47 protein-coding genes, 2 tRNA genes and 3 pseudogenes (1 of these 52 only partly in view) are annotated in these 56,357 nt (G+C 69.8%); 32 read left to right on the forward strand and 20 right to left on the reverse strand.

Going from position 1 to position 56,357, the window contains the following annotated elements; genetic code table 11:
* Nucleotides 1-159: 159 nt before the first annotated feature.
* The 4 genes from malQ to alc all read left to right on the forward strand — a co-directional run bounded on the left by malQ (nt 160) and on the right by alc (nt 4,900).
* Nucleotides 160-2,316: a 4-alpha-glucanotransferase gene (gene malQ / locus ACIBB8_RS19595; protein WP_398953708.1), complete on the forward strand. Its 2,157-nt coding sequence runs from the start codon at nt 160-162 to the stop codon at nt 2,314-2,316.
* A 20-nt stretch (nt 2,317-2,336) separates the two neighbouring features.
* Nucleotides 2,337-2,567, forward strand: a complete 231-nt coding sequence (locus tag ACIBB8_RS19600) for a hypothetical protein (protein WP_366692272.1) — start codon at nt 2,337-2,339, stop codon at nt 2,565-2,567.
* A 201-nt stretch (nt 2,568-2,768) separates the two neighbouring features.
* Nucleotides 2,769-3,689: a LysR substrate-binding domain-containing protein gene (locus ACIBB8_RS19605; RefSeq protein ID WP_398953710.1), complete on the forward strand. Its 921-nt coding sequence runs from the start codon at nt 2,769-2,771 to the stop codon at nt 3,687-3,689.
* A gap of 65 nt (nt 3,690-3,754) precedes the next feature.
* Nucleotides 3,755-4,900 (forward strand): allantoicase, encoded by a 1,146-nt coding sequence (gene alc / locus ACIBB8_RS19610; protein ID WP_398953712.1) that lies wholly within the window; start codon nt 3,755-3,757, stop codon nt 4,898-4,900.
* 129 nt (nt 4,901-5,029) lie between these two features.
* On the opposite strand, the gene pepN (ACIBB8_RS19615) is transcribed toward alc, so the two are convergent.
* Complete coding sequence (pepN, locus tag ACIBB8_RS19615; protein ID WP_398953714.1) at nt 5,030-7,606, reverse strand: aminopeptidase N; 2,577 nt, start codon at nt 7,604-7,606, stop codon at nt 5,030-5,032.
* Between the two features lie 114 nt (nt 7,607-7,720).
* Between pepN (ACIBB8_RS19615) and ACIBB8_RS19620 the strand changes: the two genes are divergently transcribed.
* The gene (locus ACIBB8_RS19620) at nt 7,721-8,227 is read left to right on the forward strand and encodes a DUF1203 domain-containing protein (protein ID WP_398953716.1); all 507 of its coding nucleotides are present in this window, start codon (nt 7,721-7,723) and stop codon (nt 8,225-8,227) included.
* An 82-nt stretch (nt 8,228-8,309) separates the two neighbouring features.
* On the opposite strand, the gene ACIBB8_RS19625 is transcribed toward ACIBB8_RS19620, so the two are convergent.
* The 4 genes and pseudogenes from ACIBB8_RS19625 to pepN (ACIBB8_RS19640) form a co-directional block, all read right to left on the reverse strand.
* Nucleotides 8,310-9,338 (reverse strand): aspartate-semialdehyde dehydrogenase, encoded by a 1,029-nt coding sequence (locus tag ACIBB8_RS19625; protein ID WP_398953718.1) that lies wholly within the window; start codon nt 9,336-9,338, stop codon nt 8,310-8,312.
* Nucleotides 9,339-9,556: 218 nt separating this feature from the next.
* Nucleotides 9,557-12,853, reverse strand: a complete 3,297-nt coding sequence (locus tag ACIBB8_RS19630) for a S8 family serine peptidase (RefSeq protein WP_398953720.1) — start codon at nt 12,851-12,853, stop codon at nt 9,557-9,559.
* Between the two features lie 169 nt (nt 12,854-13,022).
* Nucleotides 13,023-14,061 (reverse strand): annotated as a pseudogene (locus tag ACIBB8_RS19635) (hypothetical protein).
* Nucleotides 14,062-14,222: 161 nt separating this feature from the next.
* The gene (pepN, locus tag ACIBB8_RS19640) at nt 14,223-16,844 is read right to left on the reverse strand and encodes an aminopeptidase N (RefSeq protein WP_398953722.1); all 2,622 of its coding nucleotides are present in this window, start codon (nt 16,842-16,844) and stop codon (nt 14,223-14,225) included.
* A gap of 131 nt (nt 16,845-16,975) precedes the next feature.
* Here pepN (ACIBB8_RS19640) and ACIBB8_RS19645 point away from each other — a divergent pair, with 131 nt between their 5' ends.
* A complete protein-coding gene (locus ACIBB8_RS19645; RefSeq protein ID WP_398953724.1) occupies nt 16,976-17,623 on the forward strand; it encodes a DsbA family protein in 648 nt (215 codons plus the stop codon).
* 50 nt (nt 17,624-17,673) lie between these two features.
* Here the strand turns inward: ACIBB8_RS19645 and ACIBB8_RS19650 are convergent, their stop codons facing one another.
* Nucleotides 17,674-18,207: a DUF4240 domain-containing protein gene (locus ACIBB8_RS19650; RefSeq protein ID WP_398953726.1), complete on the reverse strand. Its 534-nt coding sequence runs from the start codon at nt 18,205-18,207 to the stop codon at nt 17,674-17,676.
* 82 nt (nt 18,208-18,289) lie between these two features.
* Here ACIBB8_RS19650 and ACIBB8_RS19655 point away from each other — a divergent pair, with 82 nt between their 5' ends.
* Nucleotides 18,290-18,748 (forward strand): GNAT family N-acetyltransferase, encoded by a 459-nt coding sequence (locus ACIBB8_RS19655; RefSeq protein WP_398953728.1) that lies wholly within the window; start codon nt 18,290-18,292, stop codon nt 18,746-18,748.
* Here ACIBB8_RS19655 and ACIBB8_RS19660 read toward each other — a convergent pair.
* On the reverse strand, nt 18,735-19,943 hold the full coding sequence (locus tag ACIBB8_RS19660) for an MFS transporter (protein WP_398953731.1): 1,209 nt from the start codon (nt 19,941-19,943) through the stop codon (nt 18,735-18,737). The two genes, ACIBB8_RS19655 and ACIBB8_RS19660, sit on opposite strands and share 14 nt — an antisense overlap.
* Nucleotides 19,944-20,004: 61 nt before the next feature.
* On the opposite strand from ACIBB8_RS19660, the gene ACIBB8_RS19665 reads away from it, so the two are divergent.
* Complete coding sequence (locus tag ACIBB8_RS19665) at nt 20,005-21,021, forward strand: ArsR/SmtB family transcription factor (RefSeq protein WP_398953733.1); 1,017 nt, start codon at nt 20,005-20,007, stop codon at nt 21,019-21,021.
* Between the two features lie 72 nt (nt 21,022-21,093).
* Here the strand turns inward: ACIBB8_RS19665 and ACIBB8_RS19670 are convergent, their stop codons facing one another.
* Nucleotides 21,094-21,498 carry an ATP-binding protein gene (locus ACIBB8_RS19670; protein WP_398953735.1) on the reverse strand — a complete coding sequence of 135 codons (405 nt, stop codon included), beginning with the start codon at nt 21,496-21,498 and terminating at the stop codon, nt 21,094-21,096.
* Between the two features lie 234 nt (nt 21,499-21,732).
* Between ACIBB8_RS19670 and ACIBB8_RS19675 the strand changes: the two genes are divergently transcribed.
* Nucleotides 21,733-22,584: a helix-turn-helix domain-containing protein gene (locus ACIBB8_RS19675; protein WP_398953737.1), complete on the forward strand. Its 852-nt coding sequence runs from the start codon at nt 21,733-21,735 to the stop codon at nt 22,582-22,584.
* Nucleotides 22,584-22,790, forward strand: a complete 207-nt coding sequence (locus ACIBB8_RS19680; RefSeq protein WP_398953739.1) for a DUF397 domain-containing protein — start codon at nt 22,584-22,586, stop codon at nt 22,788-22,790. Before ACIBB8_RS19675 ends, ACIBB8_RS19680 begins: the two co-directional genes overlap by 1 nt.
* On the opposite strand, the gene ACIBB8_RS19685 is transcribed toward ACIBB8_RS19680, so the two are convergent.
* Both ACIBB8_RS19685 and ACIBB8_RS19690 read right to left on the reverse strand, forming a co-directional pair.
* Complete coding sequence (locus ACIBB8_RS19685) at nt 22,780-23,619, reverse strand: MOSC domain-containing protein (RefSeq protein ID WP_398953741.1); 840 nt, start codon at nt 23,617-23,619, stop codon at nt 22,780-22,782. The genes ACIBB8_RS19680 and ACIBB8_RS19685 overlap by 11 nt on opposite strands.
* Nucleotides 23,616-24,266, reverse strand: a complete 651-nt coding sequence (locus ACIBB8_RS19690; protein ID WP_398953743.1) for a CatB-related O-acetyltransferase — start codon at nt 24,264-24,266, stop codon at nt 23,616-23,618. Before ACIBB8_RS19690 ends, ACIBB8_RS19685 begins: the two co-directional genes overlap by 4 nt.
* On the opposite strand from ACIBB8_RS19690, the gene ACIBB8_RS19695 reads away from it, so the two are divergent.
* A complete protein-coding gene (locus tag ACIBB8_RS19695) occupies nt 24,265-24,456 on the forward strand; it encodes a hypothetical protein (RefSeq protein ID WP_398953745.1) in 192 nt (63 codons plus the stop codon). The two genes, ACIBB8_RS19690 and ACIBB8_RS19695, sit on opposite strands and share 2 nt — an antisense overlap.
* A gap of 59 nt (nt 24,457-24,515) precedes the next feature.
* Entirely contained in the window at nt 24,516-25,388 is an 873-nt protein-coding gene (locus ACIBB8_RS19700) for an alpha/beta fold hydrolase (protein ID WP_398953747.1), read from the forward strand.
* A gap of 120 nt (nt 25,389-25,508) precedes the next feature.
* On the opposite strand, the gene ACIBB8_RS19705 is transcribed toward ACIBB8_RS19700, so the two are convergent.
* A complete protein-coding gene (locus tag ACIBB8_RS19705) occupies nt 25,509-26,150 on the reverse strand; it encodes a superoxide dismutase (protein ID WP_398953749.1) in 642 nt (213 codons plus the stop codon).
* 89 nt (nt 26,151-26,239) lie between these two features.
* Here ACIBB8_RS19705 and ACIBB8_RS19710 point away from each other — a divergent pair, with 89 nt between their 5' ends.
* Nucleotides 26,240-26,410, forward strand: a complete 171-nt coding sequence (locus tag ACIBB8_RS19710; RefSeq protein ID WP_398953751.1) for a hypothetical protein — start codon at nt 26,240-26,242, stop codon at nt 26,408-26,410.
* Nucleotides 26,407-27,039 (forward strand): histidine phosphatase family protein, encoded by a 633-nt coding sequence (locus ACIBB8_RS19715; protein ID WP_398953753.1) that lies wholly within the window; start codon nt 26,407-26,409, stop codon nt 27,037-27,039. Before ACIBB8_RS19710 ends, ACIBB8_RS19715 begins: the two co-directional genes overlap by 4 nt.
* On the opposite strand, the gene ACIBB8_RS19720 is transcribed toward ACIBB8_RS19715, so the two are convergent.
* Both ACIBB8_RS19720 and ACIBB8_RS19725 read right to left on the reverse strand, forming a co-directional pair.
* Nucleotides 27,029-28,444 (reverse strand): amino acid permease, encoded by a 1,416-nt coding sequence (locus ACIBB8_RS19720; protein WP_398953755.1) that lies wholly within the window; start codon nt 28,442-28,444, stop codon nt 27,029-27,031. The genes ACIBB8_RS19715 and ACIBB8_RS19720 overlap by 11 nt on opposite strands.
* Before the next feature lie 148 nt (nt 28,445-28,592).
* Entirely contained in the window at nt 28,593-29,996 is a 1,404-nt protein-coding gene (locus ACIBB8_RS19725) for an amino acid permease (RefSeq protein ID WP_398953914.1), read from the reverse strand.
* Between the two features lie 295 nt (nt 29,997-30,291).
* Here ACIBB8_RS19725 and ACIBB8_RS19730 point away from each other — a divergent pair, with 295 nt between their 5' ends.
* Nucleotides 30,292-30,888: a biotin transporter BioY gene (locus ACIBB8_RS19730; protein WP_398953757.1), complete on the forward strand. Its 597-nt coding sequence runs from the start codon at nt 30,292-30,294 to the stop codon at nt 30,886-30,888.
* A 290-nt stretch (nt 30,889-31,178) separates the two neighbouring features.
* Here the strand turns inward: ACIBB8_RS19730 and ACIBB8_RS19735 are convergent.
* Nucleotides 31,179-31,466: pseudogene (locus ACIBB8_RS19735) on the reverse strand (FAD-binding protein); the annotation flags it as partial.
* Between the two features lie 61 nt (nt 31,467-31,527).
* Entirely contained in the window at nt 31,528-32,991 is a 1,464-nt protein-coding gene (locus ACIBB8_RS19740; RefSeq protein WP_398953759.1) for an amino acid permease, read from the reverse strand.
* Nucleotides 32,992-33,223: 232 nt separating this feature from the next.
* Between ACIBB8_RS19740 and ACIBB8_RS19745 the strand changes: the two genes are divergently transcribed.
* Both ACIBB8_RS19745 and ACIBB8_RS19750 read left to right on the forward strand, forming a co-directional pair.
* Nucleotides 33,224-33,712: a ribose-5-phosphate isomerase gene (locus ACIBB8_RS19745; RefSeq protein ID WP_366692298.1), complete on the forward strand. Its 489-nt coding sequence runs from the start codon at nt 33,224-33,226 to the stop codon at nt 33,710-33,712.
* A gap of 77 nt (nt 33,713-33,789) precedes the next feature.
* Nucleotides 33,790-34,599 (forward strand): Fpg/Nei family DNA glycosylase, encoded by an 810-nt coding sequence (locus tag ACIBB8_RS19750; protein ID WP_398953763.1) that lies wholly within the window; start codon nt 33,790-33,792, stop codon nt 34,597-34,599.
* Between the two features lie 152 nt (nt 34,600-34,751).
* Here ACIBB8_RS19750 and ACIBB8_RS19755 read toward each other — a convergent pair whose 3' ends face one another.
* Nucleotides 34,752-35,984 (reverse strand): GNAT family N-acetyltransferase, encoded by a 1,233-nt coding sequence (locus tag ACIBB8_RS19755; protein WP_398953765.1) that lies wholly within the window; start codon nt 35,982-35,984, stop codon nt 34,752-34,754.
* 105 nt (nt 35,985-36,089) lie between these two features.
* Between ACIBB8_RS19755 and ACIBB8_RS19760 the strand changes: the two genes are divergently transcribed.
* On the forward strand, nt 36,090-37,235 hold the full coding sequence (locus ACIBB8_RS19760) for a PP2C family protein-serine/threonine phosphatase (RefSeq protein ID WP_398953767.1): 1,146 nt from the start codon (nt 36,090-36,092) through the stop codon (nt 37,233-37,235).
* Here the strand turns inward: ACIBB8_RS19760 and ACIBB8_RS19765 are convergent.
* Nucleotides 37,192-37,665: pseudogene (locus ACIBB8_RS19765) on the reverse strand (hypothetical protein); the annotation flags it as partial. The gene ACIBB8_RS19760 and the pseudogene ACIBB8_RS19765 overlap by 44 nt on opposite strands.
* Nucleotides 37,666-37,773: 108 nt before the next feature.
* Here ACIBB8_RS19765 and ACIBB8_RS19770 point away from each other — a divergent pair.
* Genes ACIBB8_RS19770 through ACIBB8_RS19780 form a run of 3 tightly spaced genes read left to right on the forward strand, consistent with a single transcriptional unit; the run spans nt 37,774 to nt 41,609 of the window.
* The gene (locus tag ACIBB8_RS19770) at nt 37,774-38,610 is read left to right on the forward strand and encodes an ABC transporter ATP-binding protein (RefSeq protein ID WP_398953770.1); all 837 of its coding nucleotides are present in this window, start codon (nt 37,774-37,776) and stop codon (nt 38,608-38,610) included.
* On the forward strand, nt 38,610-41,093 hold the full coding sequence (locus ACIBB8_RS19775; RefSeq protein WP_398953773.1) for an FtsX-like permease family protein: 2,484 nt from the start codon (nt 38,610-38,612) through the stop codon (nt 41,091-41,093). Before ACIBB8_RS19770 ends, ACIBB8_RS19775 begins: the two co-directional genes overlap by 1 nt.
* A 9-nt stretch (nt 41,094-41,102) precedes the next feature.
* Nucleotides 41,103-41,609, forward strand: a complete 507-nt coding sequence (locus ACIBB8_RS19780; RefSeq protein WP_398953776.1) for an HD domain-containing protein — start codon at nt 41,103-41,105, stop codon at nt 41,607-41,609.
* 6 nt (nt 41,610-41,615) lie between these two features.
* On the opposite strand, the gene ACIBB8_RS19785 is transcribed toward ACIBB8_RS19780, so the two are convergent.
* Complete coding sequence (locus tag ACIBB8_RS19785; RefSeq protein WP_398953778.1) at nt 41,616-42,770, reverse strand: acyltransferase family protein; 1,155 nt, start codon at nt 42,768-42,770, stop codon at nt 41,616-41,618.
* A gap of 480 nt (nt 42,771-43,250) precedes the next feature.
* Between ACIBB8_RS19785 and ACIBB8_RS19790 the strand changes: the two genes are divergently transcribed.
* Entirely contained in the window at nt 43,251-43,445 is a 195-nt protein-coding gene (locus ACIBB8_RS19790; RefSeq protein WP_398953780.1) for a hypothetical protein, read from the forward strand.
* Between the two features lie 87 nt (nt 43,446-43,532).
* Here ACIBB8_RS19790 and ACIBB8_RS19795 read toward each other — a convergent pair.
* Nucleotides 43,533-43,606 (reverse strand) — tRNA-Gly (locus ACIBB8_RS19795).
* 165 nt (nt 43,607-43,771) lie between these two features.
* Between ACIBB8_RS19795 and ACIBB8_RS19800 the strand changes: the two genes are divergently transcribed.
* The 5 genes from ACIBB8_RS19800 (at nt 43,772) to clpX (ending at nt 48,497) form a co-directional block, all read left to right on the forward strand.
* Nucleotides 43,772-43,848, forward strand: a tRNA-Pro gene (locus tag ACIBB8_RS19800).
* Nucleotides 43,849-43,998: 150 nt separating this feature from the next.
* On the forward strand, nt 43,999-45,393 hold the full coding sequence (gene tig / locus ACIBB8_RS19805) for a trigger factor (RefSeq protein WP_366694943.1): 1,395 nt from the start codon (nt 43,999-44,001) through the stop codon (nt 45,391-45,393).
* A 298-nt stretch (nt 45,394-45,691) separates the two neighbouring features.
* On the forward strand, nt 45,692-46,297 hold the full coding sequence (locus ACIBB8_RS19810) for an ATP-dependent Clp protease proteolytic subunit (protein WP_398953916.1): 606 nt from the start codon (nt 45,692-45,694) through the stop codon (nt 46,295-46,297).
* 51 nt (nt 46,298-46,348) lie between these two features.
* A complete protein-coding gene (locus ACIBB8_RS19815) occupies nt 46,349-47,041 on the forward strand; it encodes an ATP-dependent Clp protease proteolytic subunit (RefSeq protein WP_358859026.1) in 693 nt (230 codons plus the stop codon).
* Nucleotides 47,042-47,198: 157 nt separating this feature from the next.
* On the forward strand, nt 47,199-48,497 hold the full coding sequence (gene clpX, locus ACIBB8_RS19820; protein WP_366694942.1) for an ATP-dependent Clp protease ATP-binding subunit ClpX: 1,299 nt from the start codon (nt 47,199-47,201) through the stop codon (nt 48,495-48,497).
* A gap of 68 nt (nt 48,498-48,565) precedes the next feature.
* Here clpX and ACIBB8_RS19825 read toward each other — a convergent pair whose 3' ends face one another.
* Nucleotides 48,566-49,591, reverse strand: coding sequence for a hypothetical protein (locus ACIBB8_RS19825; RefSeq protein WP_398953783.1), 1,026 nt, complete (start codon nt 49,589-49,591; stop codon nt 48,566-48,568).
* A 140-nt stretch (nt 49,592-49,731) separates the two neighbouring features.
* Here ACIBB8_RS19825 and ACIBB8_RS19830 point away from each other — a divergent pair, with 140 nt between their 5' ends.
* The 5 genes from ACIBB8_RS19830 to ACIBB8_RS19850 all read left to right on the forward strand — a co-directional run.
* Nucleotides 49,732-52,353 carry a valine--tRNA ligase gene (locus tag ACIBB8_RS19830; protein WP_398953785.1) on the forward strand — a complete coding sequence of 874 codons (2,622 nt, stop codon included), beginning with the start codon at nt 49,732-49,734 and terminating at the stop codon, nt 52,351-52,353.
* A gap of 302 nt (nt 52,354-52,655) precedes the next feature.
* A complete protein-coding gene (locus ACIBB8_RS19835; protein ID WP_398953787.1) occupies nt 52,656-54,179 on the forward strand; it encodes a bifunctional folylpolyglutamate synthase/dihydrofolate synthase in 1,524 nt (507 codons plus the stop codon).
* 4 nt (nt 54,180-54,183) lie between these two features.
* On the forward strand, nt 54,184-54,540 hold the full coding sequence (locus ACIBB8_RS19840) for a DUF4233 domain-containing protein (protein WP_398953788.1): 357 nt from the start codon (nt 54,184-54,186) through the stop codon (nt 54,538-54,540).
* Between the two features lie 290 nt (nt 54,541-54,830).
* Nucleotides 54,831-55,244, forward strand: a complete 414-nt coding sequence (gene ndk, locus ACIBB8_RS19845; protein WP_398953790.1) for a nucleoside-diphosphate kinase — start codon at nt 54,831-54,833, stop codon at nt 55,242-55,244.
* Nucleotides 55,245-55,534: 290 nt separating this feature from the next.
* Nucleotides 55,535-56,357: the 5' portion of a rod shape-determining protein gene (locus tag ACIBB8_RS19850; protein ID WP_266361529.1), read on the forward strand. Its footprint extends 197 nt past the window's final position; the window shows 823 of its 1,020 coding nt (coding positions 1-823); it begins with the start codon at nt 55,535-55,537; the stop codon falls past the right edge of the window.

Below are 56,357 nucleotides of genomic sequence, written 5' to 3' on the forward strand. Positions count from 1 at the left end.
ACCAGCGAGCCGACCGCCCCCGGCACCGCGGGGGGCACGGAGTCCCCAGGAGTCTGAATGGGCCTGTCCCGGCTCGCCGCACTGCACGGCGTCGCCCCACTGACCAGCGAGCCGACCGCCCCCGGCACCGCGGGGGGCACGGAGTCCCCAGGAGTCTGAATGGGCCTGTCCCGGCTCGCCGCACTGCACGGCGTCGCCACCTCCTACTCCCCGTCCGCGGATGTCACGGTGACCGTCCCCGACGACACGGTGATCACCGTGCTCGCCGCGCTGGGCGTGGACGCCGCCACACCCGAAGCGGTACGGGAATCACTCGCCGCCGCCGAGTCGGCGGCCGCCTCCCGGCTGCTCCCGCCGACGCTCGTGGTGTGGACCGGGGAGCCCCTGCCGCCCGCCCTGACCGCACTGAGCCCCGGCACCACACTGGACATCGAGCCCGAGGGAGCGGCCGGATCGCCCCGGCCGCCACGGATGAGGGTGCCGGGCGGACAGCGGGATCCGGCCGTTTCCGCGGTGAGCACGGCCACCCCCGCCTGGTGGGCCGAACCCCCGCTCGGCGTCCACCGGTTGACCGTGCGCACCCAGCACGGCCGGTCCGCCACCACCACTCTGATCGTCGCCCCCGCCCGGGTGCCCCAGCCGCCCCGGCGCACCCATGGCTTCCTCGTCCAGCTCTACTCCCTGCTCTCCGGGCGCTCCTGGGGCATGGGCGACCTCGGCGACCTCGCCGACCTCGCCGCCTGGTCGGGCCGGACCCTCGGCGCCGGGTTCGTCCAGGTCAATCCGTTGCACGCCGCTGTACCGGGCAGACCCACCGACCCGTCCCCGTACCGCCCCTCCTCGCGCCGCTTCCCCGACCCCGTCCATCTGCACATCGAGTCGATTCCGGAGTACGGGCACGTGCGGGACCGGGCCGCCCTCGACGACCTGCGGCACAGTGCCGAAGCCCTCAGCGAGGCGGTCCTGGACAAGGGCGCCCTGATCGACCGGGACGCCGTCTGGGAACTCAAGCGCCAGGCTCTCGAACTCGTGTCGGAGGTCCCGCTGACCCCCGGCCGCCGCGCCGCCTACTGCGACTTCCTCGCCGAGCAGGGGCAGGCCTTGGAGGACCACGCCCTGTGGTGCGCCCTCGCCGAGGTGCACGGCTCCGACTGGCACGCCTGGCCGCCCGGGCTGCGCGACCCGCGCTCCCCGCAGACCGCCCGCGCCCGCGGCGAACTCCTCGACCGGCTCGACTTCCACTGCCGGCTCGCCTGGCTGACCGACACGCAGCTCGGCGCCGCCCAGAGCGCTGCGCGGGACGCCGGGATGGCGGTCGGCATCGTCCACGACCTCGCCGTCGGCGTGCACCCCGGCGGCTCCGACGCCTGGGCGCAGCAGGACGCCTTCGCGCACGGCATGTCGGTCGGCGCACCCCCGGACGCGTTCAACGCCCGCGGCCAGGACTGGGGGCTGCCCCCGTGGCGCCCCGACGTCCTCGCCGCGTCCGGCTACGCCCCGTACCGCGGACTGCTCCGCGGTCTCCTCGCCCGCGCCGGCGCCCTGCGCATCGACCACGTCATGGGCCTCTTCCGGCTCTGGTGGGTTCCCGAGGGAAAGCCGCCGACCGAGGGCACATACGTCAGTCATGACGCCGAGGCGATGCTCGCCGTCCTCGCCCTGGAGGCGCACCTGGCCGGCGCGGTCGTCATAGGGGAGGATCTCGGCACGGTCGAACCCGGCGTACGCGAAGCACTCGCCCGGCGCGGAGTGCTCGGCACGTCCGTGCTCTGGTTCGAGCGCGACTGGGCGGGCACCGGCCGCCCGCTGCCCCCGCAGGACTGGCGCGAGGGATGCCTGGCCACCGCCACCACCCACGACCTGCCGTCCACCGCCGCCCGGCTGACCGGCGACCACGTGACGCTCCGCCACCGCCTCGGCCTGCTCACCCGCACCCTGGAGCAGGAACAGACGGAGGACGCCTCCGACACCGCCGAGTGGCTCGCCCTGCTTGCCCGGCTCGGACTGCTCCCGGAGGGTGAGGGCGACGAGGAGGGCGCGGTCCGGGCCGTCCACCGCTTCCTGCTGCGCACCCCCGCACGCATGGCCGGCATCTGGCTCCCGGACACGGTCGGCGACCGCCGCCCGCAGAACCTGCCGGGCACCTGGGACCAGTACCCCAACTGGCGGCTGCCCATCGCCGACGCGGAGGGTCACCCGGTCACCCTGGAGGAGCTCACCGCATCCCCTCGCCTGCACCGCCTGATGGAGGTCCTCGACTCCGAGAGCAGTCGTCCGCGTCCCCGTACGGCACCCCCGGGCGCGCGCGGCTCCTGAGCGTTCGCTACGTTTGTGCCGTGGACAAGAAGAACGCAATGCGCACCGGCGCCGTGGCGGCCGGTACGACGCTGATGATGCTGCTCATGTCGTCCCCCGCGCTTGCGCTGACGCGTGACGACGGTGACGACCCGGGCCCCGGCCTGAGCGCGATCGACACGATCGGCCTGTACGTCGTGGCCCCCATCGCTCTGTTCGTGATCATCACGGGCCTGGTCATGCTTCTGGACAAGTCCAAGAAGCAGGTCTGACCCCCCGGTTGCGCAGCGCCAGAACTGCGTAGCCCCACCAGTGCTGCCCCAGGGCGCCTCCACGTGCGTAAGACCGACCGGCACGGTCGGTCTAAGACACGTTGGGGCGCCCTGGTGTGCGTTCCGGCGGAGCACCCTTCCTCGTCATTGAGTTCTGCTGCACAAACGGGCCGGGTCCGCGGCGGCGGATAATGTGCGGACATGACCGAGTGGGACATCAAGAAGCTCCGGATTCTGCGCACGCTGAGCGAGCGCGGGACCGTTACGGCGACGGCCGAGGCGCTGCTGATGACCCCCTCCGCGGTGTCCCAGCAGCTCTCCAACCTGGCCAAGCAGCTGGGCGTGCCCCTGCTGGAAGCACAGGGCCGACGCGTCCGGCTCACCGATGCCGCACACCTCGTACTCCGCCACGCCGAAGCGGTCTTCGCCCAACTGGAACGCGCCGACGCCGAGTTGACCGGCTACCTGCGGGGCGAGGCGGGGGAGGTGCGGGTCGGCGCCTTCTCGACGGCAGTGCCCGCCCTCGTCGTACCGGCGGTCCGGCTCCTGCGCGCCGACGACCGGCCGGGACCGTCGGTGCGGGTACGGGAGGCGGAGGCCGCGGAGGCGTACGAACTCCTGTCGGCCGGCGAAGCCGACCTCGCGCTCTCCCTCGCCGCGCACGCACCGACCGCCCACGACCCTCGCTTCACTCTCCTTCCCCTGCTGACCGACCCGCTCGACGTCGCCCTCCCCGCCGGTCACCGGCTCGCGGACGCGCCAGGGCTCCGGCTGGCCGACCTCGCCGCCGAACCGTGGATCTTCGGCGGCTCGGGCCCCTGGTCGGAGATCACCACGGCCGCGTGCGAGGCAGCCGGGTTCGTGCCGGAGCAGGCGCACAGCGCCGCCGGGTGGACCGCGATCCTCGCCATGGTCGAGGCGGGCATGGGGGTCGCTCTGATCCCGCGGATGGCATCGGCGGAACGCCGCAAGGGTGTGGTGATGCGCGTTCTGGAGGAGGACCTGCCCAGGCGCCATGTGGTGGCGGCGGTGCGGCAGGGGGCGGAGGAGGGCCCGGCGGTGGCCCGGGTCCTGGCCGCACTCGAACAGGTCAGCGCGGCCCGCGCCAATACATTCAGCTGAGCTGAAGGAATTGTGCGAAAACTTTCGATGGACCTGATGGTTCATTCGGCGCGACAGTTACCCACATGACCTTTGACGCGAACGAGACCATTGCCTCGGACAACGACCCCCACGCCAACGACGCGGCCCCGTACGGCGGAGGCGACCCCTACGCCGACTACCGCACCGGCGACTTCCCCTTCACCGAACTGGTGGACCTCGCCGACCGCCGCCTCGGTGCGGGCGTGATCGCCGCGAACGACGAGTTCTTCGCCGAGCGCGAGAACCTGCTGATCCGCGAGCGCGCCGTGTTCGACCCCGAGCACTTCGGGCACAAGGGCAAGATCATGGACGGCTGGGAGACCCGCCGCCGCCGGGGCACCGACGCCGCACACCCGTTCCCGGCACCCGAGGACCACGACTGGGCCCTCGTCCGCCTCGGTGCCCCCGGCATCATCCGCGGCATCGTGGTCGACACCGCCCACTTCCGTGGCAACTACCCGCAGCGCGTCTCGATCCAGGCGACGTCGGTCGAGGGCGCACCCAGCCCCGCCGAACTCCTCGCCGACGACGTGAAATGGGAGGAGATCGTCCCGCCGACCCCCGTACGGGGCCACGCCGCCAACGGGTTCGAGATCACCGGCGGCCGCCGCTACACCCACATCCGCCTCTGCCAGCACCCCGACGGGGGCATAGCCCGCCTCCGCGTCCATGGCGAGGTCCTCCCCGACCCCACGTGGCTGGCGACCCTCGGCACGATCGACCTGATCGCGGTGGTCAACGGCGGCGCCTACGAGGACGCCTCGGACCGCTTCTACTCCTCACCGACCCAGATCATCCTGCCCGGCACTTCCCGCAAGATGGACGACGGCTGGGAGAACCGCCGCCGCCGCGTACGCGACACGAACGACTGGGTCCGCTTCCGCCTGGTCGCCCAGGGCGCGGTCCGCGCGGTCGAGATCGACACGGCCTGCCTCAAGGGCAACGCGGCCGGCTGGATCGCCCTCCAGGGCCGCAACGGCGAGACGGGTGAATGGTTCGACATCATCCCCCGCACCGAGCTCCAGCCCGACACTCTCCACCGCTTCCCCCTGCGCGCCCAGGCCGTGGTCACTCACGTCCGCCTCGACGCGTTCCCGGACGGCGGCGTGGCCCGCATGCGCCTGCACGGCACGCTCACGGAATCGGGAGCGGCCGAACTGGCCACCCGCTATGAGGAGTCGGGCGCGTAGCCCCACCCCCTACCGCTCCCGCCCGGCGACCGGCTGCGCAACACGCACGCCCCCCGGGGGACGCGAAAGAGGCACGCAAAGGGGGCGCTCCCCGAAGGAAGCGCCCCCACTGCTCAGCTGCTGCTACTGCTACGCGGTCGCCGCTGCCGCGTCCGCCGCCTGGGCCTTCAGCGCGCGCTCCACGCCTGCCCGCGACTCGGAGATCAGCCGGTGCAGTGCCGCGTTCGGCTCCGCCGAGTCCAGCCAGGCGTCCGTCGCTTCCAGGGTCTCCTGCGAGACCTGGAGGGACGGGTAGAGGCCGACGGCGATCTGCTGGGCCATCTCATAGCTGCGCGAGTCCCAGACGTTCTTCACTGCTGCGAAGAACTTCTCGGCGTACGGGGCCAGCAGCTCGCGCTGGTCGGTCTGGACGAAGCCGCCGATGACCGCCTCCTGGACGGCGTTCGGAAGCTTGTCCGACTCGACGACCGAGGCCCATGCCTCCGCCTTCGCCTCGGCCGTGGGGCGTGCCGCGCGGGCGGTCGCCGCGTGGCGTTCGCCGGCGGCCGTCTTGTCGCGCTCGTACTCGGCGGCGATCTCGTCCTCGTCCAGCAGGCCGACCGCGGCAAGTCGCTCGACGAACGCCCAGCGCAGCTCGGTGTCGACGACGAGGCCCTCGATCGTCTCCGTGCCGTTGAGCAGCGCCTGGAGCAGGTCGAGCTGCTGCGGGTTGCGGGCCGTTGCCGCGAGTGCGTGGGCCCAGGCGAGCTGGTGGTCGCTGCCGGGCTCCGCGGCGCGCAGGTGGGCGAGGGTCGCCTCGGTCCAGTGCGCCAGTGCCGCCTCGCGGGACTCCGGCGCCGCGTACAGGTCCAGGGCCAGCTTCACCTGACGGTGCAGCGACTGGACGACGCCGATGTCCGACTCCTTGCCGATGCCGGACAGGACGAGCGAAAGGTAGTCGCGCGTGGCCAGCTCTCCGTCACGGGTCATGTCCCAGGCGGAGGCCCAGCACAGGGCGCGCGGCAGCGACTCGGTGAAGTCGCCGAGGTGCTCGGTGACGACCCGCAGGGACTCCTCGTCGAGGCGGACCTTCGCGTACGACAGGTCGTCGTCGTTGAGGAGGATGACCGCCGGACGGGCGGTGTTCGCCGGGAACGGGACGGTGGTGCGCTCACCGTCGACGTCCAGCTCGATCCGGTTCGTACGGACCAGCTTGCCGGAGTCGTCGAGGTCGTAGCAGCCGATCGCGATCCGGTGCGGGCGCAGCGTCGACTCGCCCTTGGCGCCGGCGGGCAGCGCCGGGGCCTCCTGAAGGACGGTGAACGACGTGACATGACCGTTCCCGTCGGTGGTGACCTCCGGGCGCAGGATGTTGATGCCCGCCGTCTCCAGCCACGCCTTCGACCAGGTCTTCAGGTCGCGGCCGGAGGTCTTCTCCAGCGCGCCCAGCAGGTCGGACAGGCGGGTGTTGCCGAACGCGTGCGCCTTGAAGTACGCCTGGACGCCCTTGAAGAACTCGTCCATGCCGACGTACGCCACCAGCTGCTTCAGGACCGAGGCGCCCTTGGCGTACGTGATTCCGTCGAAGTTGACCAGCACGTCGTCCAGGTCACGGATGTCCGCCATGATCGGGTGCGTGGACGGCAGCTGGTCCTGGCGGTAGGCCCAGGTCTTCTCGCTGTTGGCGAACGTGGTCCAGGCGTTCGGCCACTTCGAGCCCTCCGCGTACGCCTGGCAGGCGACCGAGGTGTACGTGGCGAACGACTCGTTCAGCCACAGGTCGTTCCACCACTCCATGGTGACGAGGTCGCCGAACCACATGTGCGCCAGCTCGTGCAGGATGGTCTCCGCGCGCCGCTCGTACGCCGCGTCCGTCACCTTCGAGCGGAACACGTACTGGTCGCGGATGGTGACCGCGCCCGCGTTCTCCATCGCGCCCGCGTTGAACTCCGGGACGAACAGCTGGTCGTACTTGGCGAACGGGTAGTCGCAGTCGAACTTCTCCTGGAACCAGTCGAAGCCCTGCCGCGTGACGTCGAAGATCGCGTCCGCGTCGAGGAACTCGGCGAGCGAGGGACGGCAGTAGATGCCGAGCGGAACGGACTGACCGTCCTTCTCGTAGCTGCTGTGCACCGCGTGATACGGACCGACGATCAGGGCCGTGATGTACGTCGAGATGCGCGGCGTCGGCTCGAAGACCCAGACGTCGTCCTTGGGCTCCGGGGTGGCGGAGTTCGAGATGACCTTCCAGCCCGTCGGCGCCTTCACAGTGAACTGGAAGGTCGCCTTCAGGTCGGGCTGCTCGAAGCTCGCGAACACCCGGCGGGCGTCCGGCACCTCGAACTGCGTGTACAGGTACGCCTGCTGGTCGACCGGGTCGACGAAGCGGTGCAGGCCCTCGCCGGTGTTGGTGTACGCGCAGTCCGCGACGACCCGCAGCTCGTTGGCGCCCGCCTGCAGGTGCGGCAGTGCGATCCGCGAGTCGCGGAAGACGGCGGCCACGTCCAGGGCCTTGCCGTTCAGTTCGACCTCGTGCACGGCCGGGGCGACCAGGTCGATGAAGGTCTCCGCACCGGCTTCGGCGGAGTCGAAGCGCACGGTGGTGACGGACCGGTAGGTGCCGCCCTCCTGTGCGCCGGAGAGGTCGAGATCGATCTCGTACGCGTCCACGGTCAGCAGGCGCGCCCGCTCCTGTGCCTCTTCGCGGGTCAGATTCGTGCCAGGCACCCGGTCATCTCCTTGGTATGCGATGTTTCCCGGCCATCCTTCCACGCGGAACGCACGCAACGCTATGTCCGTTTTCCGCCGGACCCCGGCGGTGCCACGCGCGACGCTCGAACCATGACCGTTTACGAGGCACGTCCCATCGAACCTGCTGTCCTCAAAGAGCTCCGCGACACCGACGACGCGGGCCATCCCTGCGTCCCGTACATCGAGCGGGAAGGCGGCAGCCCGCTGCGTTGCTGTCTGCGGGGCGTCGAGCCGGGGGAGCGGATCGCCCTCGTCTCGTACGCGCCGCTGCGCCGCTGGGCGGCCGCGACCTGGGCCAGGCCCGGGGCGTACGACGAGCAGGGCCCCGTCTACATCCACGCCGAGGAGTGCGAGGGCCCAGCGGCGGACGGGGAGGGCTATCCGTTCGCCCGGGTCGGCGCGCTGCGCACGGTCCGCCGCTACGACGCGGAGGGCCACATCGTCGGCGGCCGTCTGCTGGAGATCCCCGCCGACCCGTCGCGCGGCTTCGACGAGGCGTTCGCGGAGGCGTTCGCCGACCCGGAGGTGGCGTTGGTGCACGTCAGGGCCGTCGAGTACGGCTGCTTCCAGTTCGAGGTCCGCAGGCCGCAGGGCTGACGGGGGAGGGAGAGAGGGACGGACAAAGGGATCGGCGGGCACCGTGCCGGGTGCCCGCCGATCCCTTTGTCCGTGCGACGCGTCAGCCGTTCAGCTCCGCCGCGACGAGCTCCGCGATCTGCACCGCGTTCAGCGCCGCGCCCTTGCGCAGGTTGTCACCGGAGACGAAGAGCGCCAGCCCGTTCTCCACGGTCTCGTCGACCCGGATACGGCCCACGTACGACACGTCCTGACCGGCCGCCTGGAGCGGGGTCGGGATCTCCGAGAGCTCGACGCCCTCGGCGTCCTTCAGCAGCTCGTAGGCGCGCTCGACGCCGATCGGGCGGGCGAAGCGGGCGTTGATCTGGAGGGAGTGGCCGGAGAAGACCGGGACCCGGACGCAGGTGCCGGACACCTTGAGCTCCGGGATCTCCAGGATCTTGCGGGACTCGTTGCGGAGCTTCTGCTCCTCGTCGGTCTCGAACGAGCCGTCGTCGACGATCGCGCCGGCCAGCGGCAGCACGTTGAAGGCGATGGGCCGCTTGTAGACGGCCGGCTCGGGGAACTCGACGGCGTCGCCGTCGTGGGTGAGCTTGTCGGCGTCGGCGATCACCTTGGACGCCTGCCCGTGCAGCTCGGCGACGCCGGCCAGACCGGAGCCGGAGACCGCCTGGTAGCTGGTGACGACCAGCGCGTCGAGGCCGGCCTCGACGTGCAGCGGGCGCAGCACGGGCATCGCGGCCATCGTGGTGCAGTTCGGGTTCGCGATGATGCCCTTGGGACGGTTCTTGATCGCGTGCGGGTTGACCTCGGAGACGACGAGCGGGACCTCGGGGTCCTTGCGCCATGCGGAGGAGTTGTCGATCACGACGGCGCCCTGGGAGGCGACCTTCTCGGCGAGCGCCTTGGAGGTCGCGCCACCGGCGGAGAACAGGACGATGTCCAGACCCGTGTAGTCCGCCGTCGAGGCGTCCTCGACCGTGATCTCCTGGCCTTCCCACTCGATCGTGGAACCTGCGGAGCGCGCGGAGGCGAAGAGCCGCAGCTCGTCGGTCGGGAACTTCCGCTCGGCCAGGATCCTGCGCATGACTGTGCCGACCTGACCGGTGGCGCCGACGATTCCGACCTTCACAGGGACTCCTTCAAACGTACGAACTGGCGCGGTTGCCGTTCCATGATGCGTGTGTCCACGGCTTCCTTGTCCAATCCATTGTCCGGCAGCCGGACAGCGGGCGCGGATCGAACGTTTCGCGGCGCCCCGGCGGCAGCGGGGGATCACGGCCGGGAACGGGAAAGGGCGGGCGCCCCTGCGGGCGCCCGCCCCCTCTCGGTATCACTGCACAGCAACCGCTACGGCGTGACCTTCTCGATCACGACGCTGCCGGTGCCCGCCGCGGTGCCGCGGCTGTTCACCAGCCGGACCTCGCCGAAGAACTGACGTCCCTCGGGAGCCGCACCGGCGACGACGACGTCGGCGCCGACCGTCGTCGAAGCGCCGTTGGCCAGGTTGACGGCCTTCGACTCGTCGACCTTGAGCGTGCCGAGCGACGGCGTGTAGTACACGTCGCGGTAGTTGTACGTGGTGGTCCCGGCCGGGACCGAGTAGCCGTCGACGCGAATCGTGTACGTACCCGCGGCGGGCTTCACCAGGCTGACCGCTTCCTCCGAGCCTGCGCTCGTGGAGGCGCCGACCTGGTTGCCGTCCTTGAGGACGTACAGGTCCAGGTCGGCGTTGGCGTCCGAGGTGCCGCCGATGGCGACGTCCAGCTTTTCGACGCCCTCACCGATGGTGACGGTGGTGATCTGCTGGTCCTTCGTCTTGATCGACGGGGTGGCGACCTTGGCCGAGCCCAGCGAGCCGCCCTTGAGCTTGCCCGCCAGGTCGCCCGCACCGTTGGTGGCGGTCCAGCTCACCGCGGTCGGCGTGCCGATCTTCGCCTCGGGCAGCGTCTGCACGGCCGGGTCGAAGGACGCGCCGAGCAGGGAGACATCGAGCTTGAACGGGTTGTCCAGCAGCGGCGACGTGCGCCGTGCCTCGACCTCGATCTCCCAGACACCGGCCTGCGGGTCGGCGTACGAGCGCACGTCGGGGCGGCAGGTGTTGGCCGGGTTTTCGTAGTTCGGGTAGCAGAACGGCGTTCCGCTGTTCTCCATCTGCACCCCGTACGGGTGGATGGAGATGAACCGCGTCTGGCTGCCCGAGCGCAGGGCGCTCATCGCGACCTCAAGGGTCTTGGCGCCGTCCGGCACGTTCACGAAGTACGACGTGGTGCCGTTGCGCTGCACCGAGCCGGATGCCGTGAACGCGTAACCCGGCTTCACCAGGTCGTTGGAGACGATGACCGTGGCGAGGATCTGCTGGTCCACACCGACGGTCTTCGCGTCATCGACCTGCAGGATCGCGCTGTGCACGCCCGCGCTGCCCGGCTTCGCCTGGACCTTGACGGTCACCGGCTTGCCCAGCGGCAGCGAGATGGCACTGCTGCCGGTGAGCGCGAAGGTGCCGTCGTTGTTCTTCCAGGACAGCTGGTGCGTGACGGCCTTGTCCGGGCCCGTGGTGCGGGTGACCGTGACGTCGTACGACTTCGTCTGGCCGGCCTTGAGGCCGCCCTCGCGGTCGTACAGGCCGGTACCGAAGCCCGGGGTCTCCAGCGCGAAGTCGATCGCCGTGTCGACCGGGGCCTTCACGGAGTACTCGTGCGCCGGGGCCCCCTGCTTCGCGATCAGCTTCCAGGCATCGACGATGTTGATCAGACCGGCACCCTGGGCGTGCGCGGGCACACCCTCGATGTGCGTGGCGCTGCTGGTCAGCGCGGTGCGCAGGTCGGCCGGCGGCAGCTCGATGTGCTGCTGCTTCGCGGCGGACAGCAGCAGCGCGGTCGCACCGGCGGCCTGCGGCGAGGCCATCGAGGTGCCCTGCAGCATGGAGTAACCGGCCGGCAGGTCGTAGCCCGCCTCCTTGACCGGGCCGCCGGGCAGCCACGTCTGAGTGCTGTTGATCGCGGCACCCGGGGCCGTCAGGGTCGGCGTGAAGCCGCCGTCCTCACGCGGACCGCGCGAGGAGAACGGCATCATGTCGTACTTCTTGGTGACGTTCGAGCCGTAGTTGGCGGCCCACGTCTCCTTGGAGACGGACGCACCGACGGAGATGACGTGATCGGCGAGGCCGGGGTCGCCGATGGTGTTGACACCCGGGCCGTTGTTCCCGGCCGAGATGACCAGTTGGACGCCGTACATGTCGATGAGCCGCTTGTAGAGCCTTGCGCGGGCGTTGTTGCCGTCGTTGAGCGCCGGCAGGCCACCGATCGACATGTTGACGACATCGACACCGCGGTTCACGACGAGGTCGGTCATGCCCTCCATGAGCGCGATGTTGGTGCAGCCGCCGGTCCAGGTGCAGGCGCGCGAGGAGACGATCTGCGCGCCGGGCGCGGCACCGTTCATCTTGCCGCCGAACAGCCCGTTGGCGGCGGTGATGCCGGCGACGTGGGTGCCGTGCTCGCTCTCGATGACACCGATGTTGACGTAGTCGGCCTTGTCGCCGGCCGCGTTGTACACGACGTTCTTGCGGGTCTCGACGACGAACGGGATGCGCTCGACGACATCGGTCGCCGGATCGTCCGTGCCGAAGTAGCCGACCTGGTGGCCGTCCTTGTACGGCTTCATGACGGCGTCGTCTCTGAAGTCCGCGTCGTTGTTCAGGTCGACACGGACGGTGCCGGCGACCGGGTCGTAGAGCACGGCCCAGACGTCGGTGGTGTCGCCGTCCCGGTTCAGGTCGCCGGCCATGTCGCCACCCTTGGTGGCGGCCTCGGAGAAGAGCTGGATCTTGTACGAGCCGTCCGGCGCCGAGTAGGTGCGGCCGCCGATGGTGAAGGTCGGGCCGGTCACCGAGGCGGTCATCCGCAGCCAGGTGCCGTCGCGGTCGCTGACCGGGTCGGTGGCCGTCACCCAGTCGACGATCTTGCGCTCGCCGGTGGTGGTCTTCTGGAGCGCCGGGTGACCGAGGTCGACACCCGAGTCCAGGATGCCGATGGTCACGCCGCGGCCGTCGGCCTTCGGGTGCTCCTTCACGAAGTCGACCGCACCCGTCTCGAAGGACGGGTTGTACGGGTTCTTCGCCGGCGTCTTGCTGCTGGGCGCCGGGTAGGTGCCCGTGGACGCCGTCGTCGCCCCGGCGGCCCGGTCGCCCGAGGGCGTCGGGTCGTCGAGCATGATCTCCTGCTTGAGATCGATGCCTTGGACGGACGTCAGCTTCGAGGCCGCCTTGATGGTCGCCTCGGCGGTCTCGGTCGGTACGGTCGCGCGGACATAGCCGAGCTTGTCGTACGTACGTCCCAGCACGGACCCCTTGACGGCTTCCAGCTGCTCGGTGACCTGCTCGGTCGCACCGGGCGCGGTGGCGATCATCATGGTGACGTTCTTCTCGCCCTTGGCTTCCGCCTTGGTCAGAAGATCGGCATCGGCCGCACCGAGCTTGTCGCTGTCGGCAGCTGCCTTCACGGGGGCGGTGGCCGGGTCGTCGGCGGCGAAGACCGGGGCGGCACCGGAGGCGGCCAGCGCGGCCACCAGACCGGCAGCGGCCGCGACTCGGGCCACGCGTCTCGCCCCGGATATGGAACTGGGGGATTCGGAGGTCATCAGCATCCCTGTATGTGAAAGAGAAAGTCCGGAATTCGATACCGGATGACCGCTCAGCCTTTCGCAAATGGCAGGGGTTTGTGGAGGGTTGGTGTGTCCCGAGTTGCCGTGGTGGCGTAATTCCGCCAACGGGGCTGATGCGCCACGAGGGTCGAATCCGGTGATAACTCCCGTATCACCGGGGCAGGATGACCACATACTCTGCGGGGGCACGGTCGGCGGCCGCCATCAGCGCGGTACGCACCACGGTCGCCTGCTGCTCCGGTGCGTCCTGGAGCCTCTTCGGTGTGAGGCGGACGACGGTGATGCCGAGCCCTTCCAGATGCTCCCGCTCGGCGGCGTACCCGGACCACTCGGCGTCGAGGCCGGCCCGACGCCGGTCGTCGTCGAGCGGGCTGTGCCGGGGCACCCCGGTGTCGAGGTCGACGGCGACCGCCTCGTTGGGCCAGTAGGCATCCACCCCGCCCAGATGCGGCCCGCCCGGCAGCCGGAGGTCCACGTTCCACAACGGCTCCGGCAGGTCGTACGTCCGCACCATCTCGTACAACCGGCACTCCGCCGACGCCCGCCCCTCGCGGTCAACGAGTCCACGGCGTGCACGACGTAAGCCCGGCCCAGGAGCTTGGCGCGGCTCAACTCCCTTACCACAGAAGCCGGCTCGCACAGCCCGCTACGGACCGCCTCGGTGAGCAGCCGGTGCGCGGCGGAGGCGTCCCCGGTCCCGGCGACCGCGTCCGCGAGTGCCCGCGCCACGGGGGCCACCGGCAGCCCGGCGAGCCGGACCGGGCTGGGCAGCTCCGCCGTCCGCACCACGTGCGCGTACCGGGCGGACCGCAGCCGCCGGGTACGGGGCACCAGAACGTCGATCCGGTCGAGCGAGTCCAGCGGCGGCGCGACGGAGAACCCGTACAGGGCGAGCGCGGCCAGCCCGGTGACCATGCCTTCGCCGTACCCGGTCTCCGCCGCGCCGCGCCGCGCCGCCGTCCGGCGTACAGCAGGGCGGACCGCAACCGCTCCTCACCGGTGGGTGGCCCCGGGTGCAGCACATAGACACCGGGCAGCGGCTGCTGCCACGGGCCACCGTCCCGACACCGTGCGGCGGCGCGGGCAGGGGACACTCCGTGAGCCTTCAACTCCTCGACGGAGAGCACGCGTTGCTCCACGTGGGCGGGGAGGCGGACGGGGCGGGCGGAGAGCGGGGCGTTCTGGGTCATGTTCCGGGGTATGCCGCACGCCGGCGTGCGGCATACCCCCTGTTACACGCCCGTCGACGATTCAGGACAAGCCCGCCCCGAAGGACGGGAGTTCGACAACCGAAAAGGCACGATCCCGCCCCTGACGTCCCCGTGCCCGCCTCCGTCCGCCCCGTGCACGGTCAGAACCGGCCGCCGGCCCCCGCGTCACACGCCTGCGCCCGCAACGCCCGAGCCAGATCGTCCCGGGCCTCCAGCACCAGCCGACGCAGCGCGGGCGCCGCGTCCGCGTGCGCCTCCAGCCACGCATCCGTGGCCGCCAGCGTCGGCTCGTCGTCCTGCAGTGCCGGGAACAGCCCCTTCACCACAGCCATCCCGATCTGGATCGACCGCTCGGCCCACACCCGCTCGATCGCCTCGAAGTACCGGGCCGTGTAGGGCGCCAGCAACTCCCGCTGCGACGGCTGCTCGAACCCGGTGATCGTCGCCTCCACCAGCGCGTTGGACAGCGCGTCCGACTCCACCACCGCCGCCCACGCCTGTGCCTTGACCGCCGCCGACGGCCGGGAGGCCAGGCACCGCACGTGGTGCCGCTTGCCGGACGCCGTGTCGTCCCGGGCCAGTTCGGCATCGATCACCGACTCGTCGGCGACCCCGTGCGCAGCCAGCGGGGAAAGGAACGCCCACCGCAGCTCCTGGTCGACCTCAAGCCCGTCGATCCGCGCGGACTCCCCCAGCAGCGAGGACAGCAGCTGGAAGTCCGCGTCCGAGTCCGCGACCGCCGCGAAGAACCGCGCCCACGCCAGCTGGTGCTCGCTCCCCGGCGCGGCGATCCGCAGCTCCCGCAGCGCGCCTTCGGCCAGCGCCCGGCCGCCCTCCTCGCGCCACCCGGGGGCGGCATAGTGGACGAGCGCGGTCTGGGTCCAGGCATGCAGCATCTGCAGGACGCCGATGTCGGACTCCTGGCCGGAGAATTCCAGCACGAGCGAGATGAAGTCGCGGGCCGGCATCAGCCCGTCCCGCGTCAGGTTCCACAGCGCGGACCAGCACAGCGCCCGCGCCAGCGGGTCGGTGATGGCACCGAGGTGCGCGCGCAGCGTGTCGAGGGACGCCTCGTCGAAGCGGACCTTGCAGTACGTGAGGTCGTCGTCGTTGACGAGGATCAGCTCGGGCCGCTCGGCCCCGGCCAGCGCCTCGACCACTGTGCGCGCCCCCGCCACGTCCACCTCGGCGCGCGCGTACCGCACCAGGTCGCCGTTCGACCTGCGCCGGTACAGGCCGACCGCGACCCGGTGCGGCCGCAGCTCCGGGTGCGACTCGACCGCCTCCTGGAGCACGGCCAGCTCCGTGATGCGGTCCGCCGCGTCGTACGTCACCACCGGCGTCAGCGAGTTCACGCCCGCCGTCTGCAGCCACGACCGCGACCAGGTGACCATGTCCCGCCCGGACGTCTCGGCCAGCACCGACAGCAGGTCGCCCAGCTGGGTGTTCCCGTACGCGTGCTTCTTGAAGTAGCGCCGGGCGCCCTCCAGGAACGCGTCCCGCCCGGCGTACGCCACCAGCTGCTTCAGCACCGAGGCGCCCTTGGCGTACGTGATGCCGTCGAAGTTCAGCTTGGCGTCCTCCAGGTCACGGATGTCCGCCGTGATCGGGTGCGTGGACGGCAGCTGGTCGGCGCGGTACGCCCAGGACTTGCGGTTGTTGGCGAAGGTGATCCAGCCGTTCTCGAAGCGGGTCGACTCGACCATGGCGAAGACGCCCATGAAGTCGGCGAACGACTCCTTCAGCCACAGGTCGTCCCACCACTGCATGGTGACGAGGTCGCCGAACCACATGTGCGCCATCTCGTGCAGGATGACGTTGGCCCGGCGCTCGTACGACGCCTGCGTCACCTTGCCGCGGAAGATGTACTCCTCGCGGAACGTGACACAGCCCGGGTTCTCCATCGCGCCGAGGTTGTACTCGGGCACGAACGCCTGGTCGTACTTGCCGAACGGGTACGGGTAGTCGAAGTTGTCGTGGAAGAAGTCCAGACCCTGCTTGGTGACGAGGAAGATGTCGTCCGCGTCGAAGTGCCGGGCGAGCCCCTTGCGGCAGAGGGCGCCGAGCGGGATGTCCAGCGTCGTGCCGTCGTCGAACGTACGGCTGTAGGAGTCCGTCACATAGTGGTACGGGCCGGCGACGACCGCCGTGATGTACGTGGAGATCGGCTTCGTCTCGGCGAACCGCCAGACACCGCCGTCCCGGGACTTCTCCGACCCGTTGCTCCAGACCGTCCAGGCCTCGGGCGCCGTCACCTCGAAGCGGAAGGGTGCCTTCAGGTCGGGCTGCTCGAAGTTCGCGAAGACGCGCCGCGCGTCGGCCGGCTCGTACTGCGTGTAGAGGTAGACCTCGCCGTCCTCCGGGTCGACGAACCGGTGCATGCCTTCGCCGGTCCGGCTGTACGCGCACTGCGCGTCGACCACCAGGACGTTCTCGCCCTCCGGCAGATCGTTCAGTGCCACCCGCGTTCCGTCGAAGACGACGGCGGGGTCGAGCGCCTGACCGTTCAGGGTCACCGACGTCACGCTCGGCGCCAGCAGGTCGGCGAAGGTCGACGCCCCCGCCCGCGCGGTGCGGAACCGGATCGTGGTCACCGAGCGGAAGGTCCGCGGATCGGCCGGCTGCTCCCCGCCGCCGTCCCCGGCGCTGCCACCGGGCTCGTCGATCGCGGAACGCACGTCGAGCACGACGTCGTATCCGTCGACGGTCAGCAGTTCGGCCCGCTCGTGGGCCTCGTCGCGGGACAGGTTCTGACCGGGCACAGGTGCACTCCTTTGTGTCACGTTCGAATGCTTTGATCCTCCCACGCGCGTTCCGGCCCGGTGGCCGGGAATGACGGGGACGTTCCGCGGCGTTCTCGGGCACAGGTGCGATTGCCCTCTTGAGGAGAGACATGTCTGAGAACAGCCCGGTGAACGGCAGGACCCCCGCCGATTTCTGGTTCGACCCGCTCTGCCCCTGGGCCTGGATGACCTCCCGCTGGATGCTGGAGGTGGAGAAGGTCCGCGACGTCGAGGTCCGCTGGCACGTGATGAGCCTGGCCGTTCTCAACGAGGACAAGCTCGACGAGCTGCCGGAGGAGTACCGCGACCTGCTGGAGAAGGCGTGGGGCCCGGTCCGCGTCGTCATCGCCGCCCAGCAGAAGCACGGCGACGACATCGTCGGCCCGCTGTACACCGCGCTCGGCACCCGCTTCCACAACCAGGGCGAGGATCCCACCCGTGAGGCGATCGTGGGAGCGCTCACGGACGTCGGCCTGCCGGCCGAGCTGGCGGACTTCGCGGACTCGGACGTGTACGACGCCGAGCTGCGCGCCTCCCACAAGGAGGGCATCGACAAGGTCGGCCAGGACGTCGGCACCCCGGTCATCGCCGTCCCGGGCTCGGACGGCGAGCAGATCGCCTTCTTCGGCCCGGTCGTCACCCCCGCCCCGAAGGGCGAGGACGCGGCGAAGCTGTGGGACGGCACGCTGATGGTGGCGTCGATCCCCGGCTTCTACGAGATCAAGCGGACCAGGACACAGGGCCCGATCTTCGACTGATCCACGCGGTGCGGGGTCCGGCCGCCGTCCTGACCCCGCACCGCTCCGCCTCACGCGTAGAGCGCGTCCAGCTTCGGTAGCCGCAGCGCCACCCGCTCCGCGTCGTCGAAGTCGAAGTTCCACTCCGGGTCCAGGGCGGGGTAATCGATCGTGAACGAGCCGCCAGGCAGGTCCGTACCCGTCGCCGCCCGATGCGCGTCCCAGGCGATCCCGAGCATCCGCTCGCACTCCACCTCTTCTCCCTCGGGCGCTGCGGCCCTGATCTCCGGCAGCTCCGCCAGCGCGTCCGGATCGGCGACGACCCGCTCGAACACCTCACGCCCCTGCGCTATCAGCCATCCCCGGAAGTATTCGAAACCGTCGTCGGAACAGCCGCCGTTGATCGTGTACGCCGCAGCCCAGAGAGGCGCCCGGTAGGAAGCGGCCATCAGATCCCAGAACAGTTGCTGCGCGGCGACGATCTCGTGCAGGGACCGGGCGGCCAGCAGCGCGGAGGCCCGCTCGACGACGGCCTCGGCGTCCGCCGGGTCGGCGACCTGGGTGCGGGCGTCATCGATCAGATTCCAGAAGTCCGTCGTGTCCATACGGTGCAGCATGCCGGGGAGGTCTGACAGTCTCGGGTAAGGCGAGCTCCCGAGGGAGCCGAGGGAAGGGAGTCCGGCGGACATGAAGGTACGACCGGCGCAGCGGTTCGAGGCCGGGGCGCTGACCGAGCTGGCCCTGGCATCGAAGGCCCACTGGGGCTACGACGAGGCGTTCCTCGCCGCCTGCCGCGACGAACTCACCATGCACCCGGCCGACATGGACCGCCGTCGCACGACGGTCGCCGAGGAGGACGGCCGAGTCCTGGGCTTCACCACCCTGGACGGCGCCCCGCCCGAAGGTGCCCTCGGCATGATGTTCGTCGCCTCAGGCGCGCTGGGCCGGGGCATCGGCCGGTTCCTGTTCGAGCACACCATCACGGAGGCGCGCCGCCTCGGCTTCGTACGCCTCACCATCGACGCCGACCCGAACGCGGAACCCTTCTACCTCGCGATGGGCGCGGTACGGATCGGGGCGACCCCGTCCGGATCGATCCCCGGCCGTGAGCTGCCGCTGCTGGAAGTCGGCCTCACGTCGCACTGACCCCCTGCCGGGGCCCGGTAGCCTTCTCGACCGGTTCAGCAGTCCGACGCCCGGCCAGGGCAAGGGCCAGGGTGACCGAGAGAGAGGCCGTCGCCATCACGGTCATCGCGGTCCCCGGCGAGGTCCGCTGGGCGATGGCGCCCGCGAGCGCGGCCGCGACGCCCTGCATGGTGAGCATGCCGGAGGAGTGCAGACCGAGGGCCTGACCGGTGATCTCGCTCGGAGTCAGGGCCATCAGCCGCTCCTGCAACAGCAGACTCGCCGAGAACCCGACCGACGCGAGCGCGGCCAGAGCGAAGGCCAGGGGCAGCGCCGGACGCGCGGCGAAGAGCAGATACGGAGCGGCCAGGAGCAGCAGCATCGGCATGGCCAGCCGTCCCCGCCAGTGCTGCGCGACGAACCGGCCCGCCACAGTGTCCCCGACGAGCATCCCCAGCGCGGCGAAGGCGAAGAGGAGCCCCGCGTGCTTCGGGGAGTACGGGACGAACAGCGACTCGCAGCCGACGATCAGCCCGTTCGGCACCCAGAGCGCGAGATAGACGAGGCGGCGCGGGCCGGAGGACCATAGGACAGCGTTGGTCCGCCAGGTCTCGGCGGCCGACGGCCGTCCGGCGGCGCGCGGCGGACGGCACACCAGCCCGAACCGGGCGACGGCCGCACCAATGAGATACAGGGCGGCGGCCACCAGCAGCGTGCCACGCGCGGACAGCGCCGTCACCAGCAGCCCGCCGAGCGCGAACCCGCCGATCTGCATCAGGCCGACGCACATGTTGAGTACGGAACGCCCCAGCAGGTAACCGTCCTTGGGCAGGACCTCATTGAGCAGTCCGTACCGCACACCACCGCCCACCGCGGCGATCACACCCTCGACCAGGATGATCGCGAAGACGGTCGGCAGCGGAAGCCCGGGGACGGCGAGTACGGCGGTGGCCAGCCCGAAAGCGAGCGCCATGCCGGTCATCGCGGCCCGCGGCGGCAGCCGGTCCGCCGCCGACATCAGCACGGTCGCCCCGATCACCTGGGCGAGCGAGGAGCCGAACATGGACAGGGCGGCGAGCAGCGGCGATTCGGTCGCGGCATAGACGAGGGTGCCGAGGGCCAGCCCGCTCATCGTCGACCCGGCGACCTGTACGGCACTGGTCGCGAAGAGCGGTCCGAACTGAGGCGTTCGGAAGAGTTCCCGGTAGGTGCGCATGTGGGGAGTCTCAGTGGCCGCCCACGACGACCGTTACTGTTTCGCGCGGAGGCGAAACGTCATGGGCTGGTGGCAGATCAACACGGACACGCTCGCGGGGAGCCGGTTCGTCGTCTCGCCGCTCGCGGAGACCATCTCCGCCCTGAACGCCCTGGAAAGGGGACGGGCCGAGCACACCGGCGAACGGGCCTGGCTCGACGCTCATCTGCCCGCCTACCGGGCCCGGCAGGCCGCTGACCCGGTCGCCACCCGGCTCGTACCAGCGGCGCTCGGCGGCAGCTGGAACGCGGACTTCATCACCCCCACACCGACGGGCGAGGGCGCACCATCCTTCGAGGAGGAGCTGGCACCCGTCCGGGCGACCACGCCCGAGCGCGCCCGGGCAGACCTGGTGGTGTCCCTCGGCGGCGGACCCCTGCCGGCCCTCCTGGACCGCGACGACCTGGCACAGCGCGCCGCCGACGTACTGGACTGGGTCTGGCACCGGACCGTACTGCCGGACTGGCCGCGTCGTCGCCGGATCATCGAGGCGGACATCGTCGCGAGGACCGGACAGTTGAGCCAGGGCGGCTGGGCCGCCGCCCTGAGCGGGCTGCGTCCGGGAATGCGGTGGCTCGGCGGGAGCCGGCTCCAGATCAACGCGCACGACTACCCGCCGAAGCAACTGTCCGGTGCGCGGCTGCTGTTCGCCCCCGTCACCCAGCGCACCGGCTGGGTCTGCTGGGACGACGACGCCCAGCGGTACGCGGTCGTCTACCCCTGCTCGGGCGCCCTGGCCGACGCGGGGCGGGCGCGAGTGCCCGACAGCCTGGGCCGCCTGCTCGGCCCCGCGCGCGCGACGGTCCTCGTCCTCCTCTCCAGCCCGAAGAGCACCACTCAACTGGTGGCCCTGACCGGCCAGGGGCTGGGGTCGGTGGGCCGCCACCTCAAGGTCCTGCTGGACGGCGGCCTGGCCGGTCGCCGCCGGTCCGGTCGGTCGGTCCTGTACTTCCGTACGGAGGTGGGAGACGTGTTGGTGGAGGCCCAGCGGGAGGCCGTACGGAGACCCGCATCCAGATCAGCGCCTGCGTCGGGGTGACGGCGTTCTCGGCCTGCACGACGCCTCCCGCGACGGTGACCTCGCACCGCCAGGTGGTCTTGAGGAGCAGCCTCATGACAACTCCACCCGGCCGATGGCGAGATGGACCCAGACCGTCTTGCCGGGGTCGCGCGGCCGTACGCCCCACTTCTCGGCGATCGCATCAACGATGACCAGGCCCCGGCCGGAGAGGTCGTCGAGCGTGGGGGTACGGAGTTCGGGCATCCGCCACGGGTACGAGTCGGACACCTCCAGGACGAGCGTGCCGTTGCGGCGGCGTAAGCCGGGCTCGAAGTAGTCGCCGGTGCCCTTGGCGTGGTTGATGACGTTGGTGCTCAACTCACTGGTGACGAGGGTGGTTTCGTCGATGAGTCCGCCGAGTCTCCAGTCGGTCAGGATGCTTTCGACGTGGCGTCGAGCGGCGGGGACGGAGTCCCTGCGGGCCCGGAATCTCTTGGTGTGCGTGCGCCCGGACATGGGTCTCCCGAGGTCGGTGGGCAGGCGGGATCGTGGTCACTCAGTGCGCCCGATGGGCCACGCGTTGTGACGCATCCCACGCTAGAGCGAGAATCTACCTTCATGCAATCGAACGGCATCGAGAATTTGCATACCACTCTCGGTCTCAAGCGCCTGGCGTGTAGCGCCCGTTGCCATGCAAACTGGTCACACGCGGTAAGAGGAGGGGATATGCCCGCAGGTGGACGCCCTACTGTGCGCAGCAGGCGGCTCGGCGCGGCGCTCCGGAGATACCGGGAAGCGGCGAAGCTCGATCAGCAGCACGCTGCCGATCACATCGTGGGGTCGAAGGCTAAAATCAGCCGCGTCGAGGCCGGCCAGGTCTCGGCACGTCCCGGTGATGTTCGCCTGCTTCTGGAGCTGTACGGGGTGGAAGACCGCGCCGTGTACGTGCAGCTGGAAGAGTTGGCGCGGGCTTCCAACAAGCGTGGATGGTGGCTCAACTATGAATGGGCCGCCAAGCCGGAGTATGCCGACTTCCTTACGCTCGAATCCGACGCGACGTACATCCGTACCTGGCAACCGTTGTTCCTGCCCGGGCTTTTGCAGACGGACGACTACCTCAGGGCGTTGCTCGGTGCAGGCCTGAAGGTTCATACACCTGAGGCGATCGACGAAATGGTGGCCATTCGGCAGGAGCGCAGGAAGGCCATCGAGGAGCATGGCGCCCGGTTTGCGGCAGTCATATGGGAGCCTGCACTCACGGCACCGATGCCCTCCGTGAAAGCGCATCGCGACCAGCTCCTGCATATCTTGAACGTGGCTCAGCGCCAGAACATCAGTGTTCAGGTGCTCCCGGCCACGGAGTGGGAGGCCGCACACATGGCATCGCACTTCGTCATGTTCAACTTCGGTCCCGAACCCGCTCCGGAAGCGGTCGCTTTCGACAGCACGACGAGCACCGTCATCATCGAGGACCTTGAAGAGATGGCCACGCACGCGCAGATCTTCGAAGCCCTCAGATCGGCGGCGCTGACGCCCGCGCAGTCGCTCACTTTCTTGCGCGAGCACATTGCAAGCATCCCTGAGAGCGAGAAAGAACAGTAATGAGGAACCAGCAGATCGTCACCGAGTTCAAGAAGTCCAGCGCCTCGCAGGGAGGGCAGCAGGACTGCATCGAGGTCGCCCGCACCGCCGACGGTGGCCGCGCCGTCCGGGACAGCAAGAACCGTGACGGCGGGCTCCAGTTCTACGCCCCCGCCGGATGGGCCGCGTTCATCGACGGGGTGAAGGCCGGAGCCTTCACGGGCTGAGCCACTCCGCGACCTCGACCGTGTCCCCGACGGCCACCACGCCCTCGCACACCACCGCGTTCTTCGCGCCGAAGCTCACCTTGTTCTTGTACTCCGGCTCGCGCCGGTACGTCGCAAGGGTCCGGACCGGTTCCGGACCCGCGCGGCGGCCGGTGCGCTGGTCGACGAGCGGGACGTTGCACCGCATCGCCCGTACCGAATAGGCGAGTTCCACGGAACCGAGGGTCATCCGGCGCACCCGGTCCTCGAAGTGGGGTTCGTCGTTGCCGGTCAGGACGATGTTGGCGCGGAAGCGGTCCATCGGGACGGGCGCGGCGTCGCCCTGGGTGGCGATGCGGGCGTTGAGGCCGTCCAGGGAGGCCGTCGAGGAGACCAGCACCGCGTGGGCGTCCGCGAAGTTGACCTTGCCGGGGGTCTCGCCCCAGCCGTCCCGGTCGAAGCCCGGCGCCACCCGTACCAGGCGGGACTTCGCGCCGAGCGCGTCGGAGAACCATTCCGCGACCTCGTCCCCCTGATCGGCGGCCGCGCCGAGGGGGTGGCCGAACATGCTGACCTCGCGGCGCGGGCCGTCCCGGTCGACCTTCAGACGGAGCGGTTCGACGCCCTCGGCGGACAGGGCCAACGTCGCCCCGGATTCCAGGACTTCGACCCTGATTGCGGCCATCGAAGGATGCGTACGCTGACTGCGGAATGCGCCGTCCGCCGCGTCCACCACCATGAACGTCCGGTCGTGTTCGAGGCCGGTCCCGAGGACCTGTGCGGAATCGACCGTGGTGCCGGCGCAGCCCTTGACCGGGTAGTAGGTGAGTTCTCGAACGGTGATCGTCATGATGTCCCCTCCGGGGCAGCCGCTTCGAGGTCGTCGACGCTGCCGGACATGATGGTGCGGATGTGTCGGGTGAGGTGGTCGACGGGCCAGTCCCACCAGGCGACGGCGAGGAGCCGGGCAATGGTCTTCTCGTCGTAACGGGTGCGGATCAGCTTGGCGGGATTGCCGCCGACGATGCCGTAGTCGGGTACGTCACCGGTGACGACCGAGCCGGCGCCGATGATCGCGCCGTGCCCGATCCGTACGCCCGGCATCACCATGGAGTTGTATCCGAACCAGACGTCGTTGCCGACGACCGTGTCGCCCTGGCCCGGCAGCCCGGTCAGCAGGTCGAAATGCTCAGCCCACGAGCCGCCCATGGTGGGGAACGGAAAGGTGGACGGGCCGTCCATCCGGTGGTTGGCACCGTTCATGATGAACCGCACTCCGGTGCCCAGCGCGCAGAACTTCCCGATGACGAGCTTCTCCGGGCCGTAGTGGTACAGCACGTTGCGGGTCTCGAAAGCGGTCGCGTCGTCGGGGTCGTCGTAGTACGAGTAGTCGCCGACCTCGATCAGTTCGGACTTCACCAGGGGCTTCAGCTGGACGACCCGGGGCTGACTGGGCATCGGGTGCAGAACGCTGGGGTCGGCGGGAACGGAAGTCATGGCGCCCATCATCGCATTCACCTCACATGACGTGAGTTCCTTTTGGGAACTCGCTTCTGGCTTGCGGGGGGTACGCCGCTTCACCGAGCCCGTCGCAGCCGAGCCGACGTTGACCGCGACCGCTTTGCAGACCGTCGGCAGCAAGGGATGCGACGGGCTGATGATTGCGCTCGTCACCGGCGGCCGGTAGTCGAGGGGCGGGCGAAAACTCCTTCGACGCGGGTGACGGGACCCGTCAGGATGAGGCGCATGAGTTTGCACGTGGCTGACCCGGTTCGTATCGGTACGGAACAGCTGCCGGGAGGGAGGCGGCTGGGCTGGGCCGAGTGGGGGCCGGTGGACGGGGTGCCGGTGCTGCTGTCGCCGGGGGCGGCCACCAGCAGGCATCTCGGGTTCGGCGGCGAGACGATGGACGGCCTCGGCGTGCGGTTGATCTCGCTCGACCGCCCGGGACTGGGTGCCTCCTCGCCCCGGCCCGGCCGTACCTTCGGGGACTTCGCCGACGACATCCGCGCGTTCGCCGCCCTGCGCGGCCTGGGTCGGCCCCTGATGGTCGGTAACTCGCAGGGGGCGCCCTTCGCCCTCGGATGCGCCGCTGCCGGAGTGGTCGGCGCGCTCGCGCTGGTCTCCGGCGCGGACGAGATCGCAGCGCCGTGTTTCGCCGACGTGCTGCCGGGTGAACTGCGGCGCCTCGTCGACCTGGCGGTGTCCGACCCGGCCGCCGCCGAGAAGGTCTTCGCCGGGTTCACCCCGCAGGCGATGTGGGACATGGTCATGTCCGGCAGTCCCGAGTGTGACCTCGCCGTCTATCAGCAGCCCGCGTTCGCGGCCGCCTACCGGCGAGCGCTCGACGAAGCCTTCGCGCAGGGTGGCGACGGCTATGCCCGGGACACCGTCCTGGCCATGGGCCACTGGGGGATCGAACTGTCGGACATCGGCATACCGGTGGACCTCTGGTACGGGGAGAGGGACACCGGTCACTCGCCCGACCAGGGCGCCGAACTGGCCTCGCGCATCCCGGGCGCGGTCCGGCACCTGGTGCCGGATGCGGGCGGGGCGGTGCTCTGGACGCATGCCGAGCAGATGCTGAGCACGCTGCTGGGGCGCGCCGCAGGTCATTGAGTCGTCCGCCGTACAGAAGGACCCTCACCTGTCACGTCCAGGCGAGGGTCCCCCCTTCATCCGCCTGCCCGGTGAGGTTGAGAAGACGATCACGAGGCAGGACGTTCATGCGCCTCTCCGTCAGGGGGCGAGCAGCAGCACGTCGGCGCGCTCCTTGGCGGCCGCGTACCGCTTCGCCACGTCCTGCCAGTTGACGACACGCCACATGGCCTCGATGAAGTCGACCTTCTGGTTCTTGTACTGCAGGTAGAAGGCGTGCTCCCAGGCGTCGAAGACCAGGATCGGGACAGAGCCCTGGCCGACATTGCCCTGGTGGTCGTAGACCTGCTCGACGATCAGCTTTCCGCTCAGCGGCTCGTACGCGAGGACGCCCCAGCCGGAGCCCTGCGTGGTGGCCGAAGCCTTCGTCAGCTGGGACTTGAAGCCGACGAACGACCCGAACGACTCCGTGATCGCATCCGCGAGGTCACCGACACCGTCCGCCGCGAGGGGCTCGCCGCCGCCGTCACCGCTCATGTTGTGCCAGTAGATCGAGTGCAGGATGTGGCCGGAGAGGTGGAACGCCAGGTTCTTCTGCAGGCCGTTGATCGCTCCCCAGGCCTCCTTGGCGCGCGCCTCCTCCAGCTGCTCCAGAGTGTCGTTGGCGCCCTTGACGTAGGCGGCGTGGTGCTTGTCGTGGTGGAGCTCGATGATCTGCGGGTTGATGACCGGTTCGAGCGCCGCGTAGTCGTACGGGAGTTCCGGGAGCGTGTACGTGGCCATGGGGCGGACCCTCCAGCTGCTTTCCTGTTGTTATTGCAACCTATGTGCAAATGAAGGCTAGCAGGAGGAAGGGGGGGTGCGGTGCGGGGATGCGACCCGCGGGCCACATGGCCGGAATCCGGCAGGTCCTGCGCCTCGATACGGCGCGCACTGCCCGCCACACGGAGCCGTACCTCAAGCTGGTGGACGAACTGGAACGGCGGGGCCGGCTGTCCGGAGCGCTCGCCACCCGCGCCCGGTCCCGAACGGAGAGCCGATGACCACCAGCCCGACCACCTTGTTCCTCGCCCGGCACGGACAGACCGTGTGGCATGCCGAGCACCGCTACGCCGGGGTCAGTGACGTAGCCCTCACCGACGAGGGGCGCCGCCAAGCCGAACAGTTGGCGCAGTGGGCGTTGCGGCACCGGGTCGACGCGATCTGGACGTCGACCCTCACCCGTGCCATCGAGACCGCCCAACCCGCCTGCTGGGCGCTCGACCTCGTACCCGGACGCGCACCCGATCTGCGCGAGTGCGACTTCGGGACGGTGGAGGGGCGCACTCTCGCCGAGTTCGCCGCCGAGGACCCGGAACGGGCGGAGGCGTTCCGGGCCGACCCGGTGATCAACGCCTTCCCCGGGGCCGAGGACCCGCGCGTGGCGGCGGCCCGGGGAACGATGGCGCTGCGCCGGATCGCGGCCGGCCATCCGGGGCAGCGGGTCCTCGTCGTCGCGCACAACACGCTGCTGCGGCTGGTGCTGTGCGAACTGCTGTCGATCCCGCTCGGCGCCTACCGCCGCGTCTTTCCGCAGCTGCGGAACGCGGCGGTGAGCGAGGTGCGGCTGGGGGAGGAGGGTGGCGCGCTGCTCTCCCTCAATGTGCCGTGCGCACCGGACGTCAGCCCGTGACGGCCGCGGCCCGCCGCTGTCGTACGACACCGATCACGATGAGTACGGCGGTCAGCAGACCGGTCGCCAGCAGCTGGTCACGCGTTTCGGGCCGGCCCAGCATCAGCAGGAAGATGCCGGCCATGGCCAGCAGCGCCAGCACCGTCCCCACCGGGAACAGCCACATCCGTACCACCAGCTTCTCGGGTGCCTCGCGCTCCAGCCGGGTACGCAGCACCAGCTGCGAGGCCGCGATGAAGATCCAGACGACCAGGATCACCGCGCCGATCATGTTGAGCAGCCAGGGGAAGACATCGTCCGGCCGCCAGTAGCTGAGCAGCACACAGAGGAAACCGAAGACGGACGACACGAGAACCGCGTTGCGGGGCACGCCGGAGGTGACCCTGCCGAGCCGCTGCGGGCCCTGGCCGCGGGCGACCAGTGAGCAGGCCATGCGCGAGGCGCCGTAGATGTTCGCGTTCATCGCGGAGAGCAGCGCGACCAGGATGACCACATTCATGATCTCCGCGGCGCCGCTGATGCCGAGGTGGTCGAGGGTCGCGTAGAACGGGCCGACCGTGGCGACCTTCGGGTCGTCCCACGGCACGAGCGTGACGATGACCGTCATCGAACCGACGTAGAACAGCGCGATCCGCCACATCGCCGTCCGTACCGCCTTCGCGACGCCCTGTACCGGGTTCTCGGACTCGGCCGCTGCGATGGTGACCGTCTCCAGACCGCCGTACGCGAAGACCGAGGCCAGCAGCCCGATGATGAAGCCGTTGGAGCCGTTCGGCAGGAACCCGCCATCGCCGGTGAGATTGGCAAGGCCGGGGGCGTCCGTGCCGGGCAGCACGCCGAGGATCGCCAGCACACCCAGCACCAGGAAGAGCGTGATCGCGGCGACCTTGAGCGCGGCGAACCAGAACTCGAACTCGCCGAAGTTCTTCACGGCGGCCAGGTTCGTGCCGAGGAAGACCGCCATGAACAGCGCGACCCAGGCCCACTCCGGGGTGCCGGGCAGCCAGCCGGTGACGATCTTCGCGGCGCCGATCCCCTCAAGACCGACGGCGACACAGAGCAGCACCCAGAACGCCCACCCGGCGGTGAACCCGGCCCATGGTCCGATCGCCCGTTCCGCATGGACGGAGAACGAGCCGGATGCCGGATTGGCGGCGGACATCTCGCCGAGCATGCGCATCACGAACATGACCAGCAGTCCGGAGATGGCGTAGGCGAGGACGATCGAGGGCCCGGCGGAGGCGATACCGGCGCCGGAGCCGACGAACAGCCCGGCACCGATGACGCCGCCGAGGGCGATCATCGACAGATGGCGCTGCTTGAGTCCATGGGTGAGGGCGGAGTCGACCGGGGCCGCGGAGACGTCGGAGCCGGCGGTGGGGGGAGACGCGGAGGTCCGAGACATGGACGCCCTCTGTTCGGTAGCTGAGACGGTGGACGAGGCCAACAGTCTGTCCGCGCCCCCCGCTCAGAGGGAACAGCTGTCCGCTATACGGGCACCGGGCTCACCCATGGTGCACACGCGCGCACGCACCCGCGACGGCTCGGTCCCGTCAGCCCCGGCGCCGGTCCCGCACCTCCCGCGCCAGCGCCACGAGCAGCATCAGGCAGGTCGCCCCCGTCGACCACAGCACCTGCGGCCGCGCCACGTCATCGGTCAGCATCAGCACGAGCACGGCCCCCAGCGCGACCAGGGTCAGCCAGGTCAGCCAGGGGAAGAACCACATCCGCAGCGTCAGGGCCTCGGGCGCCTCCCGTTCGATACGGCGGCGCAGCCGCAGTTGGGACGCGGCGATCAGCCCCCATACGAACAGCAGCACCGCGCCCACCGAGTTGAGCAGATAGAGGAAGACGGAGTCGGGCCACTTCAGATTGAGGAGTACGGAGACGAAGCCGAAGGCGACCGAGGCGAGCACCGCCCGCCGTGGCACCCCGCCCTCGCCGCCTCGGCCGCCCGACACCTTGAGCAGCCCGCGCGGCCCCTCGCCGCGCTCGGCCAGCGAGAAGATCATCCGGGACGAGCCGTAGAGATTGGCGTTCAGTGCGGAGAGCAGCGCCACGAACACCACGATGTTCATGATCTGCCCGGCCGACGGCACCCCGATCGCGTCCAGGACCTTGACGTACGGGCTCAGACCGGCCTGCTGCGCGGTCCACGGCAGCACCGTCACGATCACCAGCATCGACCCGACGTAGAAGAAGAGGATGCGCACGACCGCGCTGCGCACGGCGCGTCCCACCGCGCGCGCCGGATCGTCGGTCTCGGCCGCCGCGATCGTCAGGACCTCCAGTCCGCCGAACGCGAAGACGACGGTCAGGACACCGGACACGACCCCGGCCCAGCCGTTCGGCAGGAAACCGCCCTGGCCGGTCAGGTTGGTCAGTCCTACCGGATCCGTGTCCGGGAGCAGACCGAAAATGGCCAGCAGCCCGAGCACGAGGAAGATCACGATCGCGGCGACCTTGAGCGCGGCGAACCAGAACTCGAACTCGCCGAAGTTCTTCACCGCGGTCAGATTGGCGACGGTGAACACCACCATGAACACCAGTACCCAGGCCCACTGGGCCACGGCCGGCACCCAGCCGTGGGCGATCGTCGCGGCAGCGGTCGCCTCCACGGCGAGGACGATCACCAGCAGGAACCAGTAGAGCCAGCCCACACTGAACCCGGCCCACCGGCCGAGCGCCCGCTCCGCATGGACGGAGAACGAACCGGAGGCGGGTATCGCGGCCGACATCTCGCCGAGCATCCGCATCACCAGCATCGCGAGGCCGCCCGCGATCAGATACGACACGACGATGGCCGGGCCCGCGACGGCGATCCCGGCGCCCGAACCCACGAAGAGCCCGGCGCCGATCACCCCGCCCAGTCCGAGCATCGTCAGATGGCGCTGTTTCAGCCCGTGCGCCAGCGGTTCCGGCTGCCTGGGCTCCGTGGGGGGAGGGGCGTCATGCATGGGGGTGCGGATCACTCTCGGATCATTCAACGGGTCCGGTAGCTGGGGGGAGGACCCTCTTATGGGGAATCTACAGTCTCACGTTGCAGGGCCTCGCCCGGCGGACAGCCCCCTCCCCGCCCTCACCTCAGTGACAAGCATCACGCCGCCGTGTGATTGCTCACCGGCCTTTGTGTGAACCCCACCAAGCCGTCAAGCGACGCTTTGTGGGTGGCTGATGGTGATCGAGCTTTCACCCGTGGGCTAACGTCAGCCTCAGTCTGTCCCCACCTGCCCTCACCATCGCGGAGTCCCGATGAGCACTGCTGCCGCCGCCCCCGTCCGTACCGGAGCGGTCCTCGCCGACCTGCTGCCCGCAGCCCGGCACCGCTACGCCGTCGACACGGCTCTGGTGGTCGGCGGCGCCGCGCTCACCGGCATCGCGGCCCAGATAGCCGTCCCGGTCCCCGGCTCCCCGGTCCCCGTCACCGGCCAGACCTTCGCCGCGCTCCTCGTCGGCACTGCCCTCGGCGCCCGTCGTGGCTTCCTCTCCCTGGCCGTGTACGCGCTCGTTGGCATGGCGGGCATGCCGTGGTTCGCGGGCGGCAGCTCCGGCGCGGGCGGTGCCTCGTTCGGTTACATCCTCGGCATGCTGCTCGCCGCCACCGTGGTCGGCGGCCTCGCCCGCCGCGGCGGCGACCGCTCGGTGCTGCGCACGGCGGGCACGATGGTGCTCGGCTCCGCGATCATCTACGCGGTCGGTGTCCCGTACCTGGCGCTCTCCACGGGGATGTCGGCGAGCGCCGCGATCGCGGCGGGCCTGGTGCCGTTCCTGCTCGGTGACGCGCTGAAGGCGGCCCTGGCGATGGGCGCGCTGCCCGCCGCCTGGAAGCTCGTCGGCCGCCGCGGCTGATTGGGCGCTTTCGCCAGCCCCTCCGAAGAGGCTCGCCGGGTCGTACTGCGACACACACCGGCGGGCCTCTTCCGCGTCCGCTCGTCGTGGAATCCCCCGGTACGGTCCCCGCCGCCGGTGTACCCGAACGTACGGCCCAGCACTCCGAGTCCGCTGCCCAGCGGGTACGAGACGGCGCCGACGCCGGGCGCGGAGCCGTTCAGCGCCGGCGAGGCCGTGCGCGGCGGCGGCCTCGACGCCCTGGCCCCAGCGCTCCCCGCCCCGATCCGGGCGGTCCCGGCGGCGTCGACGCGTACGTCGTCCATCCGGCGCGTACTGATCAGCACCCCGCCGTCGGCGGCGTCGGCCAGACCATGCCCGGTGGCCCGGACGGCGACAGGCCGTCCGCGGGCGGCGGCGTACACGACGGCGGCCCGGACCTCGTCGGCACTGGTGGCGCCGACGAGGTCCGGGCCGGAGCGTGAAACCGGTCGGGAAGCCGGCCGGTTCCTCCGTGCATCCGGGGTCGCCGGGGCGGAAGGTGAACCGGGCGGGCACCTGGTCGTTCCTGGGGAGGCTCTCCGTTCGCCCGGTGACATCCGGTGGGAGAGAGCCTCCCCGGTATACCTGACATCGGCCGTCAGGCAGCGACGGGCTCGGTCAGGCGTCGGCGGTCGCGTCCGCCGTGACCGCTCCGCTCCTGCGCTGCCGGACCTCACGTACGAGCGAGATCCCCACCACGATCGCCGCGACGAGCAGCGAGAGCAGCACCTGCTCACGGCCGCTGTCGTCGGTCAGCATGTAGACCAGCACGAACGAGATCATCGCGATGGTCGCCCAGGTCAGATACGGGAAGAGCCACATCCGTACGACCAGCTTCTCCGGCGACTCGCGCAGGATGATGCCCCGCATGCGCAGCTGGGTGAAGCAGATGACCAGCCAGACGAACAGGGCGACCGCACCGGACGAGTTCAGCAGGAACTGGAAGACGGTGTCCGGCCACTGGTAGTTGAAGAACACGGCGACGAAGCCGAAGACGACGGAGGACAGGATGGCCGCCTGCGGCACGCCCCGCTTGTTCGTCCGGGCGAACGCCTTCGGCGCGTCACCGCGGCCGCCGAGCGAGAACGCCATCCGCGAGGCCGTGTAGAGGCCGGAGTTGAGGCAGGACAGCACGGCCGTGAGCACGATGACGTCCATCACCTGGCCGGCGTGCGGGATACCGATCGAGTTCAGTGCGGCGACATAGCTGCCGTCCTTGAGGATCGACGGGTCGTTCCACGGCAGCAGCGTCAGCACGACGAAGATCGAGCCCAGGTAGAAGACGGCGATCCGCCAGATCACGCTGTTGGTGGCCTTCTGGACGGCGCGCTGCGGGTTCTCCGACTCGCCGGCCGCCAGCGTCACGATCTCGCTGCCCATGAACGAGAAGACGACCATCAGCACACCGGTGAGAATGGCGCCCGGCCCCTTGGGGAAGAACCCGCCGGTGTCCGTGAGATGCGCGAGCCCCGCGCCGGGGTTGTCCGAACCGGGCAGCACCCCGAAGACGGCGAGCAGTCCGACGACGACGAACGCGCCGATCGCCACGACCTTGATCCCGGCGAACCAGAACTCGAACTCCCCGTACGAAGAGACCGAGACCAGGTTCGTCGCGGTGAGCACCACCATCACGATCAGCGCCCACGCCCACTGCGGGACGCCCGGCACCCAGCCCTCCAGGATCTTGGCACCCGCCGTGGCTTCGACGGCGAGCACCACGACCCAGAAGAACCAGTACAGCCAGCCGATCGAGAAGCCGGCCCAGCGGCCGAGGGCCTGGTCGGCGTATGCGGAGAAGGAGCCCGAGCTCGGACGGGCCGCGGCCATTTCGCCGAGCATGCGCATCACGAAGACGACCATGAGGCCGACCAGCGCGTACGACAGCAGGATGGCGGGTCCCGCGGCGGCGATACCTGCGCCGGAGCCTACGAAGAGGCCGGCGCCGATCACCCCGCCGATGGCGATCATCGAGAGGTGCCGGTTCTTGAGACCGGCCTGGAGCCCGTCGGAGGAGCCCGGCTTGTCCGCCTGGTCCGGCTCGCCGGGCTGGTGGCCCGGCCCTGCCAGAGTCGTCTGCGTCATGGATCGAATCCTTATTTTTTGGATCACTCAGTTCCGTGGTTGTGCCGCTGCACGGTGGTGCGGCGGCAGAGTCTCAGCATTGAAGCCTGTGGAACCTCGGAGCGGAACCCCTTATTCCGGATTGACTCGAGTGGGATTGCCCACACACCCCGCGCGACAGGCTCTCAGCCCGGCCCGGAGGGTCCCGACCCCGATGACGGCTACCCGGCGCCGCGCATGCCACACTCGGAACATGCGCGTGTACCTCGGCTCCGACCATGCCGGCTTCGAACTCAAGAACCACCTCGTCGAGTGGCTCACGGCCCAGGGCCACGAAGCCGTCGACTGTGGCCCCCACATCTACGACGCCCAGGACGACTACCCGCCGTTCTGCCTTCGCGCCGCCGAGAGGACGGCCGCGGACGCGGGCAGCCTCGGCATCGTGATCGGCGGCTCCGGCAACGGTGAGCAGATCGCCGCCAACAAGGTGAAGGGCGTACGCGCCGCACTCGCCTGGAGCGAGCAGACCGCCGCGCTCGGCCGCGAGCACAACAACGCCAACGTGGTGGCCATCGGTGGCCGGATGCACACGGTGGAGGAGTCGACGAAGTTCGTCGAGATCTTCCTCGCTACGCCGTACTCCGGTGAGGAGCGTCACACCCGTCGCATTGAGATGCTGACGGCGTACGAGACGACGGGCGAGCTTCCCCCGATCCCCGCCCACCACCCGCAGCAGGGCTGACCGCCCCACATCCCCTGTGCCGCCGGCCCGCCCGGCGGCACAGCCATGTCCCGACCCGACCGAGGAGAACCACCGCCGTGCCCGAGGGACACACGATCCACCGCCTGGCCGCGGACTATCGCGACCGGTTCGTGGGCGGGCCGGTGCGGGTGAGCAGCCCGCAGGGCCGGTTCTCGGACAGCGCGGCGCTCCTCGACGGCCGTGCGTTCACCGGCGTCGACGCGCACGGCAAGCACCTGTTCCTCGGTTTCGAGGACTTCGGCTGGGTCCACATCCACCTGGGACTGTTCGGCAAGCTCCACTTCGGTACGGCACCGGTACCGCCGCCCACTGACACGGTCCGCCTGCGCCTGGCCAACGACGAACACCACGCGGATCTGCGCGGTCCGACCACCTGTGCCCTGATCACGGAACCCGAGAAGCGCGCGATACACGACCGGCTGGGCCCGGACCCGCTACGGACCGACGAGGACGGCGAACGCGCCTGGCAGCGGATCTCGCGCAGCCGCATCACCGTCGCCGCCCTGCTGATGGACCAGAAGGTCATCGCCGGCGTCGGCAACGTCTACCGCGCCGAGGTCCTCTTCCGCCACGGCATCGACCCGTACCGGCCGGGCAAGGACCTCACCCGTGCGGAGTGGGACGCGATGTGGGACGACCTGGTGATGCTGATGCGCGAGGGTGTGCGGAACAACCGCATCGACACGGTCCGCCCCGAGCACCTTCCCGAGGCGATGGGCCGCGCGCCGCGGGTGGACGACCACGGGGGCGAGGTGTACGTGTACCGCCGGACGCACCAGCCGTGCCACATCTGCGGTACGGAGGTCCGCACGGCGGACCTGGCAGCCCGCAACCTCTTCTGGTGCCCCGCCTGCCAGCCGCACTAGCCAGTGCCTGTCCCGGCAAGCTCTGCCCCGTCGCGCCGCCCGGCACGCCCGCTCGCGGCGTTGGCCACAAGCCCTTGTAGCGGAGCTATCAGGGCTTCCGGCCGCCTTGCATCGCACGCACCGGACGACACTCCTCACGGGGCACACACGCCCTAGAACCCCCGCGGCAGCCACGGCTCCACCGCCGAGGAGAACGCCAGCGAGGCCTCGTCGACCGCTCCCGCCCGCAACTCCCGTACCCGGCCCGCCCGCGCCAGCGAGATCACCGATGTGCCGCCCAGGTACGCCGCCCCCAGCTCCCGCACCGAAAGCGCCAGATCCGCGGGGTCGTCCGTCCGCTTGCACGACGCTCCGCCCTTCGCGTCGGCCGTCAGCCGCCAACGCCCCTCGTTCCAGGGGCAGAACGCGTCCGTCACCTCGAACACCACGTCCACCGGCGCCCGGTACGCCCGCGCCTCCAGCGCCGCGCCCAGTTCCACCAGCCGTACGTACAGCCCGTCGCGCACCTTGATGTTGCACCGCCGGACGTCCGAGACGAGATGCAGGAGGGCATCGTCGGCCGGCCGGTTCCGTGCCTCGACCGTCGACGTCAGGTCGATCCCGAAGAGGAACCGCCAGAGCGCCGCGTACGCCGCCGGGTCGAGGCCCGACACTTCCTCCACCACGATCCGGCCCCTGGGGACCCCACCATCCCAGGCCGGCTTGTTGCGGAAGGTCGCATACCCGACCACCCCACTGTCCCGTTCCGCCAGCACGCACTGGAGCGGCGACGCCCCCTGCCGCGCACCCCCCGGGGCGAGCACCGCCTGCCGCTCCCAGCCGGGACCGCGCGCCGGTGCGCCCGGCCGCCCTGCCAGCAGTTGCTCGTACACGCCGTCGATCGTGGCGAGCGCCTCGTCCGGCTTCGCGTACCGCAGGCGGATCCCGTCCGTGCCGTCCGGCACCGTCAGCCCCACCCGGTCCGTGTCGATCTCCAGCGACATCTGCTTCGTGGCCGCCCCGTACCCGAACCGGCCGTAGATCGCGGGCTCCGAAGCCGCCAGCACGGCGAGCGGTTCACCCAGGGCCCGCACGTCGTCGAGCTGGCGCCGCATCATCGAGGTCAGCAGTCCGCGCCTGCGGTGCGTGGCCGCGACGCTCACCATCGTCACCCCTGCCGCAGGCACCAGCGCCCCGCCCGGTACGGGCAGCCGGAAGCTGAACGCACCCGCCGTACCGACCACGTCCGAGCCGTCCCAGATGCCGATCGACCGCTCGTGCTCGGTCAGCGCGTTCCAGAGTTCGCGTTCCTCCGGGGACTCGGCGACACCGCCGAAGGCGAGTTCCAGACTCTCGAACCACTCGTTCCATTCGGACGGACGCAGCACCCGCAACTCAGTAGTCATATGCCATGCCTACCAGGGGTACGGCAGACGGGCGACCCGTTTTCGAACACATTGTCACAGGGGTCCCCCTGCACCGGAGGCGCCCGGGTGGATAAGGTCCGAGCAATGGCCCGTCGCGCAAGAGCAGACTCGTACCCGGCCCGATTGCGGAAATCGGCGCACCGGGCACGCATAGCGCTGCGCAAATCCGGGGTCGACTACTTCCGTGGCGACGGCTCCGACTGGATCGCTCTGGCCGGGCTGCTGCTCACCGTCCCGGCGATCACCTGCGGCACGCTGCTGAACGCGGTGTGGTGCGCCCCGGCCGCGCTCGTGCTGCCGATCGTCGCGGGCGGTCTGCTGCTGCGGCCGGCCAGTCTGCTGGGGCTGTACGCGACCGCTGCCGCGGCGCTGATCGTGGAGTCCATCGCGCTCGGCCCGTACGGACAGGGTTCGGCCCGGGTCACCCCGGGCACCGTCCTGGTCGTCGCGGCCTGCGGCTTCTTCGGTCTGATCCTCGCCCAGTTCCGGGCCAGGGTCGGAGTCCCCTGGCGACGCGGCGGCACCATGCTCTTCGACCTGCGCGAACGTATCCGGGTGCAGAGCGCCCTGCCACGCCTGCCGCAGGGCTGGCACCGGGAGATGGCGCTGCGCCCCGCGGGGGGCCAGTCGTTCTCCGGCGACTTCGTCGTCGCGGCCCGCACCAACGGCGGCCGCACCCTGGAGGTCGTCCTCACCGATGTGTCCGGCAAGGGCATGGACGCGGGTTCCCGCGCCCTGCTGCTGTCCGGTGCCTTCGGCGGTCTCCTCGGCTCACTGCCACCGCACGGCTTCCTGCCCGCGGCCAATGGCTATCTGCTCCGCCAGGACTGGGACGAGGGCTTCGCCACCTCGATCCACCTGGTGCTGGACCTGGAATCGGGTGACTACGAGCTCCTCTCCGCGGGCCACCCGCCCGCCGTGCAGCTGCACGCGGGAAGCGGCCACTGGGAGGAGATGGCCGCGGAGGGCCCGCTGCTCGGCGTGTACGACGGGGCGCAGTTCGACGCGGTGAAGGGCTCGCTGGCCCCCGGTGACGTCCTGATGCTGTTCACGGACGGTTTGGTGGAGACGTCCGAGCGGGACATCACGGAGGGTATCGACCGGCTGACCGGCGAGGCGGACCGCTATGTCCTCACCGGCTTCGAGGGCGCGGCCTGGCATCTGATCGAGGCGTGTGCGAAGGATGTCAACGACGACCGGGCGCTGCTGCTCCTGTCCCGCCGCCACTGAACCGTTTGCCACCGCCCCGAACCGGGCTTCCGTCAAGGGAAGTCGACCCGTCACCCGAATGTGGGGCACGGCCGCTCTCCGGGTGCGGGACGCGATGGCCCGCACCCGGAGAGCGGCTGACCCGCTCAGGGCCCTGGCAGGACCGGGCCGGCCAGTGGGACCGCCCGGCGGCCAGTGGTGCGAGGACGGCGAGGACCAGGACACAGCCGGCGACGAACGGGGAGAGCCGTTCGTCCAGCCCCGCGCCTGCGGCCACCGTGGCGAGGATGAGCGCGAACTCGCCGCGGGCCGGCAGCGTGGTGGAGATGCTCGCCGTGGCCCTCGGGCCGAAGGCGTACACCGTGGCGGTGGCCATCCCGTCGAACACGTTCATGGCGAGCGTCACCGCGGCGGCGGCCGGCACCGGCCAGAGCCCTGGTGGGGTTTGCCCCACCCCCGATCCGCCAGCAGCCGCCATGGTTTTGGCCCACCCGTGATCCGTAGGTTCAAAGGCACCGAGCGACACCCGCTCGCGAAGGGCTACGGAAGGCGGGACACCATGGGACTGCGACGCACCAGGCAGGGCGCGCAGGACGGGCAGCACACGGCGCACACCGATGAGGGGCACGGCTCCTCGGACATGGCCGTCGAACTGCGCGGTGTCCGGCGGCAGTACGGGCGCGGCGCATCCGCCGTCCACGCCCTGCGTGGCATCGACCTCGCCCTGCCGCGCGCCACGTTCACCGCCGTGATGGGCCCCTCCGGCTCCGGCAAGTCGACCTTCCTGCAGTGCGCGGCCGGGCTCGACCGCCCCACCGAGGGCTCCGTACGCCTCGGCGGCACCGAGATCACCGGCATGAGCGAGAACAAGCTCACCGAGCTGCGCCGTACCCGCCTCGGCTTCGTCTTCCAGGCGTTCAACCTGCTCCCGTCGCTGACCGTCGAGCAGAACGTCGTCCTGCCGATGAGGCTCGCCGGCCGGCGCACCGGATCCGCCCGCAGCCGCCAAGAAGCCGCCGAGATGCTCGGCCGGGTCGGGCTCGGCGACAAGGGGAACCGCCGCCCCGGCCAGCTCTCCGGCGGTCAGCAGCAGCGCGTCGCCATCGCCCGTGCCCTGGTCACCCGCCCCGACGTGGTCTTCGCCGACGAACCGACCGGCGCGCTCGACACCACGACCGCGGCCGAGATCCTCGGCCTGCTGCGACACGCGGTGGACAGCCTCGGCGCGACCGTCGTGATGGTCACCCACGACCCCGCGGCCGCCGCCTACGCCGACCGTGTGCTGTTCCTCGCCGACGGTTCGATCGCGGACAGCCTGCCGCGTGCCCGCGCCGAGCAGATCGCCGCCCGGATGACCGCACTGACGGCCCCCGCCCACGTGGGAGCAGCAGCCTGATGTTCGCTCCGCACCTCCCGAACGGTCTCGCGCGCGCGGCCGTCCGCTTCAAGCCCTCCTCGTTCGTGGGGACCTTCGTCGCGCTCCTGATGGCATCGGCGATCGTCTCCGCCTGCGGCATTTTCCTGGAGACCGGAATCCGTGCCTCCGTACCAGCCGAGCGCTATGCGAAGGCGCCGGTGCTCGTCGCCGCGGACCAGCAGGCGCATCTGCGGACCGGCAGTGGCGAGGACGCATCCGACGGGACGACCCCGCTCCCGGACACCGCACGGCTGCCCGAAGCCCTGGTACGGAAGGCCGCCGCGGTTCCGGGCGCGGCAACCGCGATCGGCGACGTCACCTTCCGCGTACACCTGGACCGCACACCCTTGACCGCACATGGCTGGGGATCCGCCGTCCTCACCGGGACACGGCTGCTCACCGGCGACGCACCGGAAGCCGGCGACGTCGTCGTTCCCACCGGCGCCAAGGGCCGCGTCGGAGACCGCATCGCCCTGGACACCCCGGCAGGCGTACGGGACTTCCGCATCTCGGGCACGACCGACGCCGCGGCAGGCACTGCCTGGTTCACCGATCAGCAGGCCGTCGCCCTCTCCGGACACCCCGGCCGCGTCGACGCCATCGCCGTGCTCGCCGCCCCCGGCACCCCCACCGCCACCCTCGCCGACCAGGTCACCCGGGCCGTCGGCCGCACCGCAGCCGCCCGGGTGCACACCGGCGACGACCGCGGCGCCGCAGAGGACACCGGGCTGGCCGGAGCCAAGGAGCTCCTCACCGGAATCGGCGGCTCCTTCGGAGGGGTCGCCACCATGGTCGCCGTGTTCACCGCAGCGGGTACCGTCGCCCTCTCCGTCGGCCAGCGCAGCCGCGAATTCGCCCTGCTGCGCGCCATCGGCGCCACCCCGCGCCAACTGCGCCGCACCATTGCCACCGAGTCCCTGCTGGTAGCTCCACTCGCCGGAGCCGTCGGCTGCCTGCCCGGAATCGCCCTGGCCCACTGGTGGTTCGGCCAACTCCGGGCGAAGGGCGCCGTCCCGGACGCCGTCGTCCTGCACATCTCCTGGCTGCCGCTCACCGTCGCCACGGCCACCACCATGGTCACCGCGCTGTGCGCCGGATACGCCGCCGCCCGCCGCCCCTCGAAGATCAAGCCGGGCCTCGCCCTCGCCCAGTCCGCTGTGGAACGCGCCCCGTTCGGCTGGATCCGTACACCGCTCGGCATCGCCGCCCTCATCGGCGGTGCGCTCTTCGCGGGCTTCGCCGCCTCAGAGACCGGCGAGGACGCGGCCAACGCCGCGCTCGGCGTCGTCATGCTCTTCATGCTCGCGGTCGGACTGCTCGGCCCGCTGCTCGCCCGCCTCTGCGCCGCCGTCCTCGGTGTCCCGCTGCGTGCCACAGGGGCATCCGGTTCGCTGGCCGCCGCCAACTCCCTTACGAACTCACGTCGGCTGGCCTCCGCGATCACCCCGATCGTGCTCGCCATGGCCTTCGCCTCGACCCTCGTCTTCATGCACACCAGCGAGGAACGCGTGATCGCACACCAGCAGCGCGACGGCATCACCGCCGACCACATCGTCTCCGCCCCGACGGGGCTCGCCTCCGACGCGACCGCCCGCGCCGCCGCCACGCCCGGCGTCTCCACGGCCGTCGGACTGCTCCGCGCCTCCGTCCTGGTCCCCGTGGGCAGCGGCGGCGACCGGTGGCTGCAGAACGCGTCCGCCCAGGGCGTCATCGGATCGGGCCACGACCTCACCGAGGTCCAGGACCTCGACGTCCGTACGGGATCGCTCACCCGACTGCGCCCCGGCACGGTCGCCATCGACACCACACTCGCCGAATCGGCGCATGTCGCCACGGGCGACCGGCTCGTGCTGCGGCTGCCGGACGGCACGGGAGCATCCCCGCGGATCGTCGCCGTCTACGGCCGCGGCCTCGGTGTCTCGCTCGTCACCCTGCCCGAAGCCGACCTGCGGACCCATGTCACCTCGCCGTACGCCTCCGACGTCCTCGTACGGTCCACCCCGGCCGCCGCGCGGAAGCTCACCGCGCTCGGCACCGTCACCGACGCGTCCGGCTACGCCGCCGCACGGAGCCAGGACCGTGAGCTCAACGCCTGGGCCAACACCGTCATGGCCGCGGTTCTCAGCGGATTCGCCGCCGTCGCCGCCGTCAACACGCTGGTCATGACCGTCCTCGACCGCCGCCGCGAACTCGACATGCTCCGCCTTGTCGGTTCCACCCGCCGCCAGGTCATGGACATGATCCGCTGGGAGGCGCTGCTCGTCACGGTGGCCGGAATCGCGATCGGTACGGGCATCGCGCTGGCCACGCTCAATCCGATGATGAAGGGCCTGACCGGCGAAGCCCCGTACATTCCACCGGCGCTGTACGGGTCGTTCGTCGCCGCGACCGTCGGCCTCGGCCTCGCCGCGGTCACGCTGCCGGCCCGTGCCGCCCTGCGCCGGACAGCCGCACGTCCGTAGAGTCGGCCCATGCCCGCATCCCGCAGCAATCCGACCCTGGCCGAAGTCGAGGCGATCGCCCGTACGGCCCACGCGGATCAGAAGGACAAGGCCGGACGCCCGTACGCCGAACACCTCGCCGCCGTCGCGGAGGGCGTACGGGTCAGGGGCGGCACCGACGAACAGATCGCGGCGGCCTGGCTGCACGACGCCGTCGAGGACGAGGTGCTGTCCGAGGAGTGGCTGGCCCGCGCGGCCCTGCCGCAACAGGTCAAGGACATGGTCCTCGCCGTCACCAAACGGGACGGCGAGGACCTCGCCGCGTACACCCGGCGCATCCTCGCCACCCCAGGCACTCTGCTGATCAAGGAGTCCGACCTCGCGCACAACGCCGATCCGGACCGCCTTGCGGTACTGGACCCGGCGACGCGTACCCGGCTGACCGCGAAATATGCGCAGGTACGCGCGCTGCTCGGGCTCACCGCCGTCGCACCGCCCGCCGACCGTCCGGATCCGGCCAACACCGCGGGCGACTGAATCCACTCAGAGCCTGGTGGCGTGCTGCCGGAAGGCCCAGTCCATGTCCGGTTCGGTGGCGAAACGCAGCACCCGCCGTACGGGTGGCGTACACATCAGCGTCACCGCGGCGGCCGCGGCCAGGGAGACGAGGACCAGGCCGCCCGGCTCGGAGAGCCACGCGTACCGGTCGAACACCCCGGCGAAGCCGGCGCCCTTGATCAGGAACCCGTGCAGCAGATAGCCGCAGATCGTTCCGGCGCCCAGCCCCGTGAACCACATGCGGCGGCGCGGCACCCAGGCCAGGAACCCGGCGGTGAGCAGCAGCGCACAGCCGAACATCGCCAGCGTCATCACCGCACCCGACCACCACGGAGCGCCCATCTCCTGCACACTGCTGTTGCGGTAGAACCAGCCCAACTGCATCCGTGGCGCCGCCCAGTACGCGAACACGACGGCCCCGGCGAACAGCGGCAGCGCCAGTAGTCGCACCTTGCGCCGGTGCACCAACTGGAAGTGTTCGGGCTTCAGTTGGAGACCGAGCACGAAGAACGGCAGGAACTGCAGGACCCGCTGGAGATCGAGGCCGTCGCCGATCGTGGGGGAGAACGAGGCGAGTACGGCGATGACGAGCGCGACGGGCAGCGGATGGCGCAGCGCCTGCCACAGGGGCGTGGTGAGCCGCCAGATGAACAGCGCGCACAGGAACCAGGTGAGATACCAGGGGTCGAGCAGGCTGATCGCATGGTCCGGCGAGTCGCCCGCGTACCGCTTGAAGAGCGAGTACGCCGTCTCGAACACCACATAAGGCACGGCGACACCGGTGACCAGGCGTTTCACCTTCTTGGCGCTCAGGTCGAACGAGCGGGAGAAATAGCCGGAGACGATGATGAAGGCCGGCATGTGAAAGGTGTACGCGACCATGTACAGCGCACGGGTGGTCCGGCTCCCGTCCATCACGGGTTCCCATGAGTGCGCCACGGCGACCAGCACGATCGCCAGGTATTTGACGTTGTCGAAGTAGGCGTCGCGCCGCTTCGCGGGCTCGGCCGCAGGAGGCTTGTTCGCCACCGGTGCGGGGGCTGTCGCGGTGGTGATCCTGCCTCCGTCCGGTCTGGGGTCCGACTCCCGGGTCGCCGGGGAGATCGAGTCCCTCTGAAATACGTTCGGAGCGTGGAACATCTCAAACACCTTAGGCGCCTCGAATGCAATGCGTAAAACGGCTATCGGATATCGCGCGTTCCCGCTCATTCGAAAGTGAAACCATCGAAAAATGCCCGCTATGACCTGATTGATCCGCCTTGAAAGGTGCATATCGCCAGGCGGTTGAAGGGAGTGAATTTCGTCGCATCGAGGTCGATGAAATGCATGTGAATGATGTGTGTGGATATGGAAATCATCGCAGTCGCACGCTGTTTGATCCGGGTCCCGAACGGCCCCTGCGCCGCCCCGGGATGGTTCCGGTGGAGCGTGGGCAGGCGTGCCGGAAGGGTGGTGCGCCCCGCGCGCACGCGGGGCGTGAGGATGGCGAGATCCGGACAGTGTGATGCGTCACCTGGCAGCAACCGCGGGGGAGTTGATGGCACGATGGGCGTAACGGAGGAGCGCCGGGATGTGCTCCTCCGGGCCGGCAAGGCGGACCGACCAAGGGTGTGATCAGTCGTGGCCATTTCACTGTCTGTGGTGCTGATGTTGGCGATCATCCTGGTGGTCCTGATCCGCAGCGGCTCCATCAAGGCCGGACCCGCGGTCGTCGCGGTGCTCTTCGGCTTCTTCCTGGCATCGACCGGCATGGCGCCGTCGATTCAAAGGTTCATGAACTCGATAGCGGAGACGATCAGCAACATCTCCTTCTGACGCACCGTCGGCCGGCCCTGTGGGGCGGGCCGACGAACGCATCAGGGCCAGGTCGGAGGATGTCCTCCGGCCTGGCCCTGAGTGGCATGGAGCGGGCGACGGGAATCGAACCCGCGTAGCTAGTTTGGAAGACTAGGGCTCTACCATTGAGCTACGCCCGCAAGCACCGCACCGCAGGTCACGAGGACCGCGGCACGAAGAGCATCGTAGCGGGTCGCGGAGGGTCTGCGCACCCATGGTGGTGGCACGGGGTGCCGCGTTCCGCGCCGCCCCCGAAAAGCGGTCTGTGCACCGCCTCTCGGCATGTACCCTACGTGTCGCACCGACGGGGTGTGGCGCAGCTTGGTAGCGCGTCCGCTTTGGGAGCGGAAGGTCGTCGGTTCGAATCCGGCCACCCCGACCACCAGCAAGATCGCATTGTGGGAGTCATCCCCCGTGCCGTTACTATGCAAAATGCGTGCCCGTGTGTCTGATGTACCGGGCTCGATCCGCGGAGCCGCTGTCCGGTGGCCGAGCAGAACCCCAAGAAGTCAGCCACCAAGGAGACCGAACCGTGAAGAGCGCCGTGGAGACCCTGAACCCGACTCGGGTTCGGCTCAGCATCGAGGTGCCCTTCGAGGAGCTCAAGGACAGCCTCGACGCGGCGTACAAGAAGATCAACCAGCAGGTCACGGTGAAGGGCTTCCGTAAGGGCAAGATCCCCAACCGGGTCATCGACCAGCGGTTCGGCCGTGGTGCTGTGCTGGAGGAGGCCGTCAACGACGCCCTCCCGAAGTTCTACACCGAGGCTGTCAACGAGGGTGAGCTCAACGTCCTGGGCCAGCCCGAGGTCGACATCACCGAGCTGAAGGACGGCGAGCTGCTGGCCTTCACCGCCGAGGTCGACGTGCGCCCCGTGATCGAGATCCCGGACTACTCCGGCATCGAGGTCACCGTGGACGCCCTCGAGGTCACCGACGAAGAGGTCGAGAAGGCCGTGGAGCAGCTCCGCGAGCGCTTCGCCTCCACCAACCCGGTCGAGCGCGCCGCCGCCGAGGGCGACGTCGTCACGATCGACCTGCAGGCCAAGGTCGACGGCGAGGTCCTGGAGGACGGCGTGGCCGAGGGTGTTTCGTACACCATCGGTTCCGGCGAGCTCCTCGACGGCATCGACGCTGCTGTCACGGGCCTGGAGGCGGGTGGCGAGGCCACCTTCACCTCCGAGCTGAAGGGCGGCTCGGCCGAGGGCAAGGAGGCCGAGGTCACCGTCAAGGTCACCGCGGTCGCCGCCCGTGAGCTCCCGGAGCTGGACGACGAGTTCGCCCAGATGGCGAGCGAGTTCGACACGCTCGACGAGCTCAAGGCGGACAGCCGTACGCGCCTGGAGAACACCAAGCAGTACGACCAGGCCACCCAGGCCCAGGAGCGCGTCCTCGAGGAGCTGCTGAAGCTCGCCGAGGTCCCGATCCCCGAGAAGCTGCTCGCGGACGAGGTCCAGACCCGCAAGCACAACCTGGAGCACCACCAGCTCGGCCAGATGGGTCTGACCCTGGAGAAGTACCTGGAGATCCAGGGCAAGACGGTCGAGGAGTTCGACGCCGAGACCTCCGAGCAGGCCATCAAGGGCATCAAGACCCAGTTCATCCTTGACGAGCTCGTCAACAAGGAGAAGCTGAACGTCAACCAGGAGGAGCTCACCGAGCACCTCATGCGGCGCGCCGCTTCTTCCGGCATGAGCCCCGACCAGTTCGCCCAGGCCGTCGTCGAGGGCGGCCAGGTGCCGATGCTCGTCGGCGAGGTCGCCCGCGGCAAGGCGCTGGCTGTGGTCGTCGAGGCCGCCAAGGTCGTCGACACCAACGGTGAGGTCGTCGAGCTGGAGGACGAGGAGGAGCTCGAAGAGGCCATCGAGACGGTCGAGGCCGCCGAGGGCACCACCGAGGCCGCTGCCGAGGAGAAGAACGAGGCCTGAGCCTCGCGCTGAACCCGTGCGACGGGCTCCGGACGCTGAGCGTCCGGAGCCCGTCGTCGTCTCGCGGCAGGGTCCCGTGCAGCCGGCCCCGAGATCCCCGCCCAGTACCGCGGAACCCTTGTGCGCACTGCCCAGCTTGCGCTCCCAGCGAACAGTTGCGGAAGCGGGATGGCGTTGTCCTACCTGCGCGTTAGGGTCCATGAATAGGAAGGGCAGGGGACTCCCCGCCCGCCCGGTACGAAGACGCTGAGACGGCCGGAGCCGTCAGAGACGAGCAGGTGGATACGTGACGAATCTGATGCCTTACGTCGCCGGAGAGCCGTCCCTCGGTGGTGGCCTCGGCGACCAGGTCTACAGCCGACTGCTCGGCGAGCGCATCATCTTCCTCGGTCAGCAGGTCGACGATGAGATCGCCAACAAGATCACGGCACAGCTGCTTCTCCTTGCCGCCGAACCCGACAAGGACATCTACCTCTACATCAACAGCCCCGGCGGCTCGGTGACGGCAGGCATGGCGGTCTACGACACCATGCAGTACATCCCGAACGACGTGGTCACCATCGGTATGGGCATGGCGGCCTCGATGGGCCAGTTCCTGCTGACCGGTGGCACTGCGGGCAAGCGCTTCGCGCTCCCGAACACGGACATCCTCATGCACCAGGGTTCGGCCGGCATCGGCGGTACCGCCTCGGACATCAAGATCCAGGCGCAGTACCTGCTCCGTACGAAGCAGCGGATGGCGGAGATCACCGCCCGTCACTCCGGCCAGACCGTGGAGACGATCATCCGCGACGGCGACCGCGACCGCTGGTACACGGCGGAGGAGGCCGTGGAGTACGGGCTGATCGACGAGATCATCTCCGCCGCATCGGGCGTTCCGGGCGGCGGCGGCACCGGGGCCTGAGCCCCTCTGCCCGCCCAGCCCACAGCCCTCAGCCCTCAGAACGCCACCAGGATGGTGAACACCGACATGAGCAACTACCCCGGCCTCCCCGGCGCCTCCGCCAGCGGCCTCTACACCGGCCCGCAGGTGGACAACCGCTACATCGTTCCGCGCTTCGTGGAGCGCACCTCGCAGGGTGTGCGGGAGTACGACCCGTACGCGAAGCTCTTCGAGGAGCGCGTGATCTTCCTCGGCGTGCAGATCGACGACGCGTCCGCCAACGACGTCATGGCGCAGCTGCTGTGCCTGGAGTCGATGGACCCGGACCGTGACATCTCGATCTACATCAACAGCCCCGGTGGCTCGTTCACCGCGCTCACCGCGATCTACGACACGATGCAGTTCGTGAAGCCGGACATCCAGACGGTCTGCATGGGCCAGGCGGCCTCCGCCGCCGCGGTCCTGCTCGCCGCCGGCACGCCCGGCAAGCGCATGGCGCTCCCCAACGCCCGTGTGCTGATCCACCAGCCGTCCTCGCAGACCGGCCGCGAGCAGCTCTCCGATCTGGAGATCGCCGCCAACGAGATTCTGCGGATGCGCACCCAGCTGGAGGAGATGCTGGCCAAGCACTCCACCACGCCGCTGGAGAAGATCCGCGACGACATCGAGCGCGACAAGATCCTGACCGCCGAGGACGCCCTCGCCTACGGTCTCGTCGACCAGATCGTGTCGACCCGCAAGAGCGCGGCCGGAGCGGCCGCCTGACGTCGGCCTTTGCCCCTTGGTGCGGTGGTTTCACACGGTCGCTGCCGTGTGAACCGCGCCAAGGGGGGCCCGAACGGGGGGCCAGGCAAGGTACCGTCGGATAGAGGCACCAGGAGCCGCTGAACCAAGCTGCTCCCAGGCGAAGGGGAAGCACCTCGTGGCACGCATCGGTGATGGCGGCGACCTGCTCAAGTGCTCGTTCTGCGGAAAGAGCCAGAAGCAGGTGAAGAAGCTCATCGCGGGACCCGGTGTGTACATCTGCGACGAGTGCATCGATCTCTGCAACGAGATCATCGAGGAGGAGCTCGCGGAGACCTCCGAGGTGCGGTGGGAGGAACTCCCCAAGCCGCGCGAGATCTACGAGTTCCTCGAGGGGTACGTCGTCGGTCAGGAACCCGCGAAGAAGGCCCTCTCGGTCGCTGTGTACAACCACTACAAGCGGGTCCAGGCGGGCGAGAACGGCGGCGCGCAGGGCCGGGACGACGGCATCGAGCTGGCCAAGTCCAACATCCTGCTGCTGGGCCCCACGGGCTCCGGCAAGACGCTCCTCGCGCAGACGCTGGCCCGCATGCTCAACGTCCCGTTCGCCATCGCCGACGCGACGGCGCTGACGGAGGCCGGCTATGTCGGCGAGGACGTCGAGAACATCCTGCTGAAGCTGATCCAGGCCGCGGACTACGACGTCAAGAAGGCCGAGACCGGGATCATCTACATCGACGAGATCGACAAGGTCGCCCGCAAGAGCGAGAACCCGTCGATCACCCGTGATGTCTCCGGCGAGGGCGTCCAGCAGGCGTTGCTGAAGATCCTGGAGGGCACCACCGCCTCCGTGCCGCCGCAGGGCGGCAGGAAGCACCCGCACCAGGAGTTCATCCAGATCGACACGACGAACGTGCTGTTCATCGTGGGCGGTGCCTTCGCCGGTCTGGAGCGGATCATCGAATCGCGGGCGGGCGCCAAGGGCATCGGCTTCGGCGCGACGATCCGTTCCAAGCGCGAGATCGAGGCGAGCGACCAGTTCCAGGAGGTCATGCCGGAGGACCTGGTGAAATTCGGGATGATTCCCGAGTTCATCGGCCGTCTCCCCGTGCTGACGTCGGTCCACAACCTGGACCGCGAGGCGCTGCTGCAGATCCTCGTCGAGCCGCGCAACGCGCTGGTGAAGCAGTATCAGCGCCTCTTCGAACTCGACGGTGTGGAGCTGGACTTCGACCGCCCGGCGCTGGAGGCCATCGCCGACCAGGCGATCCTGCGCGGCACCGGCGCGCGTGGTCTGCGCGCCATCATGGAAGAGGTCCTCCAGTCCGTGATGTACGAGGTGCCGTCCCGCAAGGACGTGGCCCGCGTCGTCATCACGGCGGACGTGGTCCGCAACAACGTCAACCCGACGCTGGTCCCGCGCGAGCCGCGGACGATCGGCAAGGGCGATGACGGACGGCACGAGAAGTCCGCGTAGCGGCAGGTGAACGCCGAAGGGGCGCCCAGCCAGTCAACTGGCCCGGCGCCCCTTCGCAGTTCGGGCACCTACTCCTTGACGCGGATTTCCTTGCGGAGATCCGTCGTGATCTTGGCAGCGGTGTCCTTGTCCACGTTTTTGGTGGCGTCGCCGGGGGACACCATCGCCATGGTGCTGTAGTCCGACCAGGCGCAGAACCAGTCGGTCTTCAACTTGCCGGACTTGGCGTCCTTGCCCTTGGCGGCCTGGCACTTCATGATGCCGTTCTCGAAGCCGGAGGGAGACACCTCCTCCGGTTCGCCGACCAGTTCGGTGTTCTGCTTCGAGTTCTCGGACGCGCTCTTCTTCAGCGTGGCGAAGAATGTGTCCAGCGCCTTGGCGGGGTCCTTGACCTTGCCGTAAGCACCGATATAGGTGATGCCCTTCGCCGTTGCCATGTCGGGCGCGGTGCTTGGATCGCTGGGGTCGAAATTGCTGAGATCCGCGGTCGAGTAGATCCCGGTGACGGCCTTGCCGTTCTCGATGCCGCTGGCCGTCAGTTCCTTCGTGGTCTTGTCGTCCTGCTTCGAGCCCGAGGTGTCACCGCCGAAGCGGTTGTACTCGCCCAACACCTTCGTCGGCGTGGTCAGCTTGTGCGGGCCGTCGTCGCTGAGCGTGTTGCCGCCCCCGCCCGACGTCAGGAAGTACGCCCCGCCCGCGATGACCGCCAGCGCCACGACGACGCCGCCGATGATCAGGCCGGTCTTCTTCTTCGGCTGGGCCGGGGGCATCGGCATCTGGCCGCCGTACGGGGCCTGGCCGTACGGGGCCTGGGGCTGCTGGCCGTACGGGCCCGGCTGCTGGGCCTGCGGGTAGCCGTAGCCCGGCTGGGGTTGCTGCGGAACACCTTGGGGGGCCTGCTGCGGGTACCCGTAACCAGGCTGGCCGCCCTGCGGAGGCTGGCCGCCGTACGGGCCCGGCTGCTGGCCGTACGGTCCGGGCTGCTGGCCGTACGGACCGGGCTGCTGGCCGTACGGGCCGGGCTGCTGGCCGTACGGGCCGGGCTGGCCCTGCGGGGGCTGGCCGCCGTACGGGCCCGGCTGGTTGTAGCTCATCTGTGGTGTCCCCTGTTCGTCATGCTTATGCGTTCCGAACATCCTGACGGAAGGTCCACCCGTGTGGAGCAACGGGAGTCACACCGTTACTCGACAAACCGGTTTCAATACACGACGGTGACGGCCCTAAACTGTCCCTCGTGACCGAGAACACTCAGCAGACGCCAGCCAGCAACCCCGAACTGCCGACCCAGTACGCACCGGCCGAGGTAGAGGGGAAGCTGTATGAGCGCTGGGTAGAACGTGGTTACTTCGAAGCCGACGAGCACAGCGAGAAGCCGCCGTACTCCATCGTCATCCCGCCGCCGAACGTCACGGGCAGCCTGCACCTGGGGCACGCCTTCGAGCACACGCTGATCGACGCCCTGGTCCGGCGCAAGCGCATGCAGGGCTTCGAGGCGCTGTACCAGCCCGGCATGGACCACGCCGGCATCGCGACCCAGAACGTCGTCGAGCGTGAGCTCGGCAAGGAGGGCAAGTCCCGCCACGACCTGGGCCGTGAGGCCTTCGTCGAGCGCGTCTGGCAGTGGAAGAACGAGTCCGGCGGCCAGATCTCCGGACAGATGCGCCGCCTCGGCGAGGGCGTCGCCTGGTCCCGTGAGCGCTTCACCATGGACGAGGGTCTCTCCACCGCCGTCCAGACCGTCTTCAAGAAGATGTACGACGACGGGCTGATCTACCGCGCCGAACGCATCATCAACTGGTGCCCCCGATGTCTGACCGCGATCTCCGACATCGAGGTCGAGTACCAGGACGACGACGGCGAGCTCGTCTCCATGACGTACGGCGACGGTGACGCGACCATCGTCGTCGCCACCACCCGCGCCGAGACGATGCTCGGTGACACCGCCGTCGCCGTCCACCCCGACGACGAGCGCTACAAGCACCTCGTCGGCACGCACATCAAGCTGCCGCTCACCGACCGTACGATCCCCGTCGTCGCCGACCACCACGTCGACCCGGAGTTCGGCACGGGCGCCGTCAAGGTGACGCCCGCCCACGACCCGAACGACTTCGAGATCGGTAAGCGCCACGACCTGCCGTTCCTCACGGTCATGGACGAGCGCGCGGTCATCACCGTCCCCGGGCCCTTCGAGGGACTCGACCGCCTGGAGGCCCGCTCCGCCATCGTCGGCGCGCTGCGCGCCGAGGGCCGGATCGTCGCGGAGAAGCGTCCGTACCTCCACTCCGTCGGCCACTGCTCGCGCTGCAAGACCACCATCGAGCCCCGGTTGTCCCTCCAGTGGTGGGTCAAGGTCGCTCCGCTCGCCAAGGCGGCCGGTGACGCCGTCCGCGACGGCAAGGTCAAGATCCACCCGCAGGAGATGGAGAAGCGGTACTTCGACTGGGTCGACAACCTCCACGACTGGACGATCTCGCGCCAGCTCTGGTGGGGTCACCGCATCCCCGTCTGGTACGGCCCGAACGGCGAGGTCGTCTGCGTCGGACCGGACGACGAGGCCCCCACGGGCGATGGCTGGACGCAGGACAGCGACGTCCTGGACACCTGGTTCTCCTCCGGCCTCTGGCCGTTCTCCACGCTCGGCTGGCCGGAGCAGACCGACAGCCTCGCGAAGTTCTACCCGAACTCCGTCCTCGTCACCGGCTACGACATCCTCTTCTTCTGGGTCGCCCGGATGATGATGTTCGGCCTGTACGTCAACGACGGTGTCCCGCCCTTCGAGACCATCGTTCTGCACGGCATGGTCCGTGACGAGTTCGGCAAGAAGATGTCGAAGTCGTTCGGCAACGTCGTCAACCCGCTCGACTGGATGGACAAGTACGGCTCGGACGCGCTGCGGTTCACCCTGGCGCGCGGTGCCAACCCGGGCGTCGACGTCCCGATCGGCGAGGACTGGGTCCAGGGCTCCCGCAACTTCGCCAACAAGATCTGGAACGCCACGCGCTTCGCGCTGATGAACGGCGCCACGATCGAGGGCGAGCTGCCCGACCCGTCGCAGATGTCCGCGACGGACCGCTGGATCCTGTCGAAGCTCAACAAGACCGTCGCCGAAGTCGACGCGTTCTACGACGACTTCCAGTTCTCCAAGCTCAGCGAGGCACTCTTCCACTTCGCGTGGGACGAGGTCTTCGACTGGTACGTCGAGCTGTCGAAGACCACGTTCTTCGCGGGCGGCGAGCAGGCGAAGGTCTCCGGCCGGGTCCTCGGCGAGGTCCTCGACGTGATGCTGCGGCTCCTGCACCCGGTCGTCCCGTTCGTCACCGAGACGCTCTGGACCACGCTGACCGGCCGCGAGTCCGTCGTCATCGCCGACTGGCCGAAGGACTCCGGCTTCCGCGACGCGGCCGCCGAGCAGGAGATCGAGCTCGTCCAGCAGGTCGTCACCGAGGTCCGCCGGTTCCGCTCCGACCAGGGCCTCCAGCCCGGCCAGAAGGTCCCGGCCGAGCTCACCCTGACCGGCACGGCGCTCGCCCCGCACGAGGCGGCCATCCGCCAGCTGCTGCGCCTGCAGCCCGCCGGTGACGGCTTCCACGCCACCGCGTCGCTGCCGGTCGCGGGCGCCACCGTCGCCCTCGACCTGTCCGGCACCATCGACGTGGAGGCCGAGCGCAAGCGCCTGACGAAGGACCTGGGCGCCGCCGAGAAGGAGAAGGCCCAGGCGGGCGCCAAGCTTGGCAACGAGGCGTTCCTGGCCAAGGCGCCGGACAACGTGGTGGACAAGATCCGTACCCGGCTCGCCAAGGCCGACGCGGACATCGCGCGGATCACCGCTCAGCTGGCGAACCTTCCGCAGAGCTGATGATCTGAGCGCGAAGCCCCCGTGCCCCTGACCGACCAGGGACACGGGGGCTTCCCCGTACCCGTTCCGGCGCCCGCGCCGCGCCCGGTCCGCGGCAGCGGCTCGTACGGCGTGTCCGGTGCCGGCCAGCCGTCCGCCCGGACTCCGGGGCGCGCAGCGCTCGGGCGCCGCAGTCGGGCTCGGAGGGCCGGGACCACCATGTGCCCCTGGGCGCGTCGTGCCGTCAGCGGCCCGGGCGGGCGATTCGTGAACGTTGCCGGGCCCCGCGCCGGATGTCCGTCCCGATCCGTAGACTGGGACCCGTGAGTGAGCCCCGCCCTTCAGACCGGCACGACGCGTCCGAGTCCGACGACACCTTCGCGGAGATCGTCGACGAAGCGACCCAACGCGACCCCGACCTGGCGGTGATCGAGGCCGGCAGCCGCACCCTGCGCACGGTCTCGGGACCGGTCCCGGGTGACGAGGTCCCCGCCCGACCCGCCGACCCGGAGGTGGACAAGGCGCTGCGCGCGGTGGAGCAGGAACTCGCCGGCCGCTGGGGCGAGACGAAGCTCGAACCGTCCGTGTCGCGGATCGCCGCACTGATGGACGTGCTCGGCGAGCCGCAGCACGCGTACCCGTCGATCCACATCACCGGCACCAATGGCAAGACCAGCACCGCCCGCATGATCGAAGCCCTGCTCGGCGCCTTCGAGCTGCGCACCGGCCGCTACACCTCGCCGCACGTCCAGTCGATCACCGAGCGGATCAGCCTGGACGGTTCGCCGATGGACCCGGAGCGGTTCATCGAGACGTACAACGACATCAAGCCGTACGTCGAGATGGTCGACGCCCAGCAGCCCTACCGGCTCTCCTTCTTCGAGGTGCTGACCGGCATGGCGTACGCGGCCTTCGCCGACGCGCCGGTCGACGTCGCGGTCGTCGAGGTCGGCATGGGCGGCAGCTGGGACGCGACGAACGTGATCGACTCCTCGGTCGCCGTCGTCACCCCCATCTCGCTGGACCACACCGACCGGCTCGGCGCCACACCCGCCGAGATCGCCGGTGAGAAGTCCGGGATCATCAAGCAGGACGCCACCGTCATCCTGGCCCAGCAGCCGGTCGACGCCGCGCAGGTCATGCTGAAGAAGGCCGTCGAGGTCGACGCCACGGTCGCTCGCGAGGGCATGGAGTTCGGCGTCGTCTCCCGCGAGATCGCGGTCGGCGGCCAGCTTCTGACGCTGCGCGGACTCGGGGGCGAGTACGAGGAGGTCTTCCTCCCGCTGTACGGCGCTCACCAGGCGCACAACGCGGCGGTGGCACTCGCCGCGGTCGAGGCGTTCTTCGGCATCGGCGCCGAGCAGCCCGGCTCGCTCGACATCGACACGATCCGCCGGGCCTTCGCCTCGGTCCGCTCGCCGGGCCGCCTCGAAGTCGTCCGGAGCAGCCCGACCGTCGTGCTGGACGCGGCCCACAATCCGGCGGGCGCCCGCGCCACCGCCGACGGGCTGTCCGAGGCGTTCGGCTTCTCCCGGCTGATCGGCGTGGTCGGTGCGAGCGGCGACAAGGACGTCCGGGGGCTCCTCGAAGCCTTCGAGCCGATCTTCGCCGAGGTCGTCGTCACCCAGAACTCCACGGGCCGCGCGATGGACGCCGACGAACTGGCCGCTGTCGCGGTCGAGGTCTTCGGCGGCGACCGCGTCCAGGTCGAGCCGCGCCTCGACGACGCGCTGGAGGCGGCGATCACCCTCGCCGAGGAGGAGGACGAGTACGCGGGCGCCGGCGTCCTGGTGACCGGCTCCGTGATCACGGTCGGCGAGGCCCGGCTGCTTCTGGGAAGGCATTGACCCTGTGCGTACGCTCTGCGCGTCGACACTGATCGGCGAATTCTTCGTGATCGGTTTCGCCGGACTCGTCGCCATGAAGTCCGACGACCTGTCGAACACCACTGTCTGGACGGTCTGCGGCATCGGCATGCTGCTCTCCGTCCTGCTCTGCGGGATGATCACCCGCCCCGGCGGCACAGCCCTCGGCTGGGCGCTCCAGGTGGCACTGGTCGCCAGCGGGTTCGTCGTCCCGATGATGTTCATCCTGGGGCTGGTCTTCGGCGGACTGTGGTGGGCCTCGGTGCACTACGGTCGCAAGGTCGACGAGGCGAAGGCACGCTGGGCGGCGCAGGCGGCGACCGAAGCCTCGGCCGGCGGCTGAGAGTCTGTCGGGTGACCTCTGATCGGGCGGACGCGGCGTGGCACGCACGCTTCCGGCGTTGCCGAAATGCCCCGAGCTCTCAGCTTCGTTCGAGCAGGGGAGACCCCATCCGAGGACCTTCCGGCGCCTTGGAATCGCACGCACCACGCCGCGTCCGCTCTCCGATCGAAGGTCACCCGACAGGCTCTGAAACCTGAAGCCGGGCACGTCGGGCAAACCCGGCCGCCGGCCCGTCTCCGTGCCCCTGTAACCTCGCCTCACCGCACCCGCATGCCCTCAAGGAGCCGCACATGACTCAGCGCACCCTCGTCATTCTCAAGCCCGACGCTGTCAGGCGTGGGCTGATCGGCGAGATCGTCGGCCGGATCGAGCGCAAGGCCGGCTGGCAGGTCACCGCGCTGGAGCTGCGCACGCTCGACCGTGCGACCCTGGAGCAGCACTACGCGGAGCACGTCGGCCGCCCGTTCTACGAGCCGCTCGTCGAGTTCATGCAGTCCGGCCCCGTCGTCGTCCTGGTCGTCGAGGGCGAGCGGGTCATCGAGGGCGTCCGTGCCCTGGCCGGCCCGACCGACCCGATCGCCGCCGCGCCCGGCTCCATCCGTGGCGACTTCGGCACGATCACCCGCGAGAACCTCATCCACGCCTCGGACTCCGAGGAGTCCGCAGAGCGAGAACTGAAGCTGTTCTTTCCGGGGCTTTCCTGACCTCGAATCAGCCAAACAGCGCTCATGCCCCGGGGCGACCGAAGTAATTCGGTCGCCCTTCGGCATAGGGTCCCCGATCGCGGGAACGCATCCCTCCGACGTAACGTCACCATGAGTGGAACGGCCACCCGTTCCGCCCACAATGGCGAAGGACCCTCGCGCGGTGTCCGTGAACACGGCACTACGATGGAATCTTCCACGCCTGCAGCGCTCACCTCGCCTACCAAAACAAGCCATAACCGCTTCTTGGGAAGGCCCGACGCATCCTCATGGGGAACAAGGGGAACTCAATGTCGTTCATCGGCCGTGACATGGCTATCGACCTAGGGACTGCCAACACGCTGGTGTACGTCAGGGGGCGCGGCATCGTTCTGAACGAGCCGTCCGTCGTGGCCATCAACACCAACACCGGCGGCATTCTGGCGGTCGGTTCCGAGGCCAAGAAGATGATCGGGCGTACACCGGGCAACATCGTTGCCGTACGGCCCCTGAAGGACGGTGTGATCGCCGACTTCGAGATCACGGAGCGGATGCTCCGCTACTTCATCCTGAAGATCCACAAGCGCCGCTACCTGGCCCGCCCGCGGGTCGTCGTCTGCGTGCCCTCAGGCATCACCGGGGTCGAGCGACGCGCCGTCATCGAGGCGTCGACGCAGGCCGGGGCGCGGCAGGTGCACATCATCGAGGAGCCCATGGCCGCGGCCATCGGTTCCGGGCTGCCGGTCCACGAGGCCACCGGCAACATGGTGGTCGACATCGGTGGCGGCACCACCGAGGTCGCCGTGATCTCGCTCGGAGGAATCGTCACTGCCCAGTCGATCCGGGTCGCCGGTGACGAGCTGGACAACGCGATCATCCAGCACATCAAGAAGGAGTACTCGCTCCTCCTCGGTGAGCGCACCGCCGAACAGATCAAGATCACGATCGGCTCGGCGTACGACCTGGACAAGGACGAGCACACCGAGATCCGCGGCCGCGACCTGGTCTCCGGACTGCCCAAGACGGTCGTCGTCTCCGCCGCGGAGGTCCGCAAGGCCATCGAGGAACCGGTCAACGCGATCGTCGACGCGGTGAAGACCACGCTCGACAAGTGCCCGCCGGAGCTCTCCGGCG

Origin of the sequence: Streptomyces sp. NPDC051286 (genome assembly GCF_044455345.1) — a bacterium.
GTDB lineage: Bacteria > Actinomycetota > Actinomycetes > Streptomycetales > Streptomycetaceae > Streptomyces.

What these genes read in the sequence shown, in the direction of transcription:
- malQ (WP_398953708.1), top strand. Translation starts at nt 160, where the DNA reads ATGGGCCTGTCCCGGCTCGCCGCACTGCACGGCGTCGCCACCTCCTAC.
- ACIBB8_RS19605 (WP_398953710.1), top strand. Translation starts at nt 2,769, where the DNA reads ATGACCGAGTGGGACATCAAGAAGCTCCGGATTCTGCGCACGCTGAGC.
- alc (WP_398953712.1), top strand. Translation starts at nt 3,755, where the DNA reads ATGACCTTTGACGCGAACGAGACCATTGCCTCGGACAACGACCCCCAC.
- ACIBB8_RS19620 (WP_398953716.1), top strand. Translation starts at nt 7,721, where the DNA reads ATGACCGTTTACGAGGCACGTCCCATCGAACCTGCTGTCCTCAAAGAG.
- ACIBB8_RS19630 (WP_398953720.1), bottom strand. Translation starts at nt 12,853, where the DNA reads ATGCTGATGACCTCCGAATCCCCCAGTTCCATATCCGGGGCGAGACGC.
- ACIBB8_RS19645 (WP_398953724.1), top strand. Translation starts at nt 16,976, where the DNA reads ATGTCTGAGAACAGCCCGGTGAACGGCAGGACCCCCGCCGATTTCTGG.
- ACIBB8_RS19650 (WP_398953726.1), bottom strand. Translation starts at nt 18,207, where the DNA reads ATGGACACGACGGACTTCTGGAATCTGATCGATGACGCCCGCACCCAG.
- ACIBB8_RS19655 (WP_398953728.1), top strand. Translation starts at nt 18,290, where the DNA reads ATGAAGGTACGACCGGCGCAGCGGTTCGAGGCCGGGGCGCTGACCGAG.
- ACIBB8_RS19660 (WP_398953731.1), bottom strand. Translation starts at nt 19,943, where the DNA reads ATGCGCACCTACCGGGAACTCTTCCGAACGCCTCAGTTCGGACCGCTC.
- ACIBB8_RS19665 (WP_398953733.1), top strand. Translation starts at nt 20,005, where the DNA reads ATGGGCTGGTGGCAGATCAACACGGACACGCTCGCGGGGAGCCGGTTC.
- ACIBB8_RS19670 (WP_398953735.1), bottom strand. Translation starts at nt 21,498, where the DNA reads ATGTCCGGGCGCACGCACACCAAGAGATTCCGGGCCCGCAGGGACTCC.
- ACIBB8_RS19680 (WP_398953739.1), top strand. Translation starts at nt 22,584, where the DNA reads ATGAGGAACCAGCAGATCGTCACCGAGTTCAAGAAGTCCAGCGCCTCG.
- ACIBB8_RS19685 (WP_398953741.1), bottom strand. Translation starts at nt 23,619, where the DNA reads ATGACGATCACCGTTCGAGAACTCACCTACTACCCGGTCAAGGGCTGC.
- ACIBB8_RS19695 (WP_398953745.1), top strand. Translation starts at nt 24,265, where the DNA reads ATGGCGCCCATCATCGCATTCACCTCACATGACGTGAGTTCCTTTTGG.
- ACIBB8_RS19690 (WP_398953743.1), bottom strand. Translation starts at nt 24,266, where the DNA reads ATGACTTCCGTTCCCGCCGACCCCAGCGTTCTGCACCCGATGCCCAGT.
- ACIBB8_RS19700 (WP_398953747.1), top strand. Translation starts at nt 24,516, where the DNA reads ATGAGTTTGCACGTGGCTGACCCGGTTCGTATCGGTACGGAACAGCTG.
- ACIBB8_RS19705 (WP_398953749.1), bottom strand. Translation starts at nt 26,150, where the DNA reads ATGGCCACGTACACGCTCCCGGAACTCCCGTACGACTACGCGGCGCTC.
- ACIBB8_RS19710 (WP_398953751.1), top strand. Translation starts at nt 26,240, where the DNA reads ATGCGACCCGCGGGCCACATGGCCGGAATCCGGCAGGTCCTGCGCCTC.
- ACIBB8_RS19715 (WP_398953753.1), top strand. Translation starts at nt 26,407, where the DNA reads ATGACCACCAGCCCGACCACCTTGTTCCTCGCCCGGCACGGACAGACC.
- ACIBB8_RS19720 (WP_398953755.1), bottom strand. Translation starts at nt 28,444, where the DNA reads ATGTCTCGGACCTCCGCGTCTCCCCCCACCGCCGGCTCCGACGTCTCC.
- ACIBB8_RS19725 (WP_398953914.1), bottom strand. Translation starts at nt 29,996, where the DNA reads ATGCATGACGCCCCTCCCCCCACGGAGCCCAGGCAGCCGGAACCGCTG.
- ACIBB8_RS19730 (WP_398953757.1), top strand. Translation starts at nt 30,292, where the DNA reads ATGAGCACTGCTGCCGCCGCCCCCGTCCGTACCGGAGCGGTCCTCGCC.
- ACIBB8_RS19740 (WP_398953759.1), bottom strand. Translation starts at nt 32,991, where the DNA reads ATGACGCAGACGACTCTGGCAGGGCCGGGCCACCAGCCCGGCGAGCCG.
- ACIBB8_RS19745 (WP_366692298.1), top strand. Translation starts at nt 33,224, where the DNA reads ATGCGCGTGTACCTCGGCTCCGACCATGCCGGCTTCGAACTCAAGAAC.
- ACIBB8_RS19755 (WP_398953765.1), bottom strand. Translation starts at nt 35,984, where the DNA reads ATGACTACTGAGTTGCGGGTGCTGCGTCCGTCCGAATGGAACGAGTGG.
- ACIBB8_RS19760 (WP_398953767.1), top strand. Translation starts at nt 36,090, where the DNA reads ATGGCCCGTCGCGCAAGAGCAGACTCGTACCCGGCCCGATTGCGGAAA.
- ACIBB8_RS19770 (WP_398953770.1), top strand. Translation starts at nt 37,774, where the DNA reads ATGGGACTGCGACGCACCAGGCAGGGCGCGCAGGACGGGCAGCACACG.
- ACIBB8_RS19775 (WP_398953773.1), top strand. Translation starts at nt 38,610, where the DNA reads ATGTTCGCTCCGCACCTCCCGAACGGTCTCGCGCGCGCGGCCGTCCGC.
- ACIBB8_RS19780 (WP_398953776.1), top strand. Translation starts at nt 41,103, where the DNA reads ATGCCCGCATCCCGCAGCAATCCGACCCTGGCCGAAGTCGAGGCGATC.
- ACIBB8_RS19785 (WP_398953778.1), bottom strand. Translation starts at nt 42,770, where the DNA reads ATGTTCCACGCTCCGAACGTATTTCAGAGGGACTCGATCTCCCCGGCG.
- ACIBB8_RS19810 (WP_398953916.1), top strand. Translation starts at nt 45,692, where the DNA reads ATGCCTTACGTCGCCGGAGAGCCGTCCCTCGGTGGTGGCCTCGGCGAC.
- ACIBB8_RS19815 (WP_358859026.1), top strand. Translation starts at nt 46,349, where the DNA reads ATGGTGAACACCGACATGAGCAACTACCCCGGCCTCCCCGGCGCCTCC.
- ACIBB8_RS19825 (WP_398953783.1), bottom strand. Translation starts at nt 49,591, where the DNA reads ATGAGCTACAACCAGCCGGGCCCGTACGGCGGCCAGCCCCCGCAGGGC.
- ndk (WP_398953790.1), top strand. Translation starts at nt 54,831, where the DNA reads ATGACTCAGCGCACCCTCGTCATTCTCAAGCCCGACGCTGTCAGGCGT.